Below are 56,626 nucleotides of genomic sequence, written 5' to 3'. Positions count from 1 at the left end.
GTCGTGCCAGGTCCACGTGGTGCCCAGCCGTTCGTTGGCGCGCCGCAGCACCCGTTGTATCGCCCAGTACGTCATCGGCCGGGACTCGCCGCGACGGCTCCGCCAGATCGGCTGTCCCGGGGCGGGAAGCCCGTCGTTCGCCAGATATCGGCCCAGGTAGCGGAAGGCGTCCGGAGAGGCCGGGATCGGCTGGCGGAGCTTGGTTCTCATGGGGACGACATAGATGAGCTGACCGCCCCAGTCGACGTCCTCCAAGGTCAGCCTGAGAAGTTCGCTCACCCGAGCTCCGGTGCTGACGTAGAACGCCAGCAGAGCGCGATCACGATCGCCGCCCATCGCCGCGAAAAGCTCGTCCCACAGCGTGTCGGGGATCGGCCGTGGCGCTCGCCCCGCCACCTGCCGCCGCAGCGGGGCCCGCTGGACGATCGGGACCGGTTCCAGGGACTGACCGGGGGCCAGCACCTGCCATCGCTGGGCGGAGTCGGGAACCGGGTTGGTCACCGGACCGTTTCCGGACCGGCCATGGAAGGAGTAGAAGCCATGAACGACGGTCAACGCGTGATTGATCGTCCTCGGCGCGTACCCCTCTCGCGGTGACGGCTCGCCGGTCCTGAGGTTCACCGATCCCGCGGGACCCGGCTCGGACCGCCGATGTTTCCTCTGTGGGTCGCGTGCGGTCCGCAGCCAGGCGACCAGCGTCGCGACCTCGGCCCGGGTCGCCTCCTCCCAGCCGATCTCAAGGCACCACAGCAGCCGGTACCACCGCAGGAGGCCGAACGCGTAGCTTCGGCACGTCAGGGGACTGGCATTCCCGAGCATCAGATCGCGCAGGTAGGCGCTCACAGGCGTGAGTTCCTCCCCGTCGCCGTCCACGACGTGGAACGGCAACCGGGCCGGCCAGTCGGTGACCACAGACCCCGCCGAAGGCACCGGCCACCGCCCCTCCATCAGTGCGCGCCGTACGTCCTCGACCATGTCTCACCCTCCCAACGATGGTCGTTCCGGCCAGACCTGGAACCGGCGGACGGTCGGCCACCTACTCGGGGACTTCATCGCCCGCGAGAGCGGTCGGTTCCGCCGACGCCGTCTCGGCCGGCGCGATGATCACGCTGGGCGCCGGTACGGAGCTCGGCGCGGGGTCCGGTGACGGGTTCGGTGTGGGACTCGGCGCGGGTGTCCTGGGGTGCCCCTGCCCGTCGGCGCAGAGGGGATGGGACTTGTCCGGATCGGACATGGAGGCGTGCGACGGCTTCCGCGCGACACGCCTCATCGTGCCGGGTCTCTTCGAGGCGTCGAGCCCACCGGGGAGGTCCTCCTCCGCCGCAGGAGGAGTGCTGCCCGCCGCGGGCCGGCCGGCCGTGCCGCCGAGGTCGGCCCGGTCGCCGGAATCCGGAGGGCCGCCGTCGAGTCCGGTGTCCGAGGACGGCGACCGCGGCGTGAGCGAGGTCGTGTTCGCCTGGAGGTCGGTGTCGCCGAGCGATCTCACCACCACGGTGGTCACGGCGACGGCCATCGCGCAGCCGAGGACGCCGCTCGCCATCTTGAAGGCCGGTGACCTCGCGAGTCGAGGCCTGGGCGGCGTCACGCCGGCAGGGAAGGCGCGGGGCGAGGGCTCATGGTCAGCGAGCAGACCGGTGAGGCTCGCGAGCCTGCGTCGGCCGCGCTCCTCCCAGCCGGAGCCGTACCCGTCGCGCGCGACCGACTCCAGCTCCGCGAGGAACGCCTCGGCGCTCTCCGGCCGATCCGCGGCCCGCTTGGCCAGGCCGCGCCCGGCAAGGGTCCGCAACGCGGGGGGAACCTGCCTGATCGGAGGTTCGGCGGTCTGGTGCAGGTGGGCGAGCGCCGCGATGCTGCGCGCGTGGAAGGGCCTGATGCCGGTGAGACACTCGAAGAACACGACGCCGGCGGCGTAGAGGTCGGTCGCGGGCGACGCCGGTGACCCCGACCACTGCTCGGGCGCCATGTAGGGGGGTGTGCCGGCCCCGGCGATGCCGTCCCCGGAGTGGACGGCGATGCCGAAGTCGCCCAGCTTGCTCTCGCCGCCGCCCGTCACGAGGATGTTCTCCGGCTTGACGTCCCTGTGCACGATGCCGTTGGCGTGCGCGGCGGCCAGCCCTGAGAGGGATCTCTTCAGCAGGACGAGCGCGACCTCCGGCCCCGTCGGTTCCTCGGAGCGCAACAGGGTCCGGAGGGAGACGCCGTCCACCAGTTCCATGACGACGGCGGCGTGGCCTTGGGCGCTCTCGAAGTACTCGTGGAAACGCACCGTGAACGTACCGTCGAGCAGTCCGAGCGCAGGAGCCTCGTGCCGGAACCGAGAGATGAAGGCAGGGTCGGCGCGGAGGTCGCTGGAGAGGTATTTGATGGCGACGAGCACACTGCCGATGTCGTCGCACGCCATGACGACGCGTCCTGACGCGCCCGTGCCGAGATCGCGAATCTCGGTATAGCCAGGGACATGCCAGTCCCACGTGTTGCTGTCCATGTGGTCTCCTTGTGCGGCCGGTACGACACACCATCCGGCGGTGACCCTGGTGAGGGTGTAAGGAGTGACGTCGTCCGGGGCGATCTCGATAACGCTGCCGAGTAGGCGGGGTCGCTCGTATCGGGTCAGGATGTTCTGCCAGGGGGGCCAAGCCGATGCCGCGAGCAGTGCCAGCAGGAGTGTGCCCGCGATCCACCAGTGCACGTTCATCGTGACTTCCTTCATCGCAGGAGCCCGCTTCCGGGAGTCTGTCGCCGGCGGATGAGGCTCTGTCGTCGAATGCCGCGGAGTCGCGGAGGTGCCGACGGTCCCCGGGCAGGACCGGCGGAGAGAGCGGCTGCGATCCCCCATCGCAGCCGCTCTGTCGCGGCGTGTGCCTCCCCGCCCCCGAGCTTGCGGGGACGTTCACCGTCCGGACACACCGACATCCGGACGGTCGGCGGCGACATCACCGGCTAACGCGGGCTCCGTCAGCGGTGCTGGCCCCCGCCACCACCGTTTCCGCCGCCATTGTGGCCGCCACCGTTGTGGTCGCCACCGTTCTGGCCGCCACCGTTGTGGTCGCCGCCGCCGTTGTTTCCGGCGCCGTTGCCACCGCCGTGCTGGCCGCCGTTGCCGCCGCTGTTGTGGCCGTTTCCGCCGCCGTTGTGGTCGCCGCGCTGGCCGTACCAGCGTCCGGGCAGGCCGACGGGCTGGTCGCACCAGTCACCCGGCAGGTCGTACTGACGAGCGCCCACGTAGTACACCGGACGGGTCTGCCCGCAACCGGGAGCGACGTACACGCCCCCGTTCACGATGGACTGGCAGCCGGGCAGGACGTACGTGCGACCGCCCAGGACGTACCGGTTGCCCGGAGGGTCGTACCGGTGACCACGCAGGCCGTACCAGCGGCCGGGCAGGCCGAGGCCGGTGGGCTGGTCGCACCAGTCACCGGGCAGGGCGTACTGGCGGCCGTCCAGGATGTAGACGGGAGTGGTCTGCGCGCAGCCGGGGGCGATGTACACGCCCTCGTTCACGATGGACTGACAGCCGGGCAGGACGTAGGTGCGACCGCCCAGGACGTACCGGTTGCCGGGCGGGTCCCACCTGTGACCACGCATGACGTGCGCGAAACCGCGCCCGCCGTACCCGCGGCCGTTCGGGCCGTGCTCGCGGGGGCCGCTGTGCGCCCCCTGGCTCGACGCGCTCCCGTGGAGAGCGCTCCCGGCCGTGTGCGCCGCGGCCGTGGTCGCCGCGCTTGCGGGCGTGGTGGCCACAGCCGCGGTGACGACCAGGGCGGACGCGGCGAGGAACCCAGTGACGAGAGTTCTTTGCATCGTCAAGAGACGACTCCTTTTCTTGAGGATGAGACTTGCGGAACGGCGCCAGGCGCCGCCTAGCCGACGTAGCGTCGAGCACGTATCCCGGCCGTCGCCGAGATCCCCGTCCGAGGATCAAAAGCACGGACTCTCGAATCAGGTACGCGCACGGCGGGCATTGTCGCCTTCTTGATTGTCAGCAGATTTTGCTGACAATCTGAAGTCGAACAGATCGAGAGTGTGTACGCCCGCTGCCGCCGCGACGGCGTCCGCCGTGGTGCGACGGCATGTGCCTCGCTTGAGCAACCCGTCGATGCACTGCCTGGTGAGGGCCGCGCGGCGAGCGAACTCGGCCACGCTGGGGCTGCGATGTCCGGACATCAGGGCGCGCAAGAGAGCTGCGCTCCGCAAATGCATCTGTGGCTTACCGGCCATCGTCAACCTCTCCGACGGATCCTACGTCGTCATATTTTGCTGACAACTCGACTGCAGGTTGGACTCTAATCGAATGGGCAAGCGAGCGCAGGGGAATTTGGAAGGTTCCATGCACGTGGGAGTCGTCCTGGCTTCCATCTTGTTGACAGAACGGCTCCTGGTTTCACAGAGGATTGCTCCTCGGCATGAGGCTCTAGCAGCCATCATTGATGCGATCATGCCGAAGAGAAATCGAGGAGCTGACAACCAAATGCCGTCATGGGGCGTGACAGCCGATCCGTCCCCCACCCCTCTGAGCGACCGCATCCGCGACCATGTCAAGGACAAGGACCCCAGCATCCGGACGCTGGCGTTGCGGTCGGTGGATCCTGTCACCGGCCAGCATCTGACCGCGCAGTGGATCACCGACGTGCTGAGCGGCCGGGTGCCCCGGATGCCCGACCTGTGGCGCCTGGATGCCCTGGCGACGGGCCTCGGCCTGGACCCCGACAGCGTGAAGGCGATGGCCATCACTCAGTGGATCGGATGGGACATCGCCGACGTCCGGACCGGCGCGGGAGAACGCCTGCTGTTCCGGGTGCCCAAGGACTACACCCCTGAGCAGTGCGCACGCCTGGCCGGCGAGCTCAACCGGGCGATCAGCGCGGCGGAGCTCCACAGCGACAGGGAGGGATGAGCCGCCCGGGTCTGATGGACGCGTACGCCTCGGTTCAGGCAGAACTGATGGTTTTCGGCAGCGTACGGTCATAAACAGTGTCGTTCACGGATTCTCAGCCTCGTCTATTTCCCCTGCCGCAACGCGCGCGACGACGAATAAGCGATTGGATTCGAGCTGAGTGGCCGGGTGCGACGTTGCCAGGCTTCCACCGGCGGGCTGTGATGGGTCGGTGCGTACGTCGTCGGAGCCGTCAAGTCATCCGGCGGATGAAGTCACGGGAGATCCTGGTGCCCGCGTCGCTCAGAAAACTCGCCAAGTCCTCCGACAGGAGGGTCTTGTCGACCCCGATGGTGATCCCTTCTGGTGCGATCTCGACGACCGCGAGCTCATGTCCGAGGTCTCCGCTTCGCCGGACGCGGACGCGGAGCGCCGGCACCGGGCGCGTCTCTTCCACGGGTTGGAGCAGGCTGAGCGCTCGCACGCTGATCTGGTCCATAGGGAGCTTTAACTCGGGATCGAACTGCGTCTCATTGACATAGGCGACGATCCGGTGTCCTGGGGAAATGCGGTTGATAACGCCTGGGCAACCGTGCGGCAGTGGAATGCGGCGGTACTCCACCGATGGTTCTGACGGCGCTGACGGACGGATCATCCCATCCACCGTAGCCTCTCTGCCGGTTACTTCCTGAGCGTTTGCGCGGCGTGCGGCCCGCTCGTGTATCAGGAAAGCTTGACGCATCCGGCCTAGTGGCGATGGTGTATCAGGAAAACGACCGTTTCTCTTCATCCCCATTGGTCTCGGACTCCGCCGCGCTGATCGCCCGGTTGAGCTCGCCGGCCAGGCGTGCGCACTGCTCAGGGGTGTAGTCCTTGGGCACCCGGAACAGCAGGCGTTCTCCCGCGCCGGTCCGGACGTCGGCGATGTCCCATCCGATCCACTGAGTGATGGCCATCGCCTTCACGCTGTCGGGGTCCAGGCCGAGGCCCGTCGCCAGGGCGTCCAGGCGCCACAGGTCGGGCATCCGGGGCACCCGGCCGCTCAGCACATCGGTGATCCACTGCGCGGTCAGATGCTGGCCGGTGACAGGATCCACCGACCGCAACGCCAGCGTCCGGATGCTGGGGTCCTTGTCCTTGACATGGTCGCGGATGCGGTCGCTCAGGGGGGTGGGGGGCGGATCGGCTGTCACGCGCCATGCTGGCATTTGGTTGTCAGCTCCTCGACTTTTTCATCGTGACTGCCCTCATGATGCCCGCTAGATCCTGACGACAGGGAGCAATCCTCTGTAAACCAGTAGTCGTCCTGTCAACAAGATGGAAGCCAGAACCCCGCCCACGTCTGGGGAGGCGGTATTTGAGAAGGTAACCGGTAATCGGCGTCCATTGGGGCATGGGTCGCCGCATAGTGATTTTAGCAGCATTTGCCCGATTTTCGGACGGGGGGTTTCTCGCGGCGGTCCGCGAGGACCGAACGCACTCGGTCAGGGCCGTCGGATCTCGGGGTCATCGGACCTCGGGGTCATCGGCTCGCGAACCAGGTCCGTGGTCGGCTGGCGGGGGCGCGATCTGGTCGTTCGGACGCCGGCCGGTGCGATGGGCACGGCCCAGTCGCCGGCGATGAGTTCTCGGCACGGGGGTCTTCGGGTGCCCGGCTGCCGGGGGGTCGGGGGGCGGCACACCAAGAAGGCGATCCGGTCAGGCGGGGGAAAGCGGGGGGAGCGTCACTCGTGAGAGTTCGCGTCTACGGGGGTATGAGAGGCGCAGGCATTCGGTGCGACAGTGAGGCGCGGGCGTGCTGGGTCTCGCCTGTCAGCAAAATTCGCTGACAAACGAGACCCAATAAACCGGCTCGGGACCTCCGAGCTTGACTGTGAGCGCGCCGTCCTCGGCGCGATCACTTTCGCGTGTAACCGGTCACAGGTCGCCTACCCGACGGGCTCTGCCCTGAGGTGTTCGTCGTCGGGCCGCCACCTCGTGACCAGTTCCGGATCAGCCGCAGACGCCGCAGGCGCTGGCGAGGCCGAGGCCGTTGGCGACGAGCGCGCCGCCGGGCAGGTAACCACTGGCCACATAACCACCGGCGAGGTACCCGCTGGCCAGGTAACCAGCAGGCAGGTAGCCGGCAGGCAGGTAACCGGCGGGCACGTAGGGACCGCCCACGTAGCCTCCCCAGTAGCCGCCTCCCCAGTAGCCGCCGCCCCACGGACGGATGCCGAAACCGCCGCCCCAGGGACGGCCCCAACCGCCGCCGCCTCCCCAGTGGCCGCCCCTCGGGCCGCCGCCGGAGTGGCCCCAGTCGCCACCCTGGTGGGCCTGCGTGACTGTGACTGGATGGTGCGGAGCCGACGCGTCCGCCGAAGCGGCGACCGGCGCCACGACGGCGAGAGCGGCACAGGCAGAACTGACCAGAAGTAGTCGGCGAATCATCCTTGTATCCTCCTGTCCGAGTGCAGTCACTGATTGTGACTGCTGTCAACGCTATCCAGCCGTCGATCATGGTTCTGGGCGCGAGCGGGTCAAGGAATGGCAAGCAGTGATCGCCGCAGGACACACCAGGCCGATTCCGAGCAGACCGCTGCTGAGGATGTCGCCGCTCCGGCTGGACCCCGCCCGATCTCGCATCGAATTCCTCGTAGCGCCCAGATCCCGGGACAGCACCTCGGGGGCAGATCCCTCCCGGCCTCCCTGGCTCTGTTATCACCCGCGTTTTGGGCTGGTGCCACATTGGTTAACGACGCCCCGCGCTCCTCCCGGTAAGGAACTGACCAGCATTGGGTGATCGACCCGCCGAAGGCGAACTGTCGAGGGCTACCTTCAGTGCTCGTTCACATCCCAAAACGTATTCGGGGAGTTTTCATGCGCACTTCAAGCAGCATCCGGGGCGTCCTCGCGCTGGCCGCCGTCACCGTGGGCGGCGTCTGGCTGGGGATGGGCGGCGCGGCCGCGGCGGTGCCCGGCGGTGACGACCCGCTGGCCTCACAGGAGTCGTCGAGCACGGCGCCGGCGGTCAGTGGCCCGCTGACCCCGTCGAGCACCGCGCCGGTGGCCGGCGACCCGCTGACCTCGAAGGACCCGTCGATCACCGCGCCCGCGGTCACCGACCCGCCGGCCGATCTTCAGGTGCCGAGCGTGACCACGCAGGACCCCAGCAAGGACCTGATCACCGACATCCAGCACATCGGGACGAACCTGCCGGACGCCCCTGCTCCCGCCGCCGACCCGGCGCCCGGCGTCGACTCCACGCCGGGCCTCCCCGGCCTGCCCGTCGACGACCCCGGGACCCCCGCCGTCCCCGGTGCGGAGACGGCCTCCGTGACGCCTTCCGCGGTGTCCCCGCAGGACGCACCGAGCCTCGGGGACGTCGCGGTCGTGGCGCCCGCGGACGCCGCTCACCAGCCCGAGGCCGCGGCGAAGGACGACAAGGCCTCCCTCCCCGGGAACGCCGCGGAGCCGCAGGAGAACGTCACGGAGCCGCAGGAGAACGCCGCGGAGTCGCAGGAGAACGCCGCTGAGCCGCAGAAGGATGACGAGGCGGTGAGCGCCGACCTCCAGAAGATCCCGTCCGTCGACGCGACGCCCACCATCCCCGCCGTCTGAGGCTCACGCACCCAGAAAATCGAATGATCACTCGAAGCCGTACGGGCCGTGACCGGTGGGGGTCACGGCCCGTACGGCCGTCGTCGATCAAGGTATGGCCGCTCGGGATGCTCAGCGGAGCACGCGGCGGGCCACGGTGGTGATGTGCAGCTCGTCGGGGCCGTCGAGCAGGCGGGCCATCCGGGCGGTGCGGAACAGGGCGGGCAGGGCGGGCAGGCAGTGTCGGGACTGAGCCCCGCCGTTGACGGACACAACCGACATACCGTCAGCCGAGGGCTCGGCGAGAAGACCGATCAAGGTCTTTGCCCCCCGCCCTTCGTTCACGAGTCCTCTGGCGGCTTGTCCGGTCGGTCGGCACCGAGGGGACGCCCAACGCGCCCTTCCCGGACCGCAGGAGGCAGAATCTTGCGGGTGAAGCGCATCCTCATCATCGGCATCGGCGCCGGCGACCCCGGCCACCTCACCTTCCAAGGGGCCAAGGCCATCGCGCGCGCCGATGTGTTCTTCATCCTGGACAAGAGCGAGGCCAAGCATGATCTGATCCGACTGCGGCAGGACCTCATCGAGGAGCACGCACGCCGGCCGTACCGGATCGTCGAAGCCCGTGACCCCGAGCGCGATCGGACCACGCCCGCCTACACCGCCGCCGTCGAAGACTGGCGCACCCGCCGGGCTCAGATCTACCAGCGGCTCATCCAGGACGAACTGGGCGACGGGCAGACCGGAGCGTTCCTCGTCTGGGGAGATCCCGGCCTGTACGACAGCACGCTGGCCATCATCGAGGAGATCCTCGACCGTGGTGGCGTCTCCTTCGAGTACGAGGTCGTTCCCGGCATCAGCAGCGTGTCCGCGCTGACCGCGCGCCACCGCACCAGCCTGACCCGGGTCGCCCGGCCGGTCCACATCACCACCGGCCGCCGCCTGGCCCAGGAGGGAGCCGTGGCGGCCGACGACATCGTCGTCATGCTTGACGCCCACTGTGCCTTCGCCGATCTGGACGACGACTTCCACATCTACTGGGGCGCCTACCTGGGCACCCCCGACGAGATCCTCGTGGCCGGGCCGGTACGCGAGGTCGCGGACCGCATCCGCGAGCTGCGCGCCGAAGCCCGCGCCCGCAAAGGATGGATCATGGACACCTATCTGCTGCGACGGATCACACCTGCGGAGCAACGGCCTTAAGGCGGGTGTCCAGCCGCCAGTCGCGACCTGCTCGAAACCCGCGTCGCCGCGGCGCAGGACGCATGGCCACGGCGGCACGCGATGACGGCCGCTCTGGCGTGGTCGATCGCGATCCTCGTCATCTTCTGTAGTGGGTCGACATTAGTACGGTACCAATAGTAGTACCGTACTAATAATGGTACGGTACTACTATGGTGATCGAGGAAACCACACCGAACCGGCACGAACGGCGGCGCCGCGAGACCCGCGAGCGAATCGCCAACACGGCCCTCACCCTGTTCAGCGAGCAGGGCTACGACGCCGTGACCATCGCCGACATCGCCGCGGCCGCGGATGTCGCCAAGCAGACCGTTGTGAACCACTTCCCGGCCAAGGAGGACCTCCTCCTCGCCTGGCACCGCCCGGTGGAGGCCGACCTGATCGACCTGATCGCCCAACTCCCACTGAGCACTCCGCTGCCGGAGTTCCTCAAGGAGGAGTTGCCGCGCATGCTCGCCGGACTGGCCGAGGTGCCGGAGGCGCCGGAGCACGAGGACCCGCGTACCGCGGCCGACGAGCGGCTCGCCGGCGTCGCCGCCGTCATCCAGAACAGTCCGGCGCTGCTGGACGCGTTGCGGTTGCGCGGCAGCCGTTACCAGGACGACCTGGCGGCGATCCTGTCCGACCGGGTGCCCGCGCACCTGGGAGCCGTCGCGGCGCGCGCGCTCGCCGCGTTCATCATGACCACCGTCAGCGCCATGATCAACGAGGCGACCCGGCTACGGAGCGAAGGCCAGCCGCCGGACCAGATCACCGCGACCCTGAGCGAGACGGTCTCTCGGGCCCTGGACATCCTCGACACCGGCCTCGAAGGCGCCGCGAGCGGTGCCAGGAAGTAGCTCCGCGTATCCAAACGGACGCCCCCATCGGGACGTGGTGTCGCCTCCGGGATGTGCGGAACTGCTTGGTGGCCTCGGTCACGCCGGCCACGCACCAACGCAGCCCATCGTGCCGTCCTTCCAGTTCCTGACATTGGTGGCGTGATAACGGCAGATGGAGATCATCGACTCGATGGGGCTGGTCTGAGCGCAGCGAGCGGGCCAGCGTCGGTGATCGACCAGAGGGCCTTCCACATCAGGTCACAGGCAGAACGAGCGGTGTTCGGCTACATCGAGGGTTCTACTACCCACGCCGCCGCCACTCCTCGAACGGGCAACTCACCCCCGCCGAACACGAACGCAGACACAAGCAGGAGGTCTTCCATCACACTGCTGGAACTAGCCGTGGAAGACAAGATGTTAGAGACCAACCCGCTTGACGGGGTCAAGTGGACGCCCCCGGACACGGTCGAAGAGGTCGACCCCCGTACCTACACGGACTCCGGGGAAGCGCACGACGATCGGGGCCTGAAGCATCGTCCGGAGAAGGACACGCGCCCGGTTCCGATCCCTCCGGCTCTGGTGACGATCCTGCGGGAGCGCATCGAGAAGTACGGTTTGGCCGACGACGGCAGGCTCTCCGCCACAAGCAAGGGCGGTCTCTACACTGCCTTGGCAATCTCCCGCTTCTGGAAAGAGGTGCGGGCCTTGGCGGCTACGGCGTACAGACTTCGGCATGCCGCGGTCTTCGCTGTGGCTGGCGGCCGGCGTCCCCGCTACCGAGGTCGCGAAGCGCGCGGGGGCACAGCGTCGAGGTGCTCCAGCGCGCCTACGCCAAGTGCATCGATGGGCAGACACACCAAGCGAATAGAAAGATCATGAGCGCTCTCAGTGAGTGATCACAGCGGACCCTGCAGGGCTGGGGAGTCATCCCCGGGCCTCGGCGAGTTTAGGTTTCGTCCCCGTCTAACCGTGGATGCCGTGCGGGGGCAGCGGGGGGTAATGAATCGCCAAATCAGCAAAAGGCACGGTCTCCGCATCGGAGGATCAGCGGGTCTTCACGCCACGCGTTGTTGTACGGATGCCACCGACGGCGATGCCGTCGGCATTGGTGGGGAAGGTGCCATTCGCGAGTAACCCGGCCCGGGCAAGGTACGATATAAGAAACCACACCTAGCATAATGATGTCGCTATCGGCGCGATAGTCGTGGGTGGGCTGGTTTCTCGGGGGATACGTAGTCGAGAGATTTTCTCGGGGGGTACGTATGTGCTCGTCCCAAGGTCCGCACAGTAGAACGGTCGTTATTGCGTTGCTAACGATCGTGGCAACCCTGACGGCTGCCTGCGCGCCGCGGTCGCTGGCCGCCCAGCAGAGTGCGGTGGTTGGCGTGACACAGGCGCCGGCGTTGCCTGGCGCGCAGCCGATCTCGGCGAATGACCGGGTGTATACCGCCGACCAAGATTCCAACACGGTTAGTGTGATCAATCCGAAGACCGACACGGTGCTGGGCACGATCGCACTGGGCAAACCGCGCATGGACGTCGACGCGGATATTCTTGGCGCGATGTACGACGGGGAAATCGACGTCCACGGCCTCGGTTTCTCGCGCGATGGCAGATACCTCGACGTCGTCGACGTCACCACCAACGCCGTCCACGTCATCGATACCGCCACCAACGCCGTCGCGCACACCATCTACCTTGACCGCGCCCCACACGAAGGATTCTTCTCCGCTGATGGAAACGAACTGTGGGTCGCCGAGCGAGGCGTGGACACCGTCGCGGTCATCGACTGGCGCCATGACCGGGTCATCGCCCGCATCCACTCCGAAGACGGCCCATCGAAGGTGGTCTTCAGCCCCGATGGCAGGCGGGCCTACGTGAACCATCTGCGGGCCGAAGCCTTCGATGTCATCGATGTGCCCAGCCGCAAGATCATCCAGCACGTCACGGTACCGAACGTTGCTGGTGGTTCCTCCGACGAGGCGATCTCCCCCGACGGCAAAGAGATCTGGTTGGGCATGCCGGACAACGGCTATACCACCGCCGTGGTCAACGCGCAGACGTACAAGGTTGAGGCCGTCTTGAACACCGGCCCGCGGACCAACCACCCTAACTTCGTCACGGTCGATGGCGTGAACTATGCCTACATGACCGTGGGCGACCTCGGTCAGACCCTCGTCTATCGGCGCTCGACCACCGGCGGCCCACCGACTCTGGTCAATCGCATCCAAAACCACGGTCTCGGTCCGCACGGTATCTGGCCCAGCCCGGACAACACCCGCATGTACGTGGCGCTGCAGTACTCCGACGCAGTCGACGTGATCGACACCAGATCCATGAAAGTGATCGATACCCTGCGCATTGGTCAGTCCCCGATGGCGTTGGTCTACGTCGCCCGCACCAGCCCAGGCAGCACCGCACACCTCGGTCAGCAGGGCTTGGGCATGCGCATCGAAAACCACCCCATCGAAGTGCAAGGAGTCCCCGGGGCGGCGGGGAACGCCCAAATCCGGGCACTTCGCGGAGTCGATGAAGTGGACATCGACGTCCGGGGCCTACCGGCGAACCGTGCCTTCACCGTGTACGCCACCCGCGGCAACAACGCCACCGCGCTGCTGACCGCACACAGCAACGAAATGGGTGTGATCCCCGAAGCACTGGCCTTCGTCTCCTTCTTCGCTAATCACTACGACAAGATCGTCCTGCGTCCCTCTACGGGATGACGGTTCCGGGTGTGCGTTTCCCCTCGTAGCGTGGCCATATCGCCTTGAGGGAGGCAGTCGATGGCAGAGATGCGCAGGAAGTTCGACCAGGACTTCAGAGGCAGGGTGCGGTCCGGCTGGTCCGGGAGACCGGCAAGCCGATCGCGCAGGTAGCCCGGGATCTGGGGATCTGTTCGAGCACGTTGAAGAACTGGGTGGTCGGGGATCGCTGGCAGCGCGGGGGCGGCGATGGCAGGCTGCGCGCGACAGCTCCCGTCGCTGCGTGCTGGTCCGCCGATCGGTGTCCGACCCGTCCGACCTGGCGCTCTACCGCTGCTTCGCCAACGGGCGGTGACGCTGGCGGAACTCCCTTTGACCTGCCGAAACGCACCTGTGGTTGTCGTCCCGGCTCTTGATCATTGCCCGCATATTGGGCGTCTCGCCTATGGCTGTTCCGTATGCCTCGGCGGCCGACGTTGCTGTCACATGTGCCATACCGGACCGTCGTCATCTCCCGTCGCCTGCAAGATCTCAATGGCCTGAAGTACATCCGTGACCGCGTGGTCGGACTGGTGGTCGACACCACCTTGGCCAATCCGGTCTGCTGAATCTTCCCGAGCTGGTTGTCCGCCGTCCCATTAGTCACGATCGCAACACGCCACTCGCTCGCCCGTAGCCCGGCCAGGCCGTCCAGGACTTCGGGTCGACAGCGCACGAGATGCGGCATGCGCGTCCGGTATCGGCGCCACAGCTCCTCGACAGGCTCAGGCAGCCTGAAGTGCTCCCGGACCTTAGCGAAGAACACCGCACGGTGTGGAACGCCGTCCTGGTCGAGAGCGATCAACCGATCAACCGCCTCCCGCCCAAGGCCGTGCTCGTCAACGAACTCCGTGGTCCATACGCGGAAAGCCTCATCGAGGTTCACGAGTGTGTTGTCCAGATCGAAGAGCGCAAGTCGTTGCACGTCGAGTCAGCCTATTGAGTCGTCGTCATGAACGTGAGTGCCTGCTTGCAAACAGGAGCCAGTCACAACGCAGAGAGGCCTTCCTCCTGGTCAAGTGGCAGCTGGAGGCTGTCGACGCGTGCTGTTGCACGTCGGCGTTGCTGTACCAGGCTGCTGTACAGCAAGGACGAGCCCTCCCGCTCAGGTCACAGCGGTGGCATGGACCGGCCCCCGCTGGAGACGGTCTTCGGCTCGGCTGTCGGCTGCGGTGGCCGGACGGGCTGCTCGACGGGGGTGTCAACCTCGAACAGGTCGTTGGGGCTGCACTCCAGCGCGGTGCACAAGGCGGCCAGGGGCGCGGCGCGGACCGGTCGCCCGTCCCCGCCGTGCCCGGACCGGACCGGACCGGGAAGGCGCTGCCAGGGTCTTGGCCGCACGGCGGGCGCACCCGCCTGTGCGGTGATCTGTTCAAGACCGGCCGCCGCAGCCTCCCCGTTCCCCGCGATCACCGCCGCATACGTGGTGATGACCGTGGCCGGCAGGTCGGCCAACGCCCGCCGGGGTCTCCTCCTGCATCCGTGCGCCGAAGCTCCGCGTCGATCTTCGCCCGCCGGTCAGCCTCCTGAATCGCGGAGATACCTGGCTCGCGAGAGCCCTGCGGGTTTACCGATGGGTCTGGACGACTGACCAATCGAAGTCGATCTCCTCGAGGACGCCCATCTCCGAGAACAGCGAGTGAATCCCACTGAAGTCGCTGAACAGGCGGCTGCGGCCGGGGCTCTTGCAGTCTTCCAGCATGCTGCGCCCCTCCGCCACGCCCACCAGGTCCATGATGCGCTCCCACGTGCCGTAGTCAGCGGTCGTGTAAGCGGTCAGGGCATCGAAGGCCGAGCGGGTGAAGAATCGCTGCTGCGCTGGGTCGAGGCTCGGATAGACCTTCTTGGCCAACTCGGCCGCGATAGCCGAGTGGCAGTATTCATCACGGGCGTGTAGCCGAGCGGTGGCGCTGTGCACGGGCTGGATGCCGGGGTCGTCAGCGATCGTGTCGAGGTACGGGCCGATGCCGATCTCGGCGATGGTCGCGAAGGCAAGGGTCGTCAGGCTGCGCTGCCAGCGCTCGGCAGACCCTTCCCATAACTCCTGGTGGCGCCGCGAGTGCAGCGGCAGCGGCAGCGCGTTATCCGGGTATGGTTTTCCGCGCAGCTTTCGCGTAACGGCACTCGCGTTCATGTGCATGAGCGTGTGGTACTGCTCGTCGACCATCGCCTGAGTGAGGCACGTCTCCAACTCGTCACCGGACAGGGCAGGGAACTCCCCGCTGATGACCAACCCGAAGGCCGGGTTGGCGATCGCCTCTTCGGTCACGATCGTCTTCCGGTTGAAGGCGATGATCGCCCAGGTGAGCACGTCGCTGCGCTTAGCCGGGTCGAGAGCAAGCCAGGTCGGATGGTCGCGGAACGGAAGGATGCTCTCCGGATAGTCAGGGCGGTCCAGCTCGTACAGGTCCTCCAAGCGGAGTTCGTCACGCTTGACACTCGCGCGGCGGTGCCAGTTTCCGGCGAGCCGCCGGATCACTGCGCTCTCGGTGGCATCTACGCCGCCGTCGTTGATCGCCGACAGATCTTCGAAGAGCGCTTCGTCGTACTCGTCGCGCTTGATGACGCCCATCAGAATTGCTCCATCTTGTAGTCAGGGCATGGTTGGAAATAGGTGAACAGGCGGTCGTCCCAGAATTCGTGCAAGACCACCAACGGTTCAGTGACCCCATGATCAGGATCGGCTCGGTCCAGCGGGAGTTTCCAGGCATAGGCCGTGCTGGGCGCCATGATCAACGGGATCCCGGCGAACTCGGTACGCACGGCCGTATGGACATGGCCACACAAGATCCCGACCACTTGGGGGTGGTCGGCCAGCACGTCGGCGAGTGCCTGAGAATCGGTGAGTCGGGAGCCGTCCAGGCTGGAGACGCCGAGCGCGAGCGGAGGCTGGTGGAAGGCGACCACGGTCGGCCCCCTGGACCCGCGCAACGCCTCTGCGAGCCATTCGAGCGTTGCCGCTCCGAGCTCGCCTCTCGACCTGCCCGGCACGACAGCGTCGCAGAGAAGCACGGTGAGCTCGCCGACCCTGACTACCTGGTTGACCGGACCGCCCCCTGGTTGGTTCAGCAGCATCCGGCGGATCAGGACTCGGTCATCGTGGTTGCCAGGGCAGACGAAGACCGGCAGCACCCCCGACAGCGGATCAAGTACCTCCGCGAGCGCCTCGTATTCGCGGTCGAGCCCGTCCTGGGTCAGGTCACCAGTGATGACCACCCCCGCCAGGTGCTCCGCCCGCCGCCGCAGATACTCAACTACCCGGGACGCCCGGGCACCATGGCGCCCGTCCGCGTCTATATGCAGGTCGCTGATGTGGGCGATACGAGTGACCCGCTCAGTTGACGACCTCATAGAAGCCTTCCCCGTCGAGGTAACGGGCCGTGTGATAGTCCCGCTGGACGACCCCCGGCAGCTCGTGGACCAGATGGACCAGCATGGGGTAGGTCATGTCGTTGATCGAGCGATGCAGCCTGTCGCCTACCCGGGTCCGGATCAGGGCCTCGTCGAAGCTCTCCAGGGCTTCCAGCTCGGCCATCCGCGGGTATGCGGCTAGCGCACCCGACCTAGGTGAGATCATGTTGATGCAGGTGGCGTGGCGCGAGATCTCGTAATCGCGAATCGCCCTCTCTCTAAAGCGGTCCTGGTCGACGTATGCGTCAACGGTCCACTCCAGTTGCGACTCACCGATCGCCTTGCCCGTGAGCACGGGCAGGTCAGAGCCGCAAATCCGGATGCCGGTCTCGATCAGCCGCGGACCGTCCGGGGTGAGCTTCAACTCTGTGTGTGCGCCGCCGTTGCGCACCCCCAGCGCGTTCAGGACCTCGGCGGCGTATGCGGCCAGCGAGTCCTGCTCCGGCCCCCTTCGGGGCATCAGCACAGACCCGCCGAGCAGATCCTTGACTCCGTTGATGTCGAGGTGCTGGGTCTCCCAGATATCGCAGATGTAGTGGATCCCGTCCATGCTGACCGAGTTGACGTAGTACTCGGTGCCGCGCAGGTACTCCTGGGCCACGACCCCGTCGTTCACCTGGGTGAAGGCGCTGTATGAACCGGCGAGTGACCGGAAGGCCGCGATCACCTCGTCGGCGGAGTCGCAGAAGGAGACCCCATCGTTGAGCGCGCTGCGCAGCGGCTTGATCACTACTCTGCCGCCGACCTTCTCGTACCAGTCGAGCAACGTCTGCTCGTCGGTCGCCCGCACCTGCTCGGCGGCCGCGACGCCCGCCGCCTTCACCGTCTCGACCATCTGGTACTTATCGCGGCGGGCGGAGCTGAGAGCGGCTCCGTTGGTGCGAAGACCCAGCCGGTCACTGAGCTGGTCCGCGAGCTCGACGCCGCTCTCGGCCCCGGCGATGACAACGTACGGGCCATGTGCGGCGACCCGTTGGAGTGTCTCCTCCAGGTCTCCGCGGTGCACGATGTGCTCGTAGAAGTCGTTTGGCTGGTAGCGGGAGGCGAAGATCGCGGGCGGTTCTGGTGTGCTTTGAACATGCAGAGTCCGGAAATCCCGCTCGTGGAAGAGGGGCGCTAGGAAACGGGCGGTCGAGTACGCGTCGACAATCGCGACGACAGGCTGTGGGGTCACAGGTTTCTCCTGTTCAGCGCCGCTCCGATGAGTCCGGAGAACAGCGGATGTGGCCGGGTGGGGCGGGAACGAAACTCCGGGTGTGCCTGGGTGGCGACGAGGAATGGGTGAATCGCGCGGGAGTACTCGACGAACTCGACCAAGTTCCCGTCGGGGGAGGTGCCGGAAAACACCAGGCCGGCGCGCTGGGCCAGTTCCTCGCGATATTGATTGGTCACCTCGTACCTGTGCCGATGGCGTTCGCGTACGACGGTGGTCCCATACAGTTCGTGGACCAACGTGCCCTCTGCCAGCACCGCCAGGTAACCCCCGAGCCGCATGGAACCGCCCAGGTCGGCTTCGCCAGAGACTGCGGCGACCTGGTCGGCCATCGTAGAGATCACTGGGTGCGGGGTGTCAGGACGGAACTCGGTGGAGTCCGCGTCAGGCATTCCTGCCAGCGATCTGGCCGCCTCGATCACGACGCATTGCAGGCCGAGGCAGAGACCCAGCATCGGAACCTGCTGCTCGCGGGCATATGTCACGGCCGCGATCTTCCCGGCGACGCCCCGGTCACCGAATCCGCCGGGTATGACGATCGCATCCGCATCGTGCAGCACGGTCTTGGGGCTGGGCAGGCAGGCCTCCGCGTCCACCCAGTGGAGGTGCACCCGGGCCTGGTGCGCGAAGCCACCGGCCCGCAGCGCCTCAGCGACCGAAAGATAGGCGTCCGGCAGCTCGACGTACTTGCCGACCACGGCGACGGTGACCTCGTGGAGCGGGTGGTGAACCCGCCCGACCAGATCATCCCATCGGGTCCAGTCGATCTCGCCCGCGACCAGGCCCAGCTTGCCAATGACAACACTGTCCAGTCCCTCGGCGTGCAGCGCACAGGGGATGTCGTAGATGGAGGCGGCGTCGATGGCAGCGACCACCGCATCTGTTTCCACGTCGCAGGCTGCAGCGATCTTCTGCTTGACCTTGTCGGGGATGGCGCGATCGGCCCTCAGTACCAACGCGTCCGGCCGGATGCCCAGGCTGCGCAGGGCCGCTACCGAGTGCTGGGTCGGCTTGGTCTTCAGTTCCTGGGAGGTGCCCAGGTGGGGGACAAGCGAGACATGGAGGTGGAAGACGTTCCCCGGACCTTCCTCGTGCCGCAACTGCCGGATTGCCTCCAGAAAAGGGAGCGACTCGATGTCACCGACGGTACCGCCGACCTCGGTGATGACGACATCGACGTCGTGCGCCGCCCGCCGGATGTTCGCCTTGATCTCCTCGGTGATATGCGGGATGACCTGGACGGTCTCCCCCAGATAGCCACCACGTCTCTCTCGTGCGAGTACCTCCGAATAGATCTTTCCCGTCGTGATGGAGGCGACTGCGCTGAGGTCGACATCGAGGAATCGTTCATAGTGGCCGATGTCCAGGTCGGCCTCGGCACCGTCCTCGGTGACGAAGACCTCGCCGTGCTGTAGCGGGTTCATGGTGCCTGGGTCGACGTTGAGGTAAGGGTCGAGCTTCTGCATGGTGACCCGCACCGTTCTGGCGGCCAACAGCGTCCCAAGGCTCGCGCCGGTCAGCCCCTTGCCCAGGGAGGAGACGACCCCGCCCGTAACGAAGATGTACTTCACGCTCTACCTCGCAGGTCACGATGCGGATGACACCAGGGCAGGGTCGGACTCCGCGGCCTTGGGCATGAGCTGCCCCCGAGCCAGTGCACGCTCAAGCCAGGAGCCGGCGAGAAGTGAGGTGGCGATCGCGGTGAGTACCAAGGTGGTGAACAACTGCTGGCTGACGATCCCCGCGTCAAAGGCGAGTGTCGCCATGACGATCCCTGGGCCGCCGCGCGCGTTCATCGCGACCGCCAAGTTGATCGCGTTCTGTGCGGGGCTCCCGGCCAGCCGCGCCCCGACAAAGACTCCGGCGATCTTCAGTGCGCAGGCGAGCAGGATGAACCCGATGGTGAACCACAAGGCGAACCCGTGCACCAGATCGAGCTTGAGGCCGACTATCGCGAAGTAAATGGGAATGAAGAACCCGGAGGCGAAGGAGCGGATCGCCGTCATGGATTCCGATCCTGTGCGAGGCAGGTCCGTCAGCAGTCCGACCGCGAATGCACCGAAGATCGGCGCCAGCCCGAGCAGGACACATGAAGCGGCCACGCCCAGCGTGAGCACGACCCGGATCGCCACCTGGTCAGCGGCGCGGTCGGACACGAGCCGGCGAGTTGGCCGAGGTACCTTGCTGACCCCGTACGCCAGCAGCAGGAATCCGATCGAGGCAAGCGTGTGGTAAGCGATCGACTCGGTGGTGGAGGAAATCGGCAAGACCGTGGACAGACCGAATGCGTCCTGCTTCGCATGACTCACCATGCCGAGCGCGACGGCGAGTAGGACATTCAGCACGATGTCCTCCAGCACGGCGACCGACAGAACAACTCGTGCGAATACCGTTTGCATGATGCCCAGATCGAGCATGATCCGCGCGATCACGGGAATGCTGGTGACCGCGAGCGAGCTGATCAGCACCAGCCCCAGCGCAGTGCTGTCGTTTGCCGGGCCGACGAGTCCGGAGCCGTCCAGGGACCACGTGAACAGCACGCCCCCGGCCAGAGGTACCACCATCCCGGTTACCGCGATCATGCCGACCGTTCGGCCGTCGCGGCGAGAGAACACTGTCCTCATCTCCGCGCCGGCAAGGAACATCAGCAGCAGCATTCCAATCTGACTGACCAGGCCGAGCCCGCTGCCGACCGCTCCGGTCCGGGGAAACAGCCATGCCTGTGCTTCAGGAGCGAAGATGCCGAAGAGCGTCGGCCCAAGCAGGAGGCCGCCGAGGATCTCCCCGATCACTGGGGGCTGGCGGAACCGTTTGAACACGCGCGCGAACAGGTTGGCTGAGCCCAGCAGGATCGCCAACGCAGCCAGGATGCGGAACAGGTCACCGTCGGTGATGCTCACTACGGTCTCCGGAAATCGAGGCTGAACCGGGACGCCACAGCCGAGGAAGACCCGGTGTACTTGCCGTCGTAGTTGATCGCGGAACCCTGCATCGCCCAGAAGGCGAGCTTTCCGATGATCATTCCGGGGTAGACCCGGACGGGATGGGCAACCTTGATCTCAAGCGTCCAGGGGAAGACCGCGCCGCTGTGTCCCAGCGGCGCCGAGTACTGGATCCAGATGCCAAGAGTCGAGGTCGACCGGCAGGCGTAGAGCGTGGCCGCGTGGTGGGGGCTGCCCATCGCCTCCATCGTGCTACCGAGATAGAGCCGGCCGGGTTCGAGAACCATCCCGTCCGAGCCCATGGCGGTGTGCACGGCCTCCGGTAGTTCGTAGCAGTCGATGACCTCCTTCTCGTAGGTCAGGATGTCCTCCGCCAGCCGGAAGCCGTAGCTGTTGGGCTCAAGCCTTTCGGCGTCGAAGTCATCGATGTGGATACGGCCGGCCTCGACCTCGGCCAGGATCTGCGCGCCGGTGAGGATCACAGCCAGCCCTCCAGGAGGTCGCGCACGGCGGCACGATGCCCGTCCAGATCACCGCTGTTGTCCAGCTCCAGGTCCGCCTCGATCTCGTCCAGCCGGCTGGTCGAGCGATCGGCGCGTGTCGGGTCCCCCCGTTCGACTAATCGCTTCTGCCGCAGGTCCTCATCGCAGCGAACCCGCAACACCCGGAAGCCCAAGGAACGTAGGGCGACGGCGTCCACCTCTGGGTCGCGCAAGTCGTCATTGACGATCACGTCCGCGTCGACGTTGCTCAGCCTGACCGTGAAGTCATCGATGAAAGCACGCGGGTTGATCCGGCGTAGGTTGTCGGCCAGGTCCTCCATCAGGATCTGGTCTTGCGCTCCGGGGCCCACTGCCCGGCCCGCAGCCAGATACACCGAGTCCTGCAGGTCGTACAAGGGCTTCGCCAGTTTGACCCTGGCGTGGCTGAGACCTGCGGCGGTCGCTGCTTCCTCCAGCAAGGACGCGGTCGTCGACTTCCCGCTGCCCGCCAGGCCGATCACGGCGACCCGAAGGCCTCCGCCGCGCAGTACCCGGTCAGGGTCCACATCGAGGGTGCCACGCAGTCGGACCATCGCCACCGACGGAAGAACCTCCCGGAGGTCGGCGAGCGATCGGTAGAACGCGCGATAGTCCGGTACCAGGTGGGACTGCCAGGTGAAGAACGTGGTGTCCACCTGACGGTCAACGATCTTGTTAAGGTGGGCCCAGCGCTCGGCCTCTGACCGCAGCTGCCAGGTAGTGAGCGGCTCGCCGGGGCGGACCTCGGGCAACAGGATCGCTGCGAGCCGCCGCGGCTGTGCCGAGAACTCAACCCCCAGCCAGCCCTCGAAGAGGTCCGGATCGATGAGCAGTTTGTCGGTCGCGGCCCGCTCACCGATTCCGGGGTCGACCTGTTCGCGGACCAGCCGTTCCAGCCGGGCGTCGGCTCGGATAGTGCCGACACCGACGTACGGGTAGTCGCGCCACGGGTAGACCTCGATCGTCTCGCCAACGCGGCGGCAGAACACCTTGTCACCGGTGAAGTACGACCAACCGGGACGGCGCAGCGCCGACAGCATGGTCGTCGTTTTACCCGCGCCCTTCGCCCCGGCGATGATCACGGCTTCACTGCCTCGGACCAGCCCGGAGGCATGCAGAACCACGGTGCCGAGGTCCTCTTCGTTCCGGATGATCAGATCACGCAGGAAGTCAATGACCTGGATGGCGGAGCCCGCAGTGATCCGCAGCCGGAACAGCCCGTCCGACCGGGCGTCCTTCGGGACGTCCACCAAAGTGGTGCGGTTGACGTAGAGGCGGCGGTCGCCCTCCTCTACCACATGGGCGTCGAAGTTGAACTCCGCCGCGTTGCTGCGGCGGATCACCGACTGCTCGGTGTCCCAGATCTGCCGGTCAACGTCAGCTTCGGGATCGTACGCGTCCACCTTGATCGTGAACGTGGCCGACCGGTCCGAGACCGGCACCAGCAGATGCCGGAAGAAGCGGCGGATCGGCTGGAAGGCGGGTTCAGCGTCGGGTGCTATCTCGAACCGGATCACGGTGTTCAGGAAGTCGAGGTCAATCATGGTCATTGGGTTCCTTGGCAGAGGCGAGGGCGGACAGCAGGAGGTCTGCGTGAGCGCGTAGCGACTGCGCCCAGATGGGGTCCAGCAGCGGGGCCAGCCCGTCGATCCCGAGATGAAAAGCGATGCTCAGTCCGACCCAGGTGCCGGCGCAGTCCGGGGCGAACGTCCAAGTCACGGCCAAGGAGTCGAAGTCGCCTTGGGTCTGTTCGAAGACCAGCCGTTGGCCTGAGGTAGTGGCCTCCCGCTGAGTCCAGCCCACCCGGCTTCCGTTGAGCAGAACGCTCCAACGGGCTGTCCCGTCCGATTGCGGCTCGACCTCGAGCACATGAGGCGCGATCGTCGGCAGGCCGGTACCCTCCCGTACGATCTGGCGGAGTTCGGCCGCTGACGAGGGGACGAAGGCCGTAGCGGAAATCTGCGGCATCACGCCTCCTTCATGAACGGGGTGAGGAAGCCGATGTCAAGACCGGCCGCACGGGAGAGCGCAGCCCAAGAGCGCAGGGTCACCAGCATGTCGCGCTGACCCTGCGCGATCAGACGGTCAGGCAGCTTGCCAGGGAACGCTTCAAGCAGCCGCTCCCAGAACACGAAGATCTCGTCATGGGAGCCGGGGCCGCCGAACTCCTCCGCCAGGGCGAAGATCTCGATGAGGTCGGTCCCAGCGGCCTGCGCGACCTCCTGCAGCCCGTACTCCAATCCGAGCGCGAGGCAGTGCGCGTCGGCCACGGGGACTCGTCCTGCGAGCCGGTTGTCTACGTCGACGAGTTGCTCCAGCAGTCGCAGCTTGACGGCACTCTGCATCTGCGGCTGATCAGTCCCGCCCTCAATGTCCTCGATATAGGAGCGGCCCTCGGCCAGCATCAGCCAGGCGGCCTGGATCCAGGCCTCTACCGCCGCCGTGATGGGCCGTGCATGCCCAGCCCTGACCTGGGGGAAAACCGGGATGTCCGCTGCTTTCATGCGCTCGTTCCTCCGGTGTAGTCGATCCGCTGGGCCAAGGCGCCACCCCGCAGGGCGCGCAGCAGCACTCCGGCTTCGCCTCCGGGGACGTCCCTCAACTCGGTGAGGGCGTACGGTCCAGCCGGAGCCTGGCCAGAAGCAGGCATTGCACCGTCCGACGTCAGCAGCAGCTCCGCGCCGGGCAGGAAGGCATACCGGTCCGCGCGATCGGCCGGGTCGAAGGCGACACTGACCGAATGGGTCCGCGCGGTGAGGGCTGCCGCTTCCCCCACCAAGGCGAGGTAGTCGGCGGCGATCCGGGCATCCGGCCGGGTCAGGGCGGAGGCCACTGTCACACGCAGCCGCTCCACCTCCGCACCGAGCGCGGCGAACGAGGCATCCGCCCAGCCCTGCTCTGCGACGAGCCGAGTCCACCTGAGCAGGTACCACTTCCGGGTGGTGTAGACGTCATTGTGGTGGGAGAGGATCGCGTCCATCAGGAACAGGAGCGTGTTGATCGCATAGCCGACCCGGCCGCGCAGCTCGCCGGCGGCTTCGGCCAGGGCGAGATGAACCGCCTGCTCGATCGAGTTCTGCAGTGCCGCCCGGCTCCACACGGCCGCCAGTGCCGGCAGCGCGGCGACATAAGGCATCTGCCCATCGAGAGTCACGCCATTGATGATGCGCTCGGTCTGTTTGCGCCGAGGTTCCCGATGCTTGTCCCAGCTCCGGAAGGCCTTGACGATCTCTTCTGGGGGACGAATGGCCAGGTCTGTGAGCTCCTTGAGGTTGGCAGCCAGCTCCGCGGCGGAGAATGAGACGACCTCCAGATGTTCACCCCACTCGAAGATCTTGGTGGAGATCCGGGCGCCTTCCATGGGTTCGTCCTGGATTCGAATGAAGTCCAGGTCGCTGGTCGCGTTGGCGAGACCGTGCACCGGCGAGCTGGTGATCAGGAGCTGTCCGGGGCCGACCCGCTCAGTCATGAGCGCGCCGAGCGCCGCCGGATCCAGCCGCCTGCTCCGCAGGAAGGTTGTGACGTTGGCGTGCCTCTGCTCGGCTAGCCGCGTCGTGGAGAGATTCATGAATCGACTTTCTGGAGGGAGCTGAGAAATCGCCGTCGCACCAACTGAGCCGCGAACGTGTTATCGACTTCGCCCAGGTGACAGCGGGCTTCGATGCCGGGGCCCGCAACCGCGAAGGTGGCCAGTAGCCGGTCATCGCCGTTGTTGACCACGTGGGCACCCGGCTTGACCGCCGGCCGCACCACAGGACCGGCCCCGGCCGGCGCGGCGGTCGGCTGGTAGTCGTGGTGCAACTCGACGAAGATGACGGAAGGAACGGCTCCGTCTGACAGCGGCACGCCATGCTGGTCCAGGAACCGGGCGACGACTGGCCGACCGGTGTCGGGGTCGATCACCTCTTGGAGCACGGCCATCGCCTTGGCCATGGCAGGTCCAGCCTCTTGCGGTGGGACGACCCCGTAAGGGCGGTCCCTGGTGTTGACGCAGAGCGAGCCATTGTTGGCAGGGTGGTAGACCACGCTGGACCGGGCAGGGTCCAGGGCACCCGCCGCGTCCCACACGGCCAGTCCCGCCTCGACCAGGGGCTCGTTGAGGTGGACCAGTTTCGCGCATCCCACGATGCCGTGGTCGGCGCTGAGGATCACGGTGTCGTTCTGGTCGGCACGGTCCAGCACCCGCCCGAGGAACTGATCAGCCCAGCCGTAGGCCTGGCGCACGAGCTCCCACAGGGCAGGGGCGCTTTCGGGGCGGAACACCCCGCTGCGCTCGTCGCACCAGCCGATGAACTCGTGCCCGACATCGTCGGTGATCGGAAGATAAAGAACGACGAGATCGGCTTCATGGCCGGCCAGCGTCCGCTCTGCCGCCCCGATGAACGCCCGCGCCGCGCACTGGACCGCAGAGATGAAGACCTCCTCCGCCGAGCCATCGCCCCCATCGACCAGACGGGGACCGAACGTCCCAGTCCGGTAGGAGGGACCGACGCTCTCCCCAGCGAAGACCGGAGCGGTGCGCATCGCCTCGACCAGAGCCAGGTCCGCTCCCGCGAAACGGGCGTGGTAGAGGCCGGTATGGGCGAACAACCGATCGCCGCCAGGCTGCTCCAGACAACGAATCCAGGTGCCGAGACCGTCAGAGAACCGGCGCTCGACCCACCCCTCGGCCGGGCGCACCAGTCGGCCGTCGAACAGCAGCCCGCCCGGCACGGCTTCAAGCATGTGCCCCTGCCATTGCACCTTTGCTCCGGTGGGGACCCGCAGATGGCCAGGGCGCAAGATTCGCCTGCTGAAAGCCTCGACAGCGGCGTCGACCCAAGGCGCCACGGCACCATCAGCGTCGAACACCCATGGGACGTGCACGAAGGCCGTCCGCAGACCGAGCTCCGCCCAGACCGGCGGCATCAGCGGGAATTGGGGCCCAAAACCCGAGCTCATCCCGGTGATCGGCCCGTCCCGGTCCGGAACGGGAAAGCCGGTCACGCCGTGCCGCTCCGTCCCTGTCCCCGTGAAGAGAGTCGCGAGGGAGGGCGGGGTCTGACAGTTGGGGCGCGGTGGCCTCGCGGCGGCGAAGCTCCCCGTTGCCCGCAGCCTCCGTACCGCCGGCAGCGACCCCTCGGCCTCCAGCCGGTCGACGATCCAGGCCGCTGCGGCATCCCAGACCACCCAGTAGACCGTCATCGCGGCCCGGCCATCAGATCGGGCAGGTCCACGATCGAGTCGATGGTGTACGAAGCACCGCCGGTCAGCCCTTCGGCTTGTTGATCGGCGAACTTACCAGTCCGTACCTGGACGGTGACAGCCCCGGCCGCGCGGCCTCCGGCGATGTCGGTGGTGGCATCATCCCCGACGACGACGCAACCGGTGACCGGGGTCCCGGCCGAATCAGCGGCCAGGGTGAAGAACTCGGCCGACGGCTTGCCGACGACGACGGCCTGACAGCCCGCGGCGTACTCCAGCGCGGCGACGACCGCCCCGGTATCAAGGTGATCGCCGTCTGCGCGCTTGAAATAGCGGCCGCGCTGCAGCGCCACCAACTGCGCTCCCGCGCGGAGCGCGCGGAACGCTCCATCGAGAAGGCTGTAGTCCAGGGTGTCGCGGCAGTCCCCCACCAGCACATGCGTGCAGGGAGCGCAGGCTACGGCTTTGAACTCAGTGCGCAGAGCCTCAGCAACGACTAGATAAGCGTTCCCTCCAACCGCCTCGAGCAGCCGTTGAGCGGCGACCACCGGTGTGAACAGCTCCTCCTGACGGATCCTCAGCCCGAAGCCCTCCAGGTCTGCGGCGACTCGGACCAGAGGTTTGGAGTCGGTGTTGGTCAGGAACCGCAGCACGTGGCCTTGCTCACGCAGCGCGGCGACCGCTGCCGTCGCGCCCGGGATGGGCTCACCCTCGGCGTAAAGCGTTCCTTCCAGGTCGAGCAGGATCGTGCCCACCTCAGCGCACCACCAGGGCCAGCTCGGGGCGGGCGGACACAGAGTCCTTCAGGAAGGTCCTCTTTGAGTAGAAGCCACGCTGGTCGTTCAGGCCGCGGGCTCGAAGGAACCCTTCCAGCCACTGTGCGATCTCCGCCATCTCATCCAGGACAGCGGCCTCGTCCGCAGCGATCGCGGTACGGCTGCGCAGGTACTCCAGTTCGCACTGGTGCAAGACGACGTCGGGGGCGTCCAACAGGCTGCAGTGGTCGAAGAAGATCCCGTATACGTGTCCGGTGGTTACCGACTCGAAGTTGACGTCGTAACGGACCCGGCGGAAGGAGGGGAGCCGGACCGCCTCAAGGCCTAGCACGTCGGTGATGTAGTCGCCGAACTGCTCGACCTCGACACCGTAGGTGTGGCTCTCCCTGCGCTCGAAGGAGTCCTCGGCGTACCACTTGCGCTTGACCAGGTGCTTTCCGTCGGTAGTGGGGATGAAGGAGACGTACCCCAGCTCTGCCGCGGGCGCGGTGATCTCGTACAGGTGGTTCAGGTAGTCCCACGCTTGGAACTCATCGCGGTACTCCATGACGTAGCCGGGTAGGTCGCCCGCTAGCAGGCTCCGATAGAGGTCCAGGTTGGCGGTCCATATGTCCACTGGGGGAGTGAGTGTGTACTTGTACTCGAGCTCCTGGCCGACGAAGCACTTGCGGTAGTACCGCTGGTGGTTGTTGAGGAACAGCGCCTGCTCACTGTGGAGCCGGGCTGCCTCGGGCAGCCAGCGCAGCGAATCGGCAGGTTCGGCCAGCGGACTCGAGGTGATCCGGATGAAGCACGCGTCTTCCTCAAGGAATCGGATCTGGGAGTACACGTGCAGCCCGTCGCCGGTGTCGCTCAGGCAGAACAGTGGGACGATCGGGCCGTCTCCCAGCAGGCTCCGGACCTCCTGGCTCGGCCGCATGCCGGGGAACAGGGCGACCCCCTCAGATGTGACCCGGCGGTCACCAGCGATCAGCTCGACCGGGCCGAGGTCGGACCAGCGCAGCACGAGGGTGTTGCCCGGGGCCCGCAGCTCCAGCGGAATCAGGATGAGCGGCTCGTCCGCGCGCAGCGGAGCCGTTCCGTTGAGGACGTGCAACCCGCCCAGGACCAGCCAGCAGTTATTCTCTGTCACGTCAGTCACTTTCCGCCCGTCACAGTGACGGTCCCACTGCTGATTACCGCATGTCCTTCGCTGGGCAGGCCCTGGGCCGCCACCGCTGGCAGGCCCGCCTCCCGCAGCAGGATGGCCAGGTGGCCAAGGGTGGAGCCCTGATCGAAGACGAACCCTGCGACGTCACCGATAAGGACCGAGAGCACGGCGTACGGGCGAGAGGCCCGGACGATCGGTGGCTCCGAGCAGGCCCGGACTCGCGCGATGATCTCCCGGAGCCCTTCGTGGCCGGACAGGTCCTGCGACCTGTCAACACTGACTGCCGGCCCGATCGACAGCCGGCTGAGCACTTCGTCTTCGTCCAGGGCGAGCAGCGGCCCTGCGGCGGTTCCCGCCGAGATCACACGCGCGTCGGCGGAGTTCAGGGCGTCCCCGCCCAGCAGCGAGTAATCGACGAAGAACAGCTTCCCCGACTGTCGCACCCACTCAAGAGTCATCGGTCCGTACCGGTCACTCATGGCCCTGGTGAACTCGGCGAGCTCGCCTACATGGGCGTTGATCGGGCTGTCGGCCGGGTCGACCTGTCCGTTACGTATCATCACCGCCGCGGCGCCCGAGGTGCCGCGATTGAGTGCCATGAGGCCCTCAGGGGTGTACTCGACGATGAAGTCGTCGCCCACGCGCCGGGAGATGATTCCCAGATCGCCCCGAAGGTAGTCCCGAACGATCACTGTGTGCAGCCGGGTGGAGTCCGGTCCCGCTCCGGTGGTCTCGGCGAGTCGGCTGAGAAGTTCCGCCTTGTGCACCACGATCTGCCGGAGGGTGTCACCGAAGTCCAATACGCACTCGTCGGCGCAACCCTCGTCGATGACCTCACGCAGTCGACCACCGGTCTCCGCGGCGCACAGGCCGCGCCCGTTGAAGTGGACGACCCAGCCGTGGCCGACGCCGACACCGCATTCGACGGCCAGCCTGTGCGCCGGCCCACGCTTGGCCGCATAGCCGCCATAGACCGCGGAGACCTCACCGAGATCGACGGAGGCGGGTATCTCGTCGAAGTAGAGTCTGTAGGCATCAGCAACCGGCTCGTCATGGCTGGTGTTCTGCTGGGACGCGGCGGTCTGCGGCCGGACCTGGATGAGGTGCACCCCGTCAGCGTCGGCGGCCCACTCGACGTCCACGTCATAGCCCTCGGCCGCGCGGAGTGCCTGTACCAACCGCACGACCTCGGCCAGCGCAGGGACATCACCGGTGAGCTCTGCCGATTTGGCAAGGACCGGCACGGCAACCCCGGCGACCAGAGAGTCGGCCAAGCCTTCGACGTATTCGATCACGACCCCGTCCTCGGGGTCGGAGAAGGCGACCCCGGCCAGCTCAGGCCGGATCATCCTCTGGACGATGACGGCCAGCCTGGGTGTATGGGAGAAGTCGCCCGCGCGGACCCGGGCCGCCACAGCCGAGGCCCCGTAGTAGGAGCGCCAGCATTGCTCGACCGCCTGGGCCACCGCATCAACGCCCTGTACACCCAGGACCGTGGTATGGATCCCGGCCAGGCTCGAGCCGGCGGTGTCCTCGTCGAGGCCGGAGGAGCGGACGGCGAACTCGACGCTCTCGTCGTCGCCGAACATGTCGGCGATCCGGACTGCCAGCAATTGCCGGGCCTGTTCGGTCAGGTGCACCCCGGACACGATCTTTTGGATGTCCATCAGGGAGTCCGTGAGGAATGCTCCCACTGTGGCTCGAAGGTCGTTGAAGGCCGCGGCCAACCCGCGGCGCTGGTCGTCACTGAGCGCTCCGTCGAACTCCTCGGCTGAGATGCAGAACGCGTTGGGGACTCGGAAGCGGCGACTGTTCGCCGCCAGAGCGGCGAACTTCGGTCCTGTCCTAGCGGGGTCGACGCTCGCCCCCAGGCCGATGAAGCGCTGCCGGGCGAACTGCTTGTGGAAGTCCTTGTGGATGTCGCTGCTTCGGGGTCCGGTCGCGCCCTGGTACTTACCGTCGTAGAGTTCGATATCTCCCTGCGGTCGCCACCACATCATCTGACCGATGTTGATGCCCGGATAGACCCGGACCGCGTTCATGGAGTAAAGCTGGAGCGTCCATTGGCCCTTGTACCCGATGTCGCCCAGACTCGCCGACAGGTTGATGAACAGCCCTAGCCTTGCCACCGATGAGCGTGCGGCGAAGGTCGGCGCATAATACTCGCTGCCCAGGACCTCGATCGTATGCGCAAGATACAGCCGGCCAGGCTCAAGGACATATCCCTCGTCGGGAATCTCGATCTCGTCGCACTCGTTGCCGTGCCGAGCATCCAATGGCATGTCCCGATAGACGCATAGCGTCCGACCGAGCCGGAAGTTGTAGCTGTTCGGATTCACCTGCTCGGGAGTGAAGGGGTCGATCGTGATACGACCGTTCGCCCATTCCCGCGCAATCTCGGTACCCGTGAGGATCACTGTCCACCCGTCCTGAATCTTTGCTGGGTGAACAACATCCCTCCGTGGAGTAGCGCAGCAGTATCGCGCAGATGGCGCACCAGATCAGTACAGGACGGCAGGGGCTCCGCTTCACCTGGACCGCAGGACCAGCCGCTACCGACCGACCACCGGCGATACCTGCGTGATACGGATGGCACGGGATGATTATTCACTTAGCAGTCGATCGTCCCCTGGAGAGTCACCATTCACGCCAAAGGACAACGGCCCCTGCTCATCCTGATCGTGACGGGCCTTCAGAATTACCGTGAGTACCTACTGGCGAGCATCAGTGCCCGCTACCGGATCCATCTGTTCACTCTGACCCCGACCACCTGGGAAGATCCTTACCTGGTCGGCAGCACCGTCGTCGCGGCGACCGACACCGACACACTCGCCGTGGCGGCCGCCGAGCTGAACGCGCGTGAGCCGGTCAGTGGCGTGGTCTGCTGGGACGAATCCCGGGTCCACCAGGCAGCGTGCGTCGCCGAGAGCCTCGGCCTTCCACATACTCCTGCCGAGGCGGTGTGGCGCTGCCGCGACAAATACCAGGGCCGCTCCGCCCTGGCCCTGGCCGGGCTCGCACAGCCGGAGTTCGCTCTGGCCGGGACCCTCGAAGAGGCCTTGGCCGCGGCCGAGAACATCGGCTATCCGGTGGTGGTCAAGCCCCGGGCCGCAGCGGCCAGTTATGGCGTGTCGCTGGTGCGCTCTGCCGAGAAGATGGCCGAATCCTTCGCCTTCGCTGACCAGGCGACCGTGGCACATATGCCCGAGTTCGACCAGTCAGTCCTGGTTGAGGAGTATCTCGCCGGACCCGAAGTGAGTGTGGACTCCGTAGTCGTCGGCGGGCGCGTGACACCGCTGTTCGTCGGCCGCAAACAGACCGGCTACCCGCCCTACTTCGAGGAGACCGGCCATGTGGTCACGAACCATGACCCGCTGCTGCGCGACCCCGCTTTCCTCACCTTGCTCCAGGACACCCACACTGCGCTCGGCTTCACCCACGGCTGGACTCACGCCGAGCTGAAACTCGACCCGATCCCGAAGGTCATCGAGGTGAACGCCCGGCTCGGGGGTGACATGATCCCTTATCTTGGGATGGCCGCCTCAGGGATCGACCCTGGCCTGGCCCTCGCCGCGCTGGCCACCGGCGCCGAGCCAGCGCTCGAAGTGCAACGCGACCTGGTGGCGGCGATCCGGTTCTTCTATCCCGAGCATGACGACACCGTTATCGACAGCGTGAAGTTCGACGCTGCGGCGCTGCCGGCCGAAATCGACCGAGCGGTCGCCGTCGTCATGCCCGGCGCCACGGTCTCCCCACCACCGCGCGGCCTGCTGATGGGCCGGATCGCGTACGCCACCGCGGTCGCCCCGACCGGGCAAGAGTGCGTGGCCGCCCTCGACCAGGCGGCCAAAGCATTGCGGATCAGGGAAAGGACAGAGGTCCGGTGACCACCCACGCCCCTCAGACCCACGCCGGGAAAGTCGGTGTACTCGCGACCTTCAACGAGTCGCCGTTCGCCGTGAAGGCGCTTCTCTTCGGTGTTCTGGTCAACAAGCTGGGTTCGTTCGTCCAGGTCTTCCTCATCCTTTTCATGACCACCCGTGGTTTCACAGGGGTCCAAGGAGGCATAGCACTAGGCGTCTACGGTGCCGGCTCCGTTGCGGGCGTGCTGATCGGCGGCACGCTGGCCGACCGCATCGGCGCCCGGATGACCATCGTTTTGGGAATGGTGGGAACTGCCGTACTTCTCGTGGCTGTTCTGCACATCCGCTGGTACGCGGGGATACTGGCGGCGGTGGCTCTGGTCGGGATGATCAGCCAGGTCTACCGGCCGGCAGCCTCCTCATACATCGCCGCGCTGATCTCGAGCGACCGGCAGGTGATGATCACCGCGATGTACCGGCTGGCGCTCAATCTGGGCACCACCGCCGCTCCGCTGCTCGGAACGGCACTGGCCGCAGTCTCCTACGATCTGCTGTTCTACGGTGAGGCCGCCGCCGCCCTCTGTTACGCCGTGATCGTCCTGGTGGCCTTGCCGCGCGGAACCGTCGCATCAGGTGCCACCCCTGTCAGCCATACAGGTGGGTACTTGGTGGTCCTGCGTGACCGCCGCTTCGTCGCCTTCATGTTCGCTGTGATGCTCAACTCGGCGGTGTACATCCAGTACATGAGCACCCTTCCTCTTGCCATCCGCGAGGCGGGCTTCGGCACCTTCTGGTACGGAGTCATGCTCGCGATCAACGGTGCGATTGTGATCTGCTTCGAGCTGCTGATGACCAAGATCGTCCAGATGTGGCGGATGCGACGGGTGGTGACAGTCGGCTTCTTCTTGCTGGGTGCCGGTATGGCCGTATACGCGCTGCCTGGCGGACTGGCGGTGTTCGTCATCGGCACTCTGCTCTGGACACTCGCCGAGATCATCCAGGGGCCGTCGATGTTCGCCTACCCCGCCCTCGCCGCGCCCCCTGAGAGCAGCGGGCGCTATCAGGGTGCCACCCACGCGATGTTCGGTATTGGAACCGCTGTCGGCCCCGCTATCGGCGTCGTCCTTTGGAGCAGCCTCGGCAAGCCTGCCTGGATCATCATGGGCGCGATCTCCGTGCTGGCCCTCGTCCCCGCTTGGTATGCCATCGGCAAGAATAGGTGACGTTCACTGGCCGAGCCTGGAATGGATCTTCTGATGAACCGCGTCGCGCAATGGGTGGTTGAGCTCTTCTAGGAGTTCCTGGGCCTTGCGCCAGAGCCGCAGCGCCCCGACTGTATCCCCAAGCTCTTGTCTAAGGTCGCCGTACCTGCTAAAGGTCTCGGCCTGGCTATAGCGGTGCCCAAGCCGGGGAAGCCGCTCGCCCATGGGAATCACCTGCCGATAGCATTCCTCAGCCGCATCAAGGTCGCCGCTGCTCTGGTAAGCGTAGGCGAGGCTGTCCCATACGTCGGCCTCGCCGGCCAGGTTGCCGATTTCGCGATTGAGGGTCAGCGCCTCGCGGCAGGCCGACACAGCCGTGTCGTAATCGCCGAACGATGCGAAGTACCAACCCAACGCATTGCGCGCCTCGGCCTGCCCGACCGGGTTGTCGTCCTTGGTGTGCAGATCGAATGCCCACTCGGCGTGGTGCCGGCACTCGTGCTTACGGTGACGTCTACCGCTGTACAGGCTGAGACGGTGATGGGTCCTGGCCTGTCCGCTGATGTCGCCGATCTCTTCGAACAGGGCGAGCGCGCGGACCAGTTCTGGCTCGGCGCCTTCGCCTGCGGGATCCAGCAAGTCGGCGGCACTCCCGAACTCCAGCCGAGCGATGGCCTCAGCGTACGGATCGCCAAGGGCACATGTCGCATCGACCGTGTTCTTGGCCACCCGATACCAGTCGTGCCAATGGCCGAGCCGTTCCAGGAAGGGAGCGAACCCCTCGACGATCCGCCACGTGTGGTTGGGGAAGCCGTCGTCCTGTGCCTTGAGAAGTGCTGCGATGATCGAGCCCCGGTTGTCCTCGAACCAAGCTTCGGCCTCGGCCACCGTTTGGAAATGGGTCGTGAGCACTCCGCGCTGCAGGGTGGGCAGCGGGGTGAGGCGGCGGGCGGGCATGAGCAGTCCCACAGCTCTGTGGACGTTGTGGAGGTAGTAATCCAGCACACGGTTGGAGGCCAACCGTCGGTCGGCCTCCAGCTCCTCCTGGTTCACGACCTCCGCGGCGAAGCTGCGGACCAGGTCGTGCGTCGAGTACTGCCCCGGTCTCACATTCTCCACCAGGTGGTTTCTCGCCAGGTCGGTGAGAGCCTTTTGCGTGTTCGCCAGGGACATCCCAGCGAGACTGGCCGCCGCCGCAGTGGTCACCTGATTTCCATGATGGAGGCCGAAGAAGCGCAACAGCCTACGTCCATCGTCAGTCAGGTGCCGGTAGGAGCCATGGAGCAGGGACCGCATGCTGGTCGCGGTGTCGCCGGTTTCCAACCGGTCCAGCGGGCTCAGCGTCTCCTCGAACATCTCAACGAAGTCCGCGAGTCGCAACGACGGCTGGCTGAGGGTCATCGAGGCCAGGATGCTGGCCGCAAGCGGAATGCACTCTGACATCGCAACCATCGTGGATATCGCCTCGGGCTCAGCCTTGACCCGCTCGTCCCCGACGAATTCCTCGATCAACTTGGCCGTCTCGTCCATCCGCAACGGTCCCAACCTGATCGACTGAGCGCCGGTACTGACCAGGAGACCGGTCAGTTGGTTGCGGCTGGAAATGACAGTCAGGCAGCCAGACGAAGCGGGGATCAGGGGAAGTACCTGCTCGGTGTCCCTGACGTTGTCGAGAATCAACAGCACCCGTTTGCCCGCGAGCGCACTTCGGAACAGGGCCGCCTGCGCCTCGAGCTGTGCCGGGATCTGACTTTCCGGAACGCGGAGCGCGTTGAGCATGGACCGGAGCGCGGTCTCCGGCTCGATCGGATTGTCCGAGGTCTCGAAGCCTCGGAGGTTGAGGAAGAGCTGGCCGTCAGGGAACAGATCTGCCACTTGATGTGCCCAGTGCACGGCCAAAGCAGTCTTGCCGATGCCCCCGATGCCGCCGATCACCACGATGGAGGCAGCCGTCCTGTCCTCTCGCTGGGTCTGACTCAGCACTCGGTTGAGTACTCTTAGCCCGTCGACTCGTCCTGTGAAGTGATACGGGGCTGCGGGCAGCTGCCGGGGTACCATCGTGGGCGACTCGATCGCCTGCTGTCGGACTTCTGGTTCCTCACTGGCTTGCGGCGCGACCAGGGTTTCGTCGTTCTTGAGTATCGCCAGATGCAGTTGCTGCAGTTCGAGCCCCGGCTCGCTTCCCAGCTCCTTGATGAGCTCGCGGCGAATCCTCTGGAAGGCGGCGAGAGCGTCACCCTTACGCCTACTGCGGTAGAGGGCCGTCATCAACTGAGCCCAGAACCGCTCACGGAACGGATGTGACTCGACAGCACGCTCGAGCTCCAACACGATGTCATCGTGATGCCCGAGCGCGAGCTGGGTCTCGTAATGCAGCTCCAGAGTCCGCTGATGAAGCTGCTCGAGGTGGGGCAGCTCGCGCTCCCGAAGGCTTGCGGACGGCACCTCGGTGAATGGCTCGCCAGACCAAAGCCCAAGCGCTCGCTGCAGCTCGCCTGCGGCCGCCCTCCAGTCGCCCTCCCGTACGGCGGACCTCGCGCTCATCGCGTGCCGTTGAAACATCAGCAGGTCTACCTCATGCACCTCGGCTCTGATCTGGTAGCCCTGTGGTCGGGTTACGATCCTGCCGCCCAGTTCGTCGCCCAGTGCTTGACGCAGCCGCATCACATAGGTGCGCAGAGCGACTCTGGCGTTGTCCGGAGGGTATCTGCCCCAGAGGACCTCGATCAGGTGTTCCACCGACAGAGGCTGGTTCGGTTTTGCCAAGAGCGCGGCCAGTAGCGCGCGCTGACGGCCGGAGTTCACGGGAATCGTTCGATGGCCGTCGCTGATACTCAGCGGCCCGAGTATCTGGGCTTCCAACCGTCCCCCCAGCCTTTCACCATTCTCCTAACGCAACGCGTTTGTTGCCGATATTTCCATGATACGGGTACTACATTCGTAGATCTAGTAGTACGGGCATCGCGACATGCTTCGGGCTTTGGGAGGCGTTGGGGTTTTCTCGACGAAAGAGATCCGGACAGATCGAATTCGAGTATCAGAGTGGCCCGAAACAGGCGTGGAGCCGCCGGCAGAAGAGTGTCTTGCGACAGATCAACCTCTACACGGAACGACTCCACATGATCGAGAAAACGTCATTACCCGCCCTTGAAAGGCCCAGCATGGAAAGTGTTGCCGCGCCCGCACGCTACGCACTGAACTCGGCCGGCGTTGAGAACATCGGGCCGCGTCCGGGGAGGCGGTGTTTGAGAAGGCCACTCGCAATCCGGGGACTATTAGGAGGCAATAGCCTCAATGTTCGCTTTAGCATCGTTTGTCCTATTCGCCGAGTCTGTCTTCTTGCGGCACTCGGTGAGGCGCCAGCCTGCCGGCCCGTCCTTGGACGACACCACCTCCAGGCCGAGGATCTCCCGGTGACCGTCGGCGTTTGACAGCGGTGGCGACCAAGGCGTGCACATTCACCGTCCGGCCGCCCTCGCGCACCGTCTGGGTCAACGGCGTCGATCCAGACGGTCTTCCAAGTACTTCCCGGCAACAGGCACGATGTCATTGACGGCCACTCGTCCCCTTCATGTTGATATGAGCGAATCGAAGGATTACGAAGTGGCCGTCTGTTGTCACATGGATCCCACCCGCCCCAGGCGCAGGGCTTGATCACCCGCACACCATCTCCCTGTACGTGAACAGGCAGATGCCTATTTTGGCTGATCGGAGAGTGCCCCCGGCAGGATTCGAACCTAATGACTCCGTACGACCCCGAGTTCGCCTACTCGGGTACTGGTCCCTGAAGCCTCGATTCGAACCGGAGCTTGACTCCTCACCGCAGGCCGTGCTGACGGGGGCGAGGCCTGGCGGGTGGCGGTCGACGGGGACCGAGTGAACGCCTGTGTCGATACCGGGCCTGGAGCCCTCTGCTAAGGCCGTGCGCCTCGGTCCCTTTCGATCACCACCCACCAGTCGTACCTTTTCGCCAAGATCGTGGCATGAGCCAGCCGCAGGAAACACCGCTCGTATCTACCAGGGCCTTCGAGCCCTTGCGCAGCGTGCGGGCCTGCGGCCGGCTGGGGCCACGAACTGCTGATCGGATGTCGAGCCGTCGAGCTCTCTCATTGGGGCGTGGCGTGCCCCTGCGCGGCTCACCTGCTCAAACAACACCCGAAGGAGGCGCCGGTGACGGTGACGTGCGGCATCGATTGGGCGGAGAAGCATCACGACGTCGCCCTGGTCGACGAGGGCGGCAAGCTGCTGGCCAAACGGCGGATCAGCGACGACGCCCACGGGTGGCGGGTCCTGGTCGAGCTGCTGGCCGAACACGGTGACGACGCCGACAACCCGATCCCGGTCGCGATCGAAACCGGCCGTGGCCTGCTGGTGTCCTGCCTGCGCGCCACCGGCCGAAAGGTGTATGCGATCAACCCGCTGGCCGTGGCTCGCTACCGCGAACGCCACACCGTCGCACGAGCCAAGTCCGACCACGCGACGCCATGACCCTGGCCGACATCCTGCGCGTCGACGCCGCCCACCACCGGCCACTGCCACAGGACTCCGAGCTGGTCCAGGCGATCGCCGTGCTGGCCCGCGCCCAGCAGGACGCGGTATGGAACCGCCAGCAGCCGGCCAACCAGCTCCGCTCCCTGCTGCGGGAGTATTTCCCCTCAGCGCTGAAGGACTTCCACGTCAAGAACATCGGCCTGACCTCCCGCGAGGCCCGCGCCGTACTCCCAGCGGCGCCCACGCCGGGCGCGGCCGCCAACCTCACCACCCGCCGACGCCCTTGCCGAAGCCACCAGCGAGGCCTTCCACCAGCACCCTGACGCCGCCATCATCACCAGCTTCCCGGCCTGGCCGACCTCACCGGCGCCCGCGTGCTCGCCGAACTCGGCGACGACCGCCCCCGCTTCGCCGACGCCCGCGCCCTGAAGGCTTATGCCGGCTCGGCACCCATCACCCGCGCCTCCGGCAAGAGCCTGGTTGTCAACCATCGCAAGGTGAAGAACCAGCGCTCGGCCGCGGCCGGCTACGTCTGGGCCTTCGCCGCCTTGCGTGCCCCGGGTCCCCGAGCGCACTACGACCGCCGGCGGGCCGACGGTGATCGGCATTCCAGCGGCGCTGCGTAACACCTTCAACCGAATGCTCGGCTGCCTGTACCACTGCCTGCAAGAGCGGAAGATGTGCCGCCGCTTCGGTCGATCAGCCGAGGCCCCCCGGCCTCCAGGTCGCGCTTCGTCATCGTCACAGTGTTGAAGTGCTCCAGCGGGTGTATGCCAAGTGCGTCGAGGGACAGGGTTTGCAGGCCAACGTGAAGATCATGGTCGCTCTGGCCTAGTGATCCAAAGAGTTTCCTGGAGAGGCCCCGGCGATGCCGGGGCCCTTACGTCTTTCTGCGAACACAAACAGTAGCCATCGTTACGCAGGCCTATTTGGGGACTCGCTGCGCGGACCCGAGGCCTCGAAATTGGAAAGCAGATAGAACGCCACAGCAGGGACGGCCGCGGTCGCTTCCTCCAGAAGATGCTCGATCGCGTTGGCCTCAGCTGACCGGTCGATGTCGATCATCTTGGACCAGGCGGTCGGCTCGTAGCGCCCGCGACGACCACGCCAGCAGTATGGCCCACAGCCCCCATGCGTCCCCGGCCGCCGTGGCCGTCATGACGAGGCGGCTACCACCAGTCGCCGCATACCGATGGCCCGCCCACCCTCCTGCCGCAGGCGCGGAACCAGTAGCCGGCCGCCGGGCTCGTGTTCTTGGCCGCGCTCGTGTTGACTGAGCTGTTGCCTTGCACGGTGAACGGGCCGCACTGCACCCAACCGTTGGCGTAGGTCGAGGTCCAGTCCATCCAGACCAGGTCGCCGGCCTGGGTGGCGCCCATGATGATGGCCCATCCGTGCTCGACACCGTTGATGATCCCCTTGTGCAACTCCACGCGCCTGCTGCCACCGAGATCGGCGGTCTTCCCGCTCACGGGCGTGCCGGTCTTGTTGTAGGGGATATTGGTGAACCCGTTCGCGCCGTTGGTGCAGTTGGCCGCGTCGGCGCTCGCGGGAGAGGACAGGGCGGCGGTCAGGGCGCCGGTGACCAGCGCCGTGGCCAGGGAAGCGGAGACGAGCCTACGGATGGATTTCATCGTTCTCCTTCGGGAGGGGTGAATTCACGTGCGATGAATTCGGATTCGTGTCGGGCCGGGGTGCCGGCGGGTTGGCCGGCCTCTCCGCCGCGTGTCTGACTTTCGCCGGGCCATGGAGCCGCAGGGATTTTCAGGACGCATTTCCCGGCTGTCATGCCGGGGCACAGGCAGGATGCTCGCATCCGATGTCGGCCTCTAGCAAGAGAAGGCTGCGGGATGGGATGCTGGGACATCTCCATCCACCATGAGCTGCGAATGTGCCGTCCTGCCGGGACGCGGGCGGGACACGCGCCGCTCGGCGGGATGGCCGGTCCGCGGCCTGTCCTCGCACCGGAAGGAAACGCGATGAAGACCCCAGCTGAGGCCGAGCGTTTGACGGCCAGGCTCCGTGTGCTCAAGGACCGTTCGGGAAGCAGTTTCGAATCGCTCGCACGGCGCAGCGGAATAAGCCGGTCCAGCCTGCACCGGTACTATTCAGGGGCCAGTTTCCCAGCGAGTTATGAAACGGTCCACGCTTTTGCCCGCGCGTGCGGGGCGAGCGACGAGGAGTTACGCGAGCTACGCAAACTCTGGGCGGTCGTCGACATCACCCGTTCCATGCCCCTGCTGGCGCCAACTGAGGGCGGCGAGGAGGCGTCCGTGTCCCGGCCGCCGCGTACGCGGGTCATCGCCGTCGTGGTGGTCGCGGCCGTGCTGCTGGTGGCGGCCGGGGTCGCCGGAGTTCTCGCGCTGCGGAGCAGGCCGGACGAGACCCCTCACGCGGCCGTCCCGATCCGGGTCTTCAACGTCGAAGGCGACTGCAGCACCCGGCCCGGGCGGGTGCCCGCGTGCAGCCTGGGGCTGGCCGTCGATCCCCGACTGACGTACGAGTTCGACAACGTGGTGTCCCATCGCGTGTGGCACGGCGACGTCCTGAGCGCCGACTGCGTCCTCTACGACGGCGAACGGGTCGAGGATGAGACGGGCGTCGGCACGACCCGCTGGTTCCGGGTCCGGCTCGACGATGTGCCGAACAGTCACGCCTGGCTCCCCGGCGTGCGCACCAACGACAACCCGAAGCTACCGGTGTGCGCTCCATGAGGCGTCCTGCGAGGTTTTCGCGCCAGTCGGGTGCGGTCTCGACGCCCCCGGCGGCACGGCCCGACCTGGGGTGAGTTTCTGTCCGCCCAGGCCCACCGGATCATCTCCTGCGATTTCCTGCACGTCGATACGGTGCTGCTGTAACGCCTATATGTCCTGGTCTTCATGGAGCACCGAACCAGGAAGCTGCACGTCGCCGGCGTAACGGCGACTCCGACAGGTCCGTGGGTGGCTCAGCAGGCCCGCAACCTGGCGGCATCCAGACGCGGACCCGACGAGCCCACGCCCATCGTCGACCTGACCGACCGGCGGATCAAACGAAGACCTGTACTCGGCGGCCTCATCAACGAGTACGAGGCCGCATAGATCAACCGACAAACTCCCAGGTCAAAGACCCGACTCTAATTTCGAGCGGCACAGGTCCATCCGGACGCCGCACCTGCGGTGCCCGTCGACGTGGTACTTCCCCTCCTCGGGAAAGAACTCGATCGTCCCGGCGTGCCCGTTTCCGGTGCGCAGCGCGTCGAGTATCGAGAAGTAGCGGCATGAACATCCAGGTCATAAGCGCCCCAGACGGCACACCCTTATGGACATCCGGTTCACTGCCCGGATCGGTGCACGACCTGCGAGCGGCCCGCATCTGGGGCATCATCCGCCGACTGGAGGCCGCCGGTCTGATCATCCTGGCCGATAAGGCGTATATCGGCGCAGGTAAGCGCGTCCTGGTGCCGTACAAGGGACGGGGCAAACCGGCATCCCAGAAGAACGCCAACTCCGCTCACGCCAAGCTGCGTGGACCTGGTGAGCGAGCGAATGCGCAGTTGAAGAGCTGGAGGATCCTGCGCAAACTACGCTGTTGCCCCCTTCGCGCAGGTCAGCTAGTCAAAGCCATCCTCGTCCTTCAGCTACGCGAAGCAGGATGAAAAATGCTCAGTTGATATTTCCACAGAAAGCATGAACCGCACCTGCGCGGCGGCCAGGCTGCCCCGCAGCGTACGGGAGATGTCCCGATCAAGCTCCGCACCCAACCGGAACAGCCCAGGCTCGGCCGGGACGAGGTTCTCGCGGAGCTGCTCGAACCAGGCCGGATGCGTGAAGTCGCCGGTGCCCAACAACGTGACGCCTTTGCCCAGTGCCCACCAGGTCAGATGCTTCAGGTCGCTGTCCTTGCTACAGGCTCGCGAGTACTTTGAATGCATATGAAGGTCGGCATGGAAACGCATCGCGACATTGTGCCACAGTCGGATATATACGCAGCGCCGCCTTCATAAGGCCCTCCGCGTGCTCACTTCCACGACTTGACCTTGGGGTAGGGGAGGTCAGCCGGGTGCTGGCCAAGCTGGACCTCACCAACCGCGTCCAGGACGCCATCCTCGTCCACGATGCCGGCCTCGGCCCGGCCTGAGCGACGGCTACGGTCCCTTGCCATCGCGGGCCCAGGTCAGCGACTGGTGCTGGCGCAGGCGATGCAGGTGGTGGCGGCGGGGCGGGCCTTCAGGCGTTCGAGGGCGATGGGGCGGCCGCAGACCTCGCACAGCCCGTACGTGCCGTCGCGCAGGCGTACGAGGGCCTGGTCGAGGTCGGTGAGGTGGGTCGCCGCCTGGTCGAGCAGGGATTGGATGTGGGCTCGCTCGAAGGCGGTGGAGGACCCCTCGGGGTCGTGCTCGTCGTCGGTGGCCACCAGGGCCGAGGATTCGACGATGTCGTTCCAGTCGCGCGTCAGCGAGGCGACGCGCGACATGGTGCGCTCGCGGTCGGCGGCGAGAAGGTCTCGCATGGCCGCCCGCTCCGAGGAGGAGAACGCGGCGTCCTGAGATCGCTCAGCCATCACGGCCTCACCTCCTGATCCAGCTTATTCACGCCCGCCGCGAGGCCGGCCGGCCGGGCGGGCCAGCCGGCCAGAGCGCGCGGCAGGCGCCGGAACGGGCGGTAACGGCAGGAATGGGACGACCGGAAACGGAGGAGTAGCGCGGTGGCCCCGCAGAAGGTGCCTTTCAGGCGAGAACAACATATGTCTTCTTTGCCGTTCGAGGTGTTTACCTGATAACCGCCGAACGGGCCTCCACGGCATGCCAGAGTAGTAAAACCCGCGCTTGGTGCGGGCGTCGATATTCGTATGGTTCCGCGCCGGCACGCGTCTAGTCGCCGAAGTACCTCGACCTCGTCGATACCCCGGACAAACGTCAGGCTCCACGCTTCTCCCAGGGCACCGCCCTCGTCCAACCAAGCGACCTCAGTGTGACTGACTTGACCATCGTCACCCTCGTTCTGCTCGTCACTCATGCCAGTGAAAAGGTAGCGGGCGTCAAGGCAAGACGATCACGAATCGGATGGCAGGGCCGCGGCCTCTCGTGGCCGCTCGATGCGCCTCATCGCCGGTTTGACCTGGACAAGCTCACACAAGATCATCCCGTGCATATTCCGTGAACAGCGATTCACGGCTGCTTTCGGTGGCCTACGGCTGCATATGGGCGGGAGCTGCACCAGGGGAAACTCCCTGGTCAGATGCCGAATCACAAGGTCAACTAGGTGCCCCCGGCAGGATTCGAACCTGCGGCACCCGCTTTAGGAGAGCAGTGTCTCTCACTGCGGCATCTCCTTCTGACCTGCCGAAACGTCCCTGTGGCTATCGTCCCGCCTCTTGATCATTGCCCGCATATTGGACGTCTCGCCGACGGCTGCTCCGCATGCCCTGGTGGCCGACGTTGCTGTCACCGCTGCCATACCGAGCTGTCGTCATCCCCCCTCGCCTGCAAAATTTCAATGGCCTGGAGTACATCCGTGACCACATGGTCGGCCTGGTGGTCGACACCGGGCCAAGTTCCTCCGTCGATCCAGATGGTCCGGAGACCCGCGGCGCGTCCGCCGGCGATGTCGGCGGTGAGGTTGTCACCGATTACCCAACCGCCCCCGGCGAGGGTCATACCGCAGCGCTTGGCTGCGATCTCGAACAGAGCGACGTCGGGTTTTCGGATGCCTTCGGCTCCCGACAGCGCGTAGGCGTCTACCGCCTCGGCCAACCCGGTCTGCTGAATCTTCCCGAGCTGGTTGTCCGCCGTCCCATTAGTCACGATCGCAACGCGCCACCCGCTCGCCCGTAGCTGAGCCAGGCCGTGCAGGACTTTGGGCCGACAGCGCACGAGATCCGGCATGCGCCTTCGGTAGCGGCGCCACAGTTCCTCGATCGGCTCAGGCAGCGTGAAGTGCTCACGGACCTTGGCGAAGAACACCTCACGGTGTGGAACGCCCTCCCGGTCGAGAGCGACCAACCAGTCAACCGCTTCGGCTCCTAAGGCATGCTCGTCGGCGAACTCCTCAACCCATACCCGGAACGCCTCGTCAAGGTTTACTAGGGTGTTATCCAGGTCGAAGAGGGCGAGCCGTTGCACGAACTGATCCTCCGAGGCTGCGCGTCTGAGATCGCGGGTACCCGATCGGCCCTTCGAGGGGGTGAATCGGGGTGGACGGACACCGACGATAGAGCCGAGGCTAGACATCATGACTCGGAGCGCACGGCAGACGCCGAGGCAAGGCAGGTGACTACAAGACCCCGCCCCATGGATGGCTAGCACCAGCACTCAAAAATGCCCATGCAGGTATATGTAGGGATAAACCACTCGGCTTACGTTACATATTGATAACAGTACGTGACTTTGTTGCTCGATGTCGGCTTTAAGGCTCAATGCTACATAGTGGATGAAAGAGGAAGGGGGTTGGTGCTGTGAGAAGCTTTAGGTGCTTTAGGTGCTTCTGTTTGGATTCGAGGCAAATATCCCCTGGTCAAGGCACGATTTGGCTACATCTGTAACCTTTTCCTGACATAACTTCATACGCTGCCTATAGCGTCGCTGACATGCGTAGCCAGCCCAGCACCTCCTACATACGCAACAGAGCTTGCCAGGTGACGTCGTCGCCTCAACTCTGCATCTCAGATGAGATGGTGCTCACTCAGCACACCCTCGACCGAAATAGTTACCCTTGTCACCCTAGGTACGAGCGTGAGCGAGATCTGTCACTTCTCACTGGTCAATTGACGGTCGAGGAGGCCAGTGGGTATCGAGGGATCTTAATAAGTGCTGGAGACCCTGGCCTGGCCGCTGTAAGGTACACGACTGCTGGTAAGATTCGCGACGCAGGTTTTGCTGTACTTCATACTCCCAAGAAGGTGCAGAACGGATGCGGAGCGCGTCTGGAGCATGTCTCTGTCATCTGGCCGGACGGAGATCCTCTCAACCATCAGGCGATCCCCTGGCCTGACGATATATCGCAAAGTTTCGAGAAGTGCTTCAATGGGTATGAGTAGCGGGAGGTGAGACGGATGAATCTGGACTCTCTGATCAAGCGCGGTCAACCCCCCTGGCGGCCTAGGCCCGATGCTGGCGACTTGGATGTTTGGCATGAGTACGAGATTCCGTTGGTGGGCACCTTCCGCGTGTGCAGCGATCTCGTAATGTTTACGCAAGTCTTAGAGACTGCCAAAGGGCTATCCGCCTGGGCCTACACTTGTGTGAGTGTCAGTGATGAGGATCAGCTGGCAGATGTGACCTTCCCATCTGCCGATGAGCTTCGCAGCTTCGTGGAGACGTTGTTCCGAGGTCGGGAAGCTGTTCTAGTGCTGGCAAGAGACGATCGAATCATCGCAAACTGGACTCGCAGCCTAGTAAAAGGTGGGCTGGTGCGAACAGTCGAACAGTTCATCAATGACACGATGAACCAAGTATCGGACAGTCAGCAACGTGTTCGAGCAAAGTTTGCAGGCTTAGACGCCGCTCCTCCAGAACTGGTTTCTACCCCCTAAGTTGCGATCAACTAAAGGCGACGCTTCGGCGTCGCTTTTGCTTTTAGAGAGCTTCTCCAATACGCCTCACGCCACCTCGTTCAGCCTTAAGGCGCGACCACATGGCGGTCACAGTCAGCAGAAAACTAACAGAACCGCCAAACTTGAGCCATCGTGCAGATCACCGGGCGGACACCTTCGTTGCACGAGACAGCACCTGTTGGCATCCGATGGTTGAAGCTGACATCCGCCACCAGAGTTCGCACCGAGGTGGTCAGGGACGTGACGACGTGCATGTCAGTACAACCGTTCAGGCCCAAAGCTTCCGGCATCGGGAAGACCACGTTGCAAATCGCGCCGCTAGACTCCCTGCTCACGATGGCTGCCAATTCCGGGACTGCCGCCCGGGTTCTGTCAACTGCGGCTTCGCGTGTTCCAGGCTCCCGGTGACCTTTCACGGAAACTGGTTGCCCCTACCGGCGCAGCCCCGTAGTCCGAGGACCGTCTCCCGATGGCCCCGTGCCTGCTCAGGGTGCATCTTTACTTGATCGTTTTCGCCTGGTGTCTACCGACATCCGCCGGCGCTGTTAGCACCAGTGTTAGCAAGATCTTCGCGACCCCCGAGTGTCATTCACTCAGCTTGTTTTGGCCTGCTCGGGCGGGCCCGGTTGTGTAGCGCTGGTGGCCTTGTGACCCGGTGGGCCGTTGCCCGACTGAGGCACGCGCTTGCCTGGGGCGGGAGGGTCGTGCGTGCTGCTCTGCTACAGAACGGTGGTGTGTAGGGTACGAACTGTGGTGCTGCTCCAGCCGCTGAGTGCGTGTTTGAGCTGGTGATATATGACTTGGTCGAACCAGGGTCAGCCAAGCCTAGTGACCGCACGCCCGCTACCGTAGCTGAGATATCCATGCTGGCTAGAAGGGGGGTTCGTCGCTAGCTGTTGCCCAGGGGTCGGCCCGGGAAGGTAGGGCGGCGGCGGGTAGAGGCAGGTTGCTGACGATGTAGAGATTCAGGATGTCGTCGCGGTCCATGAATATGATCTGACTTCGCCGGGAGGCATCTAGCGCGTTCCCGAGCCAGTTACGAGCGGCTTTAGTGATCTCGCCACCCGCGACGATGAAAGCGTGATCGACCAGCACGCGCCGATTGGTTTCCGGGTCGAAAATCTCGTGGGCGAGCATCATCAGCGCTTGGTTGTGTATCTCGGCGATGTTGGCGTTACCGGCGCGGGTGACACCGGAGGAGTCGAGTTTCCCGCGCTTGGCCTGAATACCGAAATACAGGAAGTGCTGCGTGGGGAGCGTGTAGCGCATCCAAATGTCTTTGCCATACTCTAGCGCCTTATCTTTGTGACCGGCGGCGGTGATACGGTGGTAACCGAGCTGCCGGAACAACGGTAGAAGAACGTCTTCTATCAGTTCGTCTTCGCTGCACTCGTCGAGGTAAGCGGCGAGTTTCGCGCGACGTTCAACCTCTGCCGGGCTGAGGGGGCGATGCGGGTTCGCGGCGGGGTTGGACACGGTGCCGGTGCCAACATGGCGTAGGTAGCAGTGTTTATCGTCGGCGTAGAACGCCTCGAACCCTTCCCGGGCCAGAACGGTATTGAGTTGTTCCAGCGCTCTAGGCCGGTCGGGGTTTTCGTTCAGCGCATCGGCAGGGGCCATCAAATGGTCGATGAGCCGACAGAAAATCTCGGGTGGATGTGTCGGCCCCTCGTGAGGCTCGGCCAGCATCTTTTCTAACACGTCAGCGACCCAGCGATGCCGAGTGGATCCGTCGTGTTCGTAGTCGGTGTCGAGTTCTGCGAAAAACCTCGTTATATACGAACTTGACCGATACAAAAAATACTTTGGCTTGTCAGAGTCCGGCTCGTAAGAACCTAGATTTCCACAAATGAGATCGGCCAGGTCTTCGAGATTCCTCCGCCGGAACTTCATGACGTCCCCTCCACGCGATAGCGGCGAGCAAGACCACCCCTTCTCCCCGGGCTTCGCGAGTAGCCTAAGCCCCCGTGGCCTGCTTCTCGACCCGCTTGCAATGATCCCCACTCACCGCCCCGCGACCACGCGGGTCATCCGATGGCAAGGCCCGACGAAGGAGGGCCGCGGCAGCCGATCGCCCTAACCCCAAATCACGAGAACCGAAGTGAGCGATCGTCACGGCGTTAAGTGGCTAATTCTGGCCGCCTCTCGGGCGCGTGGGGCGGTGCGTGCCCGGACCGGCCGAAGAGCCGCAGCCGGGCACGCAGACCGACCGGCGTGCCCGGCGGGCCGCGCAGCGGGCCGCCTTTAAGGACGTGGAGAAAGTCCTCATCGAGTGTCGTTGGCGGCCTGGTCCTGGGGCGCTTTGGCTGTCTGAGCTGGCCGCTGGTTCACTGGGCTTGTGCTGAGGGCTCGTCGTCTTCGTCTGGGTCGTCTTGCCTGGTGATCTGCTCGGGTGGCCTTCCGGTTGCTGGGTCAGCAGCGAAAGTGCCGATGTTCTTGACTGTATAGATCAGGCCCTCGTCCAAGAGCGCGTTGATCACCTTGCGGGCTGTTCGGCGTGCGATGCCGAACTCTTCGGCCATGCGCGGTTCGCCGGGGACGGGGTAGCCCGGCTTATAGACGCCGGCTTTGATGCGGCGTCGCATCTCGGCGAGTACTTGCTCTGACTTGGGCTGATCAGGCCGGAAGTCGATCACACTCTGACGATAGGAAGCGAGCGGTAGGGGCGGGTCACGAGACGTTACGGGGCGTACCGATCGTCAGGGGTAGTCAGGAGTAGGCAGGCATGCTTATGATTCCCGCATGGAAGCACCGGAGCGGACCCCCGTGCAGGGGGCGCAGCGAGAGGTTCCGGGCCGCCTGGATTTGAGTACGCCCAGCGTGGCGCGGATGTATGACTACTTCTTGGGTGGCAAGGACAACTTCGCGGTTGACCGGGAGCGTGCCGAGGAGGTGATCCGGCAGGCTCCGCATGTGCCGTTCATGGCGCAGGCGAACCGGGATTTCCTCGGGCGGACGGTGCGGTACCTCGCCGGCGAGTGCGGTGTCCGGCAGTTCCTCGACATCGGGACCGGGCTGCCGACGCAGGAGAACGTTCATCAGGTGGCTCAGCGGGCAGACCCGCGGGTGCGGGTGGTGTACGTCGACAATGACCCGGTCGTGCTTGGGCATGCGCGGGCGCTGCTGGCTAACAATCCGAACACGCACGTGATGGCCGGTGACCTGCGCGAGCCGTGGGCCATTCTCGGTGACCCGCACGTGCGAGGTGTGATCGATTTCTCCCAGCCGGTGGCGGTGCTGCTGTGCGCCATTCTGCATTTCATCCCGGACGGGGACGATCCGTATGGGATCGTCGCGACGCTGGTCAACGCGATGGCTCCCGGGTCGTACCTGGTGGTCTCGCATGCGGAGCGGCACCGGGACCTTATGCCGACGACGGGGGCCTACGACTACGAGGGGGCGAGCGCTCCGGCGGTGCTGCGGTCGCTGGTGGAGATCGCCGAGTTCTTCGATGGCCTGGAGCTGGTTGATCCGGGCGTGGTGTATCTGCCGTTATGGCGGCCTGACGGGCCGCTGTTCTTCGAGGATCACCGAGTGCGGGTCTGCGGTGGGGTGGGGCGGAAGCTGTGCTGATTCCTGGGCTGGCCAGAGCGCAGCATCCGGCGATCCGGGCCGCCTACCGGCTGCGTGGCGCGTTGGAGGTGCATGGGATCGCGGCCGATGTGAACGAGGGCGCCGGCCTGGCGTTGGTGTCGGTGTGGGTCGAGCTGGTGGTGTGGAGCGGTCCCTGTTACCTGTGGTGGGCCGGTGGCGTCTCGCCGGTCACTGGGCGCTACACCTACCGCTACAGCCCGGCCGATGACCCTACTGCGGCGGCGCGGCGGGTCGCTGACCGGTACTTCGAGCTTCGCGGGACACGTTCGCCGGTCGTGCCTTCCTCCTCGATCGCAGGATGCTCGCTGTGATCGTCGCGTTCGGCGAACGAACACCTGCGGGTGGGCACGGTTGCCGAGGGGTCGCCGACTGTGCCCACCTGCGGGTGTGCTGGACCTACGTGTGGCCCTACGGCGGCAGCGTGCCCGGCGGCGCCACTTGCCGCGGGTGTGGCACCTGGTGGCGGCTGGACCTCATCCCGCCGGCGGTGCTGGAGCGTCTGCCGGGCGGGACACCTCCACGTGAGGAGCCTGTGAGGTGAGAAGGGCGAACGCCTGGGCTATCTCGCGGGCGGCCTGGTCGGGGTTGATGCGGTCGGTGTGGAGGCGTAGGTGAAAGAAGCCGTCGTCGGTGTGGGCCTGGAGGTCGGTCAGGGTCTCGTCCCATGCGGTCAACCGCTGGGCGGTGTCGACGTCTCCGCGGTGGCGGGAACGTTGTTCGCAGACCTCGCGCGGTACCCACAGCAGGACGCGCAACCAGGGGTCTCGGCCGACGAGGCGCCGCAGATCGGGGATGTTGCCGATGTGGGCGACCGGGATCAGTCCGGCGCCGGTCATGGCGTCGATTTCGGCGCGGTCGATGGCGTAGGTGTTGCCGTACCGGTGGGTCTCGGCGACCGTGCGGCCGGCCTGGCGCAGCTCGTCCAGGCGGGTCGCGGTGACGAGGTGGTATTCCTCGGCGCGGCCGGTGCCGACCTTCAGTTTGCGCAGCAGCCGAAACCGGGGGTCGAGCCGGTGAAGCGCGTTGGTGGTGGTGCTCTTGCCGCTGGTGGGCGGGCCGTACAGCACGACGCCGTGAGCTGGCGCAGTCACGTGAGGATGCGCTTTAGGGCGTCGCGGGTCTGGTCGGCAAGGCTGATCGCCGCCCCTAGCCGGTTGTCGACCGTCAGGTGTGCGGTGGGCGGCGGGTTGTCGACGTCCAGGCCGGCAACGTACTCCTCCCAGTTCTCCAGCTTCCACGTATCCCGTGCGGCGGCGCGGAACTCGATGTACTCGCGCATGGACTCGGGATCACAGCGAACCCAGATCGCCGCCACGTCGATGCCTTTGGCGGCGCATCGGTTCTCCAACCGGGCGAACCACGCCTCATCGCGCAGCTCGGTGATGAACGGCGCCGACAGGATCGCCGAGGTGCCGCAGTTCAGGTTGTCCCACGCGGTTTCCATCAGGCACCGGTACTCCAGCGGGCGAACCTCTTTCAGGTACAACTCGGTGTGCCGGTCGTTGGCGTCGCTGCCAAGCGAGATCAGCAGCCGCTCGACCATGGACCGGGTCAGAGAGTCCTTGTCCAGGAACGCCCAACCGGTGATGTCGGACAGGAACCGGGAGAACTCCGTCTTGCCGGACCCGGCGTACCCGCCGACGAGGACAAGGATCGGCTTGGGGTCTCCTCCGGCATGGCGGCGGCGCCAGGCATCGACCACGCGGGCGCGGAGCGCTGCCTGCGGTGAGCCGCTGTCGGCGATGCCGTCGACCGAGACCTTGGTGAACGCTTCCTCGATGACCAGGGCCGCGGCGTTGTCGGCGGCAGGGTCGGCGGGTGCGGGCAGATCGGAAATCACGATGTCCGCTTTCTGTGATTCACCGGGCAACGGCAGACGAAAGCCAAGTTCGGGCTCGGTGGCCTGGTACAGCAGGCAGTACGCGCGGCGGTAGCTACGTCTGGGAGCAGAGCATCCAGGGCGTCATGCGCTGGGGCATCGCCTACAAGGCCACCGACTTCGTCCGCACCACCCCCGGCATGCCCGAGCAGGTGGCCTGATGTCCCCCCTCGACCTCATCCCGCGCCCGCTGCTGATCGGTCTCGGCGTCCTGGTCGTCCTTCGCCTGTGGCGCCGCTTCGCCCCGGTCTCCTTCTGGTACCTGGTCGGCTTCCCGCTCAAGGCGGTACGGCTGCGCTGGACCTGGCGGCACATCGCCACCGGGTGCGGCCTGACCAAGAAGCGTCACCGCTGGTGGTTCACCACCATCCCCGGCCTGGTCGCCTCGACCGGCGTCGTCCGGGTCAAGCGGCGCTTTCAGCGTGTCGCGGTCGACACCAAGCCCTGGATGAAGCTGCCCCGGCCGGTCCGGCACGGCTGGCGCGTCACCTTCCATCTCCTCGACGGCCAGATCCCCGACGACTACGTCAAGGTCTGCGAACGCCTCGCGCACGCCTGGCGGGTCGAAGCGGTGCGCGTGGTCGACTCCCGTCCTGGCCGCGTCACCTTGCAGGCCACCACCCGCGACCCTTTAGCCCACGTCCTGCCCGCCATGCCGACCGGTGACCCGGACGGCGGGTGGACGGCGGCTGACCTGCTGCGTCCGGTGATCGGCGTTCTGGAGTCCGGCGGTCCCTGGACGCTGGACTTCCGGCTCATCCCGCACTGGATGAACGTCGGCGCCACCCAATCGGGTAAGTCCAACCTGATCAACGCCCTGATCGTGGCGCTCGCCCGGCAACCGGTCGCGATCGTCGGGTTCGACCTCAAGGGCGGGGTCGAGCTGTCCCCCTACGGGCCGCGGCTGTCGGCCCTGGTGACCACTCGGGCCGATGCGGTCAAGCTGCTGGCCGAACTGATCGGCATCATGGGCGCCCGGATGCTGGCTTGCCGTCAGCACGGCGCCCGTGACATCTGGCAACTCGCCGACGCGCTGCGGCCGATCCCCATCGTGGTCCTGGTGGATGAGCTTGCCGAGCTGTACCTGACCGCCGACAAGGCCGAAAAGGACGAGGTCACCAAGACCGCTACCGCGCTGCTGCGCATCGCCCAGCTTGGGCGGGCCTTCGGTATCCACCTGCTGTTGTCCGGGCAGCGCATCGGCTCCGACCTCGGCCCCGGGGTGACCGCGCTGCGCGCCCAGATCGGCGGACGCATCTGCCACCGCGTCAACGACCCCGAAACCGCCGTGATGACCCTCGGCGACCTCGATCCGGACGCCCTGGTCGCCGCCCGGTCCGTCCCGCCCGGCATGCCCGGGGTGGCGGTGGTCACCGGCGCCGATGGCCGCTGGTGCCGCGCCCGATCTGGCTTCGTCTCCACCACGGCGGCCGAACAAGCGGCGCACGCCTTCGCCGACCGGGCGCCGTCCTGGGACCAGGTCAAGGCGAGCGGCCTGGGCCACCAGCTAGACGCCGCCACTCAGCCCGAGATCGCGGCTTGAAAGGAGGGCTTCACCGATGAGCGCATCGCGCGGACGTGCCGCCCGGCTGGGCGGGTGGCTGCTGGACTCCGGCCCGGTGGCCGTGGTCGCCCTGATCGCCGGTGCGGGCTCCTTCACCCACATCCGCGACACCGCCACCCAGCACGGACAGTCCGGCTGGATGGCCTGGGCCGTGGCCGTCTGCGTGGATCTGACCTGCGTCATGGCCGCCCGCGAACGCCAGCGCGACAAGAAAACCGGCCGCACCCGCACCGGCCTGATCTCCTGGCCCACCCTCGTCCTGGCCGGCGGCGTCATCCTGTCCCTGGCCGCCAACCTCGCCCAAGCACACCCCTCCGTCTGGGGCTGGATCACCGCAGCCACCCCCGCCGCGGCCTTCCTCGTCGCGGTCTCCATGCTCGAACGCCGCGCCGTCCTTAACCGCTCCTCCTCGTCCCCGGCGGCCGTACCCGACTCGGTACCGGTGCCTGTCCCCTCGTCCCCGGGGGCCGTCCCCGTCCTCGCACCGTCCCCCGGGGTCGTCCCCGCGTCGGCGCCCGTCCCCGACTCGCACTCGCGCCCCGTCCCGCAACCGGCCCCGTCCTCGACGCTCGTCCCCGGCTCCGCGCCGTCGACCGTGAGCGAGGACGAACCGCAGCCGGCCTCCGGCGGGCTGCTCGACTACGCCCGGCGCGTGGCCGCCGAACACCACGCCAGACACGGCAAGCCCATCACCCGCGATGCCCTGCGCGCCCGGCTCGGCATCTCCAACCAACTCGCCACCGACCTACTGCGACAGCTCCGCAACGCCCCCGACCCCGCCTGAAACCGGAAAGGACACCCCGATGGCGCACACCCCCGACCGCCTGGCCTACATCAACGGCCTGCGCGATCTGGCCGATTTCCTCGACACCAACCCCGACCTCCCCACCCCCGACAACACCGTCACCGCCCACTACTTCCCCCGCGGCACCGGCGAGGAGATCCGCGCCCAGGTCGACCACGTCGCCCGGCTGCTCGGCTCCGACGTCGACCCCTACGCGCTCACGGTGGGCCACTACGCCACCGGGATCACCTTCGGCATCGCCCAGTACAGGGCCGTGGGCATCCTCGCCGCTGGCCACACCCGCTGGGCCGCCCTCAGAAGCTACGACGACTCCATCACCCTCGACCCCATCGACCCCGCGCCGGACGCCTGAGGAGCGGCATGGGCGACGACTTCACCGTGATCCGCTACCGCTGCGCCACCTGCGGCGGGACCGGCGTCGACAGCATGGCCGACACCTGCCGCGACTGCGACGGCACCGGAGCAGACAACCACGGGGCCTGACAACCCCGGGCGCCCCCGGCGTGGCCACACAACCGCCAAGTTCCGCGCCACGTCGGGGGCCATCCCCGAACCGAACCCTGTGAAGACCCGGAAGGGACACGCCCCATCATGCCCAACCTCGGCAACACCGACGCGGTAGCCGGGATGATCGCCCGACTCCACGACCCCCAATACAGCCGGTGGGCCGCCCAGATCCGCGCGACCGGCGGATGCCGCCAACCCATCCACCTACGCGGACGGGTCCGGCACATCGACGCCGCGACCGGCCACGTCCTGCACACCTACAACACCAACCGCGAACCCGGCGGCGTCCTGCGCGTGCAGTGCAAGACCCGGCGGGCCTCCCGCTGCCCGGCCTGCGCCGAGATCTACCGCGCCGACACCTACCAGCTCATCCGCGCGGGCCTGGCCGGCGGCAAAGGCGTCCCCGCCTCGGTCAGCGCTCACCCGGCGCTGTTCGTCACCCTCACCGCCCCCTCCTTCGGACCCGTCCACACCCGGCGCGAGCAGAGCGGCGAGGTCCTGCCCTGCCACCCCCGGCGCGACGCCGACAAGTGCCCGCACGGGCGCGTCATCTCCTGCACCGCCCGGCACGGCGACCAGGAACACCGCCTCGGCGAACCGCTCTGCCCGGACTGCTACGACTACGCCGCGAGCGTGCTGTTCAACGCCCTGGCCCCTGAACTGTGGCGCCGCTTCACCCTCGCCCTGCGTCGCCACCTGGCCAAACTGCACGGCCTGACGGTCAAGGAACTGGGCGAACATCTGGTCATCTCTTTCGCCAAGGTCGCCGAGTACCAACGCCGCGGCGTCGTCCACTTCCACGCCGTCATCCGCCTCGACGGCCCCGGCGGCCCTGACGCTCCTCCGCCGGCCTGGGCCGATCGTGACGCCCTGGCGCAAGCCGTACAGCACGCGGCCGGCGCGGTCAGCGTCCCCGTTCCGGCCCTGGCCGGTGAGCCTGCCCGCGTCCTGCGCTGGGGCGCACAGCTCGACGTCCGGCCCATCGCCATGCACGGCGAACTGACAGAGCCGGCGGTCGCCGGCTACATCGCCAAGTACGCCACCAAAGCCGCCGAATGCGTCGGCACCGTCGACCGGCGCATCAACTCACCCGACGAGGTGACCGGCCTGGGCCTGCGTGAGCATCCCCGGCGGCTGATCGCCGAGTGCTTCCGCCTGGCCCAACTCGACCGGCTCAACGAACTACGCCTTGCCCAATGGGCACACATGCTCGGCTTCCGCGGCCACTTCTCCACCAAGTCACGGCGCTACTCCACCACCCTGGGCGCCCTGCGCGCCGCTCGCGTCGACCACATGCGCGACGAGGAGATCAGCACCGGGCGCCTGCCCTTGTTCGACGAGGACACGGTCCTCGTGATCGCGCATTGGGAGTACGCCGGTAAGGGCCTGTCCGCAGGGGATCAGGTCCTCGCTTCGTACCTGACGGGGCGGCTAGAGCCTGCTACGTCGGCACTTGCGGAGGTTGGCCCATGAACCGCCGCGACGAACTCATGCCGTTGTCCCAGGTCCTGGAAGAGCTGGGCGGCATCTCTCGCCGGACGTTCTACCGCTGGCGTGAGCTGGGCCGCGCGCCCGTCTGCGTCAAGCTGCCGAACGGAGATCTGTTCGTCTGGCGCAGCGACTTCACGGTGTGGCTTGAGTCCCGGCGGGAGGCGGCGTGAACGCCAGCTATGACGTGAAGTTCTTCGAGATCTACCGGAATCAGTCCAGTAAGACGCCGTCCTATGTCGCGCGCTGGTCTGTCGCCGGCCGTCGTACGTCGAAGACCTTCCGGACCAAGGAACTCGCCAACAGCCACATGCGTGACCTTCGGATGGCTGCCAGGAATGGCGAAGCGTTCGACATCGACACCGGACTACCCGAGTCGAAGCTGGCATCTGAGCCGAACCGGGACGGCCCTACCTTCCTGGCCTTCGCACATCGGTTCATAACCCAACGATGGAAGACCTCAGCGGCCCGAACGAGGGAGACCGACGTCTATGCTCTGTTGGCCTTGGTCCCGGCCCTGGTGAAGGACCTGCCCGGCCGGCCCGACGATGGCGACATGCGCCGAGTCCTCCGGGAGTACTACCTGCTTCCGGGCGAGCGGCGCGGAGAGCTGCCAGCCGAGCAAGCCCCGGTTCTACGCTGGCTCGAAACGGCGTCACTGCCCCTGGCCGACCTCGAACAGGCGCGCGTGATCCGGCTCGCCCTCGATGCCATCTCCGTGACCTTCAAGGGGGAGCGCGCGGGAGCGAACACGGTCCTGCGTAAGCGAGAGGTCTTTCACCATCTCCTCGAACTGGCCGCGGAAGAGAAGGTGTTTGGCGTCAACCCGCTCAACGGGGTCAAGTGGACGCCTCCGGAAGCGGTGGACGCGGTTGACCCCCGGACGGTGGTCAATCCTCGTCAGGCTCGGGCGCTGCTCGATGCCACGCCTCGTGTCGGCCGCACGCGGGGGGCTCGGATGCGGGCGATGTACGCGTGCATGTACTACGCCGCTCTTCGTCCGGAAGAGGCTGCGGGCCTCAAGCGCGAGAACTGCGACCTGCCGCGGGAGGGGTGGGGCCTGCTCACTTTGGAGACGGCACGGCCCTTCGCGAACAAGCGCTATACCGACTCGGGCGCCGCGCATGACGATCGCGGCCTGAAGCACCGGGCCCCTCTCTGTCAGACTCTTGTGAGACATAGGACGAATGAGTCCTCATGATGTGAAACAGAGCTAGACAGGACGATCGAGACAGTGACGATGACCC

The 56,626-nt window shown here is 66.1% G+C and carries 54 protein-coding genes and 4 pseudogenes (1 of these 58 cut by a window edge); 24 read left to right on the top strand and 34 right to left on the bottom strand.

All coding sequences use genetic code 11. From position 1 onward, the window contains the following. The 3 genes from ACGFIV_RS28665 to ACGFIV_RS28655 all read right to left on the bottom strand — a co-directional run. Positions 1-975: the 5' portion of a tyrosine-type recombinase/integrase gene (locus tag ACGFIV_RS28665; protein WP_392838209.1), read on the bottom strand. The gene continues 117 nt to the left of window position 1, outside the view; the window shows 975 of its 1,092 coding nt (coding positions 1-975); it begins with the start codon at positions 973-975; its stop codon lies beyond the left edge, outside the window. Positions 976-1,036: 61 nt separating this feature from the next. Beyond that, on the bottom strand, positions 1,037-2,695 hold the full coding sequence (locus ACGFIV_RS28660; protein ID WP_358558696.1) for a protein kinase: 1,659 nt from the start codon (positions 2,693-2,695) through the stop codon (positions 1,037-1,039). Between the two features lie 260 nt (positions 2,696-2,955). Further along, positions 2,956-3,807 (bottom strand): hypothetical protein, encoded by an 852-nt coding sequence (locus tag ACGFIV_RS28655; RefSeq protein WP_392838208.1) that lies wholly within the window; start codon positions 3,805-3,807, stop codon positions 2,956-2,958. 676 nt (positions 3,808-4,483) lie between these two features. Here ACGFIV_RS28655 and ACGFIV_RS28650 point away from each other — a divergent pair. Then, entirely contained in the window at positions 4,484-4,894 is a 411-nt protein-coding gene (locus tag ACGFIV_RS28650; protein WP_392838207.1) for a hypothetical protein, read from the top strand. Positions 4,895-5,126: 232 nt separating this feature from the next. Here ACGFIV_RS28650 and ACGFIV_RS28645 read toward each other — a convergent pair whose 3' ends face one another. From ACGFIV_RS28645 to ACGFIV_RS28635, 3 genes are all read right to left on the bottom strand, one after another. Continuing rightward, positions 5,127-5,528, bottom strand: a complete 402-nt coding sequence (locus ACGFIV_RS28645; protein ID WP_392838206.1) for a hypothetical protein — start codon at positions 5,526-5,528, stop codon at positions 5,127-5,129. Positions 5,529-5,637: 109 nt separating this feature from the next. Beyond that, positions 5,638-6,081, bottom strand: a complete 444-nt coding sequence (locus ACGFIV_RS28640; protein WP_392838205.1) for a hypothetical protein — start codon at positions 6,079-6,081, stop codon at positions 5,638-5,640. 784 nt (positions 6,082-6,865) lie between these two features. Next, complete coding sequence (locus tag ACGFIV_RS28635) at positions 6,866-7,303, bottom strand: hypothetical protein (protein ID WP_358553795.1); 438 nt, start codon at positions 7,301-7,303, stop codon at positions 6,866-6,868. A gap of 429 nt (positions 7,304-7,732) precedes the next feature. On the opposite strand from ACGFIV_RS28635, the gene ACGFIV_RS28630 reads away from it, so the two are divergent. After that, positions 7,733-8,473 carry a hypothetical protein gene (locus ACGFIV_RS28630; RefSeq protein WP_358553797.1) on the top strand — a complete coding sequence of 247 codons (741 nt, stop codon included), beginning with the start codon at positions 7,733-7,735 and terminating at the stop codon, positions 8,471-8,473. Between the two features lie 111 nt (positions 8,474-8,584). Here ACGFIV_RS28630 and ACGFIV_RS28625 read toward each other — a convergent pair whose 3' ends face one another. Then, the gene (locus ACGFIV_RS28625; protein ID WP_358553799.1) at positions 8,585-8,734 is read right to left on the bottom strand and encodes a hypothetical protein; all 150 of its coding nucleotides are present in this window, start codon (positions 8,732-8,734) and stop codon (positions 8,585-8,587) included. Positions 8,735-8,884: 150 nt separating this feature from the next. Between ACGFIV_RS28625 and cobF the strand changes: the two genes are divergently transcribed. Next, positions 8,885-9,655 carry a precorrin-6A synthase (deacetylating) gene (gene cobF / locus ACGFIV_RS28620; RefSeq protein WP_358553801.1) on the top strand — a complete coding sequence of 257 codons (771 nt, stop codon included), beginning with the start codon at positions 8,885-8,887 and terminating at the stop codon, positions 9,653-9,655. A gap of 191 nt (positions 9,656-9,846) precedes the next feature. Then, positions 9,847-10,533, top strand: a complete 687-nt coding sequence (locus tag ACGFIV_RS28615; RefSeq protein ID WP_358553803.1) for a TetR family transcriptional regulator — start codon at positions 9,847-9,849, stop codon at positions 10,531-10,533. Positions 10,534-10,564: 31 nt separating this feature from the next. Here the strand turns inward: ACGFIV_RS28615 and ACGFIV_RS28610 are convergent. Continuing rightward, positions 10,565-10,753: pseudogene (locus ACGFIV_RS28610) on the bottom strand (IS256 family transposase); the annotation flags it as partial. Here ACGFIV_RS28610 and ACGFIV_RS28605 point away from each other — a divergent pair. The 3 genes from ACGFIV_RS28605 (at position 10,744) to ACGFIV_RS28595 (ending at position 13,633) form a co-directional block, all read left to right on the top strand. Continuing rightward, entirely contained in the window at positions 10,744-11,394 is a 651-nt protein-coding gene (locus ACGFIV_RS28605; protein ID WP_358553805.1) for a hypothetical protein, read from the top strand. The pseudogene ACGFIV_RS28610 and the gene ACGFIV_RS28605 overlap by 10 nt on opposite strands. 440 nt (positions 11,395-11,834) lie before the next feature. Beyond that, the gene (locus ACGFIV_RS28600; RefSeq protein WP_358553807.1) at positions 11,835-13,238 is read left to right on the top strand and encodes a hypothetical protein; all 1,404 of its coding nucleotides are present in this window, start codon (positions 11,835-11,837) and stop codon (positions 13,236-13,238) included. 44 nt (positions 13,239-13,282) lie between these two features. After that, a complete protein-coding gene (locus ACGFIV_RS28595; protein WP_392838225.1) occupies positions 13,283-13,633 on the top strand; it encodes a transposase in 351 nt (116 codons plus the stop codon). 227 nt (positions 13,634-13,860) lie between these two features. Here ACGFIV_RS28595 and ACGFIV_RS28590 read toward each other — a convergent pair. From ACGFIV_RS28590 to ACGFIV_RS28515, 16 genes and pseudogenes are all read right to left on the bottom strand, one after another. Continuing rightward, a pseudogene (locus tag ACGFIV_RS28590) lies at positions 13,861-14,142 on the bottom strand (HAD family hydrolase); the annotation flags it as partial. 224 nt (positions 14,143-14,366) lie between these two features. Next, complete coding sequence (locus tag ACGFIV_RS28585) at positions 14,367-14,711, bottom strand: helix-turn-helix domain-containing protein (protein ID WP_392838204.1); 345 nt, start codon at positions 14,709-14,711, stop codon at positions 14,367-14,369. A gap of 112 nt (positions 14,712-14,823) precedes the next feature. Further along, positions 14,824-15,828, bottom strand: coding sequence for a diiron oxygenase (locus ACGFIV_RS28580; RefSeq protein WP_358553813.1), 1,005 nt, complete (start codon positions 15,826-15,828; stop codon positions 14,824-14,826). Beyond that, entirely contained in the window at positions 15,828-16,607 is a 780-nt protein-coding gene (locus ACGFIV_RS28575) for a phosphodiesterase (RefSeq protein ID WP_392838203.1), read from the bottom strand. Before ACGFIV_RS28575 ends, ACGFIV_RS28580 begins: the two co-directional genes overlap by 1 nt. Further along, complete coding sequence (locus tag ACGFIV_RS28570; RefSeq protein ID WP_358553817.1) at positions 16,591-17,841, bottom strand: ATP-grasp domain-containing protein; 1,251 nt, start codon at positions 17,839-17,841, stop codon at positions 16,591-16,593. The genes ACGFIV_RS28575 and ACGFIV_RS28570 overlap by 17 nt, the downstream gene beginning before the upstream one ends. Further along, positions 17,838-19,451, bottom strand: a complete 1,614-nt coding sequence (locus ACGFIV_RS28565; protein ID WP_358553819.1) for a CTP synthase — start codon at positions 19,449-19,451, stop codon at positions 17,838-17,840. The genes ACGFIV_RS28570 and ACGFIV_RS28565 overlap by 4 nt, the downstream gene beginning before the upstream one ends. Positions 19,452-19,466: 15 nt before the next feature. Further along, positions 19,467-20,780, bottom strand: a complete 1,314-nt coding sequence (locus tag ACGFIV_RS28560) for a cation:proton antiporter (protein ID WP_358553821.1) — start codon at positions 20,778-20,780, stop codon at positions 19,467-19,469. Next, positions 20,780-21,304, bottom strand: a complete 525-nt coding sequence (locus ACGFIV_RS28555; protein WP_358553823.1) for a hypothetical protein — start codon at positions 21,302-21,304, stop codon at positions 20,780-20,782. Before ACGFIV_RS28555 ends, ACGFIV_RS28560 begins: the two co-directional genes overlap by 1 nt. After that, positions 21,301-22,893 carry a hypothetical protein gene (locus ACGFIV_RS28550; protein WP_392838202.1) on the bottom strand — a complete coding sequence of 531 codons (1,593 nt, stop codon included), beginning with the start codon at positions 22,891-22,893 and terminating at the stop codon, positions 21,301-21,303. The genes ACGFIV_RS28555 and ACGFIV_RS28550 overlap by 4 nt, the downstream gene beginning before the upstream one ends. Then, the gene (locus ACGFIV_RS28545) at positions 22,880-23,311 is read right to left on the bottom strand and encodes an SRPBCC family protein (RefSeq protein ID WP_358553827.1); all 432 of its coding nucleotides are present in this window, start codon (positions 23,309-23,311) and stop codon (positions 22,880-22,882) included. The genes ACGFIV_RS28550 and ACGFIV_RS28545 overlap by 14 nt, the downstream gene beginning before the upstream one ends. Next, positions 23,311-23,847: a DUF6031 family protein gene (locus tag ACGFIV_RS28540; protein ID WP_392838201.1), complete on the bottom strand. Its 537-nt coding sequence runs from the start codon at positions 23,845-23,847 to the stop codon at positions 23,311-23,313. The genes ACGFIV_RS28545 and ACGFIV_RS28540 overlap by 1 nt, the downstream gene beginning before the upstream one ends. Further along, positions 23,844-24,911 (bottom strand): DUF6001 family protein, encoded by a 1,068-nt coding sequence (locus ACGFIV_RS28535; RefSeq protein WP_358553831.1) that lies wholly within the window; start codon positions 24,909-24,911, stop codon positions 23,844-23,846. The genes ACGFIV_RS28540 and ACGFIV_RS28535 overlap by 4 nt, the downstream gene beginning before the upstream one ends. Next, a complete protein-coding gene (locus ACGFIV_RS28530; protein WP_392838200.1) occupies positions 24,908-26,527 on the bottom strand; it encodes an alkaline phosphatase family protein in 1,620 nt (539 codons plus the stop codon). The genes ACGFIV_RS28535 and ACGFIV_RS28530 overlap by 4 nt, the downstream gene beginning before the upstream one ends. Continuing rightward, positions 26,524-27,282: an HAD hydrolase-like protein gene (locus ACGFIV_RS28525; RefSeq protein WP_358553836.1), complete on the bottom strand. Its 759-nt coding sequence runs from the start codon at positions 27,280-27,282 to the stop codon at positions 26,524-26,526. The genes ACGFIV_RS28530 and ACGFIV_RS28525 overlap by 4 nt, the downstream gene beginning before the upstream one ends. A gap of 1 nt (position 27,283) precedes the next feature. Next, positions 27,284-28,435: a hypothetical protein gene (locus tag ACGFIV_RS28520; protein ID WP_358553839.1), complete on the bottom strand. Its 1,152-nt coding sequence runs from the start codon at positions 28,433-28,435 to the stop codon at positions 27,284-27,286. A 5-nt stretch (positions 28,436-28,440) separates the two neighbouring features. Beyond that, positions 28,441-30,870: a PEP/pyruvate-binding domain-containing protein gene (locus tag ACGFIV_RS28515; protein WP_358553842.1), complete on the bottom strand. Its 2,430-nt coding sequence runs from the start codon at positions 30,868-30,870 to the stop codon at positions 28,441-28,443. Positions 30,871-31,134: 264 nt separating this feature from the next. Here ACGFIV_RS28515 and ACGFIV_RS28510 point away from each other — a divergent pair, with 264 nt between their 5' ends. Next, entirely contained in the window at positions 31,135-32,340 is a 1,206-nt protein-coding gene (locus tag ACGFIV_RS28510) for an ATP-grasp domain-containing protein (RefSeq protein ID WP_392838199.1), read from the top strand. Next, a complete protein-coding gene (locus ACGFIV_RS28505) occupies positions 32,337-33,539 on the top strand; it encodes an MFS transporter (protein ID WP_358553848.1) in 1,203 nt (400 codons plus the stop codon). The genes ACGFIV_RS28510 and ACGFIV_RS28505 overlap by 4 nt, the downstream gene beginning before the upstream one ends. Before the next feature lie 3 nt (positions 33,540-33,542). Here the strand turns inward: ACGFIV_RS28505 and ACGFIV_RS28500 are convergent, their stop codons facing one another. Continuing rightward, positions 33,543-36,380: a BTAD domain-containing putative transcriptional regulator gene (locus ACGFIV_RS28500; RefSeq protein WP_392838198.1), complete on the bottom strand. Its 2,838-nt coding sequence runs from the start codon at positions 36,378-36,380 to the stop codon at positions 33,543-33,545. A gap of 1,278 nt (positions 36,381-37,658) precedes the next feature. On the opposite strand from ACGFIV_RS28500, the pseudogene ACGFIV_RS28495 reads away from it, so the two are divergent. Continuing rightward, positions 37,659-38,762 (top strand): annotated as a pseudogene (locus tag ACGFIV_RS28495) (IS110 family transposase). Positions 38,763-39,178: 416 nt separating this feature from the next. On the opposite strand, the gene ACGFIV_RS28490 reads toward ACGFIV_RS28495, so the two are convergent. Continuing rightward, a complete protein-coding gene (locus tag ACGFIV_RS28490; RefSeq protein WP_358554810.1) occupies positions 39,179-39,643 on the bottom strand; it encodes a hypothetical protein in 465 nt (154 codons plus the stop codon). 345 nt (positions 39,644-39,988) lie between these two features. Here ACGFIV_RS28490 and ACGFIV_RS28485 point away from each other — a divergent pair, with 345 nt between their 5' ends. From ACGFIV_RS28485 to ACGFIV_RS28475, 3 genes and pseudogenes are all read left to right on the top strand, one after another. Continuing rightward, positions 39,989-40,723: a helix-turn-helix domain-containing protein gene (locus ACGFIV_RS28485; protein WP_392838197.1), complete on the top strand. Its 735-nt coding sequence runs from the start codon at positions 39,989-39,991 to the stop codon at positions 40,721-40,723. Positions 40,724-40,888: 165 nt separating this feature from the next. Beyond that, positions 40,889-41,089: a hypothetical protein gene (locus tag ACGFIV_RS28480; protein ID WP_358554879.1), complete on the top strand. Its 201-nt coding sequence runs from the start codon at positions 40,889-40,891 to the stop codon at positions 41,087-41,089. A 176-nt stretch (positions 41,090-41,265) separates the two neighbouring features. Further along, a pseudogene (locus ACGFIV_RS28475) lies at positions 41,266-41,646 on the top strand (transposase family protein); the annotation flags it as partial. On the opposite strand, the gene ACGFIV_RS28470 reads toward ACGFIV_RS28475, so the two are convergent. From ACGFIV_RS28470 to ACGFIV_RS28460, 3 genes are all read right to left on the bottom strand, one after another. After that, positions 41,629-41,946, bottom strand: a complete 318-nt coding sequence (locus ACGFIV_RS28470) for a hypothetical protein (RefSeq protein ID WP_392838196.1) — start codon at positions 41,944-41,946, stop codon at positions 41,629-41,631. The pseudogene ACGFIV_RS28475 and the gene ACGFIV_RS28470 sit on opposite strands and share 18 nt — an antisense overlap. Positions 41,947-42,008: 62 nt before the next feature. Beyond that, positions 42,009-42,152, bottom strand: coding sequence for a hypothetical protein (locus ACGFIV_RS28465; RefSeq protein ID WP_392838195.1), 144 nt, complete (start codon positions 42,150-42,152; stop codon positions 42,009-42,011). 12 nt (positions 42,153-42,164) lie between these two features. Then, the gene (locus tag ACGFIV_RS28460; RefSeq protein ID WP_358554822.1) at positions 42,165-42,551 is read right to left on the bottom strand and encodes a TraR/DksA C4-type zinc finger protein; all 387 of its coding nucleotides are present in this window, start codon (positions 42,549-42,551) and stop codon (positions 42,165-42,167) included. Between the two features lie 419 nt (positions 42,552-42,970). Between ACGFIV_RS28460 and ACGFIV_RS28455 the strand changes: the two genes are divergently transcribed. Then, entirely contained in the window at positions 42,971-43,150 is a 180-nt protein-coding gene (locus ACGFIV_RS28455) for a hypothetical protein (protein WP_358554825.1), read from the top strand. A gap of 284 nt (positions 43,151-43,434) precedes the next feature. Here the strand turns inward: ACGFIV_RS28455 and ACGFIV_RS28450 are convergent, their stop codons facing one another. After that, a complete protein-coding gene (locus tag ACGFIV_RS28450) occupies positions 43,435-44,112 on the bottom strand; it encodes an HAD family hydrolase (protein ID WP_358554828.1) in 678 nt (225 codons plus the stop codon). A 929-nt stretch (positions 44,113-45,041) separates the two neighbouring features. Here ACGFIV_RS28450 and ACGFIV_RS28445 point away from each other — a divergent pair. Further along, positions 45,042-45,521 carry a hypothetical protein gene (locus tag ACGFIV_RS28445; RefSeq protein WP_392838194.1) on the top strand — a complete coding sequence of 160 codons (480 nt, stop codon included), beginning with the start codon at positions 45,042-45,044 and terminating at the stop codon, positions 45,519-45,521. A gap of 891 nt (positions 45,522-46,412) precedes the next feature. On the opposite strand, the gene ACGFIV_RS28440 is transcribed toward ACGFIV_RS28445, so the two are convergent. Together ACGFIV_RS28440 and ACGFIV_RS28435 are read right to left on the bottom strand one after the other, a co-directional pair. Continuing rightward, the gene (locus ACGFIV_RS28440) at positions 46,413-47,435 is read right to left on the bottom strand and encodes a hypothetical protein (RefSeq protein ID WP_358554834.1); all 1,023 of its coding nucleotides are present in this window, start codon (positions 47,433-47,435) and stop codon (positions 46,413-46,415) included. Positions 47,436-47,869: 434 nt separating this feature from the next. Then, positions 47,870-48,178 carry a GntR family transcriptional regulator gene (locus ACGFIV_RS28435; RefSeq protein WP_358554837.1) on the bottom strand — a complete coding sequence of 103 codons (309 nt, stop codon included), beginning with the start codon at positions 48,176-48,178 and terminating at the stop codon, positions 47,870-47,872. Positions 48,179-48,284: 106 nt separating this feature from the next. On the opposite strand from ACGFIV_RS28435, the gene ACGFIV_RS28430 reads away from it, so the two are divergent. Further along, on the top strand, positions 48,285-49,115 hold the full coding sequence (locus ACGFIV_RS28430; RefSeq protein ID WP_358554840.1) for an SAM-dependent methyltransferase: 831 nt from the start codon (positions 48,285-48,287) through the stop codon (positions 49,113-49,115). Next, a complete protein-coding gene (locus ACGFIV_RS28425; RefSeq protein WP_358554843.1) occupies positions 49,109-49,447 on the top strand; it encodes a hypothetical protein in 339 nt (112 codons plus the stop codon). Before ACGFIV_RS28430 ends, ACGFIV_RS28425 begins: the two co-directional genes overlap by 7 nt. A 162-nt stretch (positions 49,448-49,609) precedes the next feature. Here ACGFIV_RS28425 and ACGFIV_RS28420 read toward each other — a convergent pair whose 3' ends face one another. Together ACGFIV_RS28420 and ACGFIV_RS28415 are read right to left on the bottom strand one after the other, a co-directional pair. Further along, positions 49,610-50,227 (bottom strand): guanylate kinase, encoded by a 618-nt coding sequence (locus tag ACGFIV_RS28420; protein WP_358554846.1) that lies wholly within the window; start codon positions 50,225-50,227, stop codon positions 49,610-49,612. Further along, a complete protein-coding gene (locus ACGFIV_RS28415) occupies positions 50,224-50,976 on the bottom strand; it encodes an AAA family ATPase (RefSeq protein ID WP_358554849.1) in 753 nt (250 codons plus the stop codon). The genes ACGFIV_RS28420 and ACGFIV_RS28415 overlap by 4 nt, the downstream gene beginning before the upstream one ends. A 199-nt stretch (positions 50,977-51,175) precedes the next feature. On the opposite strand from ACGFIV_RS28415, the gene ACGFIV_RS28410 reads away from it, so the two are divergent. The 7 genes from ACGFIV_RS28410 (at position 51,176) to ACGFIV_RS28380 (ending at position 56,580) form a co-directional block, all read left to right on the top strand. After that, the gene (locus ACGFIV_RS28410) at positions 51,176-52,558 is read left to right on the top strand and encodes an FtsK/SpoIIIE domain-containing protein (RefSeq protein WP_358554855.1); all 1,383 of its coding nucleotides are present in this window, start codon (positions 51,176-51,178) and stop codon (positions 52,556-52,558) included. Positions 52,559-52,574: 16 nt separating this feature from the next. Further along, positions 52,575-53,363, top strand: coding sequence for a DUF2637 domain-containing protein (locus ACGFIV_RS28405; protein WP_392838193.1), 789 nt, complete (start codon positions 52,575-52,577; stop codon positions 53,361-53,363). Between the two features lie 19 nt (positions 53,364-53,382). Next, positions 53,383-53,736: a hypothetical protein gene (locus ACGFIV_RS28400; RefSeq protein ID WP_358554861.1), complete on the top strand. Its 354-nt coding sequence runs from the start codon at positions 53,383-53,385 to the stop codon at positions 53,734-53,736. A gap of 8 nt (positions 53,737-53,744) precedes the next feature. Next, on the top strand, positions 53,745-53,867 hold the full coding sequence (locus ACGFIV_RS28395) for a hypothetical protein (RefSeq protein ID WP_358554864.1): 123 nt from the start codon (positions 53,745-53,747) through the stop codon (positions 53,865-53,867). 108 nt (positions 53,868-53,975) lie between these two features. Continuing rightward, positions 53,976-55,364 carry a replication initiator gene (locus tag ACGFIV_RS28390; RefSeq protein WP_358554867.1) on the top strand — a complete coding sequence of 463 codons (1,389 nt, stop codon included), beginning with the start codon at positions 53,976-53,978 and terminating at the stop codon, positions 55,362-55,364. Then, entirely contained in the window at positions 55,361-55,552 is a 192-nt protein-coding gene (locus ACGFIV_RS28385; protein ID WP_358554870.1) for an excisionase, read from the top strand. Before ACGFIV_RS28390 ends, ACGFIV_RS28385 begins: the two co-directional genes overlap by 4 nt. Next, positions 55,549-56,580, top strand: a complete 1,032-nt coding sequence (locus ACGFIV_RS28380) for a site-specific integrase (RefSeq protein WP_392838192.1) — start codon at positions 55,549-55,551, stop codon at positions 56,578-56,580. The genes ACGFIV_RS28385 and ACGFIV_RS28380 overlap by 4 nt, the downstream gene beginning before the upstream one ends. The last annotated feature ends 46 nt before the right edge of the window (positions 56,581-56,626 follow it).

This window comes from Sphaerisporangium sp. NPDC049003 (assembly GCF_043197795.1).
Lineage (GTDB): Bacteria > Actinomycetota > Actinomycetes > Streptosporangiales > Streptosporangiaceae > Sphaerisporangium.
The sequence above is the reverse complement of the archived record's forward strand: the minus strand, read 5'-3'. Positions and strand labels throughout refer to the sequence as shown.

Bases quoted from the DNA above. Each gene is read 5' to 3' on its own strand.
- ACGFIV_RS28660 (WP_358558696.1), bottom strand. From the start codon at position 2,695: ATGAACGTGCACTGGTGGATCGCGGGCACACTCCTGCTGGCACTGCTC.
- ACGFIV_RS28645 (WP_392838206.1), bottom strand. From the start codon at position 5,528: ATGATCCGTCCGTCAGCGCCGTCAGAACCATCGGTGGAGTACCGCCGC.
- ACGFIV_RS28640 (WP_392838205.1), bottom strand. From the start codon at position 6,081: ATGCCAGCATGGCGCGTGACAGCCGATCCGCCCCCCACCCCCCTGAGC.
- ACGFIV_RS28635 (WP_358553795.1), bottom strand. From the start codon at position 7,303: ATGATTCGCCGACTACTTCTGGTCAGTTCTGCCTGTGCCGCTCTCGCC.
- ACGFIV_RS28630 (WP_358553797.1), top strand. From the start codon at position 7,733: ATGCGCACTTCAAGCAGCATCCGGGGCGTCCTCGCGCTGGCCGCCGTC.
- ACGFIV_RS28625 (WP_358553799.1), bottom strand. From the start codon at position 8,734: ATGTCGGTTGTGTCCGTCAACGGCGGGGCTCAGTCCCGACACTGCCTG.
- ACGFIV_RS28615 (WP_358553803.1), top strand. From the start codon at position 9,847: ATGGTGATCGAGGAAACCACACCGAACCGGCACGAACGGCGGCGCCGC.
- ACGFIV_RS28580 (WP_358553813.1), bottom strand. From the start codon at position 15,828: ATGGGCGTCATCAAGCGCGACGAGTACGACGAAGCGCTCTTCGAAGAT.
- ACGFIV_RS28575 (WP_392838203.1), bottom strand. From the start codon at position 16,607: ATGAGGTCGTCAACTGAGCGGGTCACTCGTATCGCCCACATCAGCGAC.
- ACGFIV_RS28550 (WP_392838202.1), bottom strand. From the start codon at position 22,893: ATGACCATGATTGACCTCGACTTCCTGAACACCGTGATCCGGTTCGAG.
- ACGFIV_RS28545 (WP_358553827.1), bottom strand. From the start codon at position 23,311: ATGCCGCAGATTTCCGCTACGGCCTTCGTCCCCTCGTCAGCGGCCGAA.
- ACGFIV_RS28540 (WP_392838201.1), bottom strand. From the start codon at position 23,847: ATGAAAGCAGCGGACATCCCGGTTTTCCCCCAGGTCAGGGCTGGGCAT.
- ACGFIV_RS28535 (WP_358553831.1), bottom strand. From the start codon at position 24,911: ATGAATCTCTCCACGACGCGGCTAGCCGAGCAGAGGCACGCCAACGTC.
- ACGFIV_RS28530 (WP_392838200.1), bottom strand. From the start codon at position 26,527: ATGACGGTCTACTGGGTGGTCTGGGATGCCGCAGCGGCCTGGATCGTC.
- ACGFIV_RS28490 (WP_358554810.1), bottom strand. From the start codon at position 39,643: ATGAAATCCATCCGTAGGCTCGTCTCCGCTTCCCTGGCCACGGCGCTG.
- ACGFIV_RS28485 (WP_392838197.1), top strand. From the start codon at position 39,989: ATGAAGACCCCAGCTGAGGCCGAGCGTTTGACGGCCAGGCTCCGTGTG.
- ACGFIV_RS28480 (WP_358554879.1), top strand. From the start codon at position 40,889: ATGGAGCACCGAACCAGGAAGCTGCACGTCGCCGGCGTAACGGCGACT.
- ACGFIV_RS28470 (WP_392838196.1), bottom strand. From the start codon at position 41,946: ATGCGTTTCCATGCCGACCTTCATATGCATTCAAAGTACTCGCGAGCC.
- ACGFIV_RS28465 (WP_392838195.1), bottom strand. From the start codon at position 42,152: ATGGCAAGGGACCGTAGCCGTCGCTCAGGCCGGGCCGAGGCCGGCATC.
- ACGFIV_RS28460 (WP_358554822.1), bottom strand. From the start codon at position 42,551: ATGGCTGAGCGATCTCAGGACGCCGCGTTCTCCTCCTCGGAGCGGGCG.
- ACGFIV_RS28445 (WP_392838194.1), top strand. From the start codon at position 45,042: ATGAATCTGGACTCTCTGATCAAGCGCGGTCAACCCCCCTGGCGGCCT.
- ACGFIV_RS28440 (WP_358554834.1), bottom strand. From the start codon at position 47,435: ATGAAGTTCCGGCGGAGGAATCTCGAAGACCTGGCCGATCTCATTTGT.
- ACGFIV_RS28430 (WP_358554840.1), top strand. From the start codon at position 48,285: ATGGAAGCACCGGAGCGGACCCCCGTGCAGGGGGCGCAGCGAGAGGTT.
- ACGFIV_RS28410 (WP_358554855.1), top strand. From the start codon at position 51,176: ATGTCCCCCCTCGACCTCATCCCGCGCCCGCTGCTGATCGGTCTCGGC.
- ACGFIV_RS28405 (WP_392838193.1), top strand. From the start codon at position 52,575: ATGAGCGCATCGCGCGGACGTGCCGCCCGGCTGGGCGGGTGGCTGCTG.
- ACGFIV_RS28400 (WP_358554861.1), top strand. From the start codon at position 53,383: ATGGCGCACACCCCCGACCGCCTGGCCTACATCAACGGCCTGCGCGAT.
- ACGFIV_RS28395 (WP_358554864.1), top strand. From the start codon at position 53,745: ATGGGCGACGACTTCACCGTGATCCGCTACCGCTGCGCCACCTGCGGC.
- ACGFIV_RS28390 (WP_358554867.1), top strand. From the start codon at position 53,976: ATGCCCAACCTCGGCAACACCGACGCGGTAGCCGGGATGATCGCCCGA.
- ACGFIV_RS28385 (WP_358554870.1), top strand. From the start codon at position 55,361: ATGAACCGCCGCGACGAACTCATGCCGTTGTCCCAGGTCCTGGAAGAG.